Below are 56,140 nucleotides of genomic sequence, written 5' to 3' on the forward strand. Positions count from 1 at the left end.
CGGTTTGAGCACCGCCAGAAATGCCAGCGTAATGCCGCCGAGGGCGCCGAGGATAATGGCGCAGGTGGCCAGCTCCACCGTCGCCGGGAAGGTACGCAACAGATCGCTCAACACCGGCTGCGCGGTAATACGCGAAATGCCCAAATCGCCGTGCGCCAGGTGCACCAGGTAACGCCAAAATTGCACCGGCAGCGGCTGATCCAACCCCAGCTCGTGCCGCACCTGCGCATAGGTGGCTTCGCTGGCGTGATCGCCCGCCACCTGCAGCGCCGGATCGATCGGCGCCAGGTGCGACAGCATGAAGGTGAACAGCAGCAGGCCGAGCAGCGTTAACGCCAGAGACAGCGCGCCGCCGAGCAGCCGCCCGCCCCAGCGCCAATACCGCCGGGCCGCCCCGGCGCCGGCGGACAGATCAGCGGCCATTACTTGCTGACCTTGCTGTAGAACACCATGTCAGGGTTGATGCCCTGCACATAGCCCTTGAGGTTATCACGCACCGCAATCAGGCTGCGCGCCTGCAGGCCGATGACAAACGGCGAGCTTTGCTGCACCTGTTTTTGCAGTTGCTGGTAGTCTGCCACCCGTTTGGCGGTGTCGTTTTCCGCAGTGGCGGCCAGCGTCAGCTTGCTCAGCGCCGGGATCTGCCAGTTGGCGCGCCAGGCCAGCGTCTTGCTGCCGTCTTCCGGGTTGTAGGCGAAGGCTGCGGCGTTGGTGTTAGGGTCGAAGTAATCCGGCCCCCAGGAGGTCAGCGTCGCATCGTAGTTAAGCGCTTTCACCTTGGTGGAGACCTGCGAACTGATGCCCGGCACCAGTTCGACCTTCACGCCGCCCTGGGCAAAACTGGCCTGCAGCGCCTGGGCAATATCCAGATACGGCGGCTGGTTGTTGACGTCCAGGCGGAAACTGACGTTGCTCAGCCCCGCTTTGGCCAGTATTTCTTTGGCTTTCTGCGGATTGAAGCTGTACGGCTGATCCTTGAGCGCGCCCAGATAACCGTCCGGCAGGAATGCCTGATGGCTCTGGAACTGCCCTTTCAGCAGATCGTCGGCGATGCCTTGATAATCGAACAGCCAGCGCGCCGCCTCCCAGAACGCCGGATTGCCGAGCGCCGGCGACGCCTTGGCATTGAACTGCAGGAAATAAAGCGAGGCGTAAGGAATGGCCAACGGTTTGACGCCCGGCTTGCCCTTCAGAGCCGCCATCTGGTCTGCCCCCAGGTTGCGTGCGATATCGGCATCGCCCTGCTCAATCAGCAAACGGCGCGCCGCCGGATCGGGCACGTTTTTGATCAGGATGGTTTTCAGCGTCGGCGCCCCTTCCGGCGAGCCGGGATTGGCGTCCAGCACCACCACTTCGTGCGGCACATAGGTGCGGATTTTGTAAGGGCCGCTGCCGGCGGAGTGGCTGTTCAACCATTGATGCCCCAGATCGTCGCCCTGCTGGTGCGCCAACGCCTCTTTGGCATCAACGATCGAGGATACCGGCGCCGACAGCAGGCTGAGCACGAAGGCCGGGCTGACGTTCTCACTCCAGCTGATTTTTACCGTGTGCTCGTCCACCTTGCTCAGGTGTTGCTCCACGTTCTTCGCGTTCCAGCCCAGCTGCGTCAGGATAAATGACGGCTCCAGATTCAGTTTCACCACCCGTGAAAGCGAGAAGATCACGTCTTCCGGCCGCAGCGGATTGCCGCTGGCGAACCTGGCGTCCGGGCGCAGGCTGAAAGTCAGGCTGCGGTCGTCGGCGCCGGCCTGCCAGCTGCTGGCCAGGGTTGGTTTAAGATCGATGGGATTGTGCGGATCTGACTGGATCAGACGTTGATACAGGCTGTTGAACGACTGCACCGTGGTTAACTCAAATCCCTGGGCCGGGTCAAAGCTGACCACGTCATCGATAGATTGCGCGATCACCAGCGTGTTGGCCGGCGTCGCCGCCTGTACGTTAACGCTGGCCGCCACGGCCAAAAACAGCAAAGAAGGAACGAGCGCTTTCATCTGAAACTCTCCAAGCGGATGGAATTTATAATAATTTTGCGAGTGTATGCGAGCACGATCGGCAGCTGAAGGTACTTAAATCACTATAGATATTCTTTTTATGTATATAGATGGGATTTTGATTATTAGGCAGGCGATGCAGAATGCGCGGCAGGAATTGCCTGCCGCTTATCGGTTAAATCTGATAGTCAATCACCGCATCCAGCTGCGACGAGAAGACCTTGTCTTTGATTTCGGTCAGCGACAACGTCGGGTTGCACAGCTGAATAAAGCGCCAGGCATAGTTGCGCTGCAGTTGGCTGCGTTTCAGGCCCAGCCAGACCGTATTGGGTTCAAACAAATGCTCGGCGTTGAGGCTGACCAACCCGCGATCGCGCTCTTTTTCATACGACATGTCCGCCAACACGCCCACGCCCAACCCCAGCTCGACATAGGTTTTAATCACGTCGGAATCTTGCGCGCTGAGCGCGATGTCCGGCGTCAGGCCCGCTGATTTGAACGCCGCATCCAGCTTCGCGCGGCCGGTAATGCCCTGGCGGTAAGTGATCAACGGCAAGGTGCTGAGCATCTCCAGCGTCACCTGCGGCTGCCGCGTCAACTCGTGCCCTTCCGGCACCAGAATGGTGTGATGCCACCGGTAGTAGGGGAATGCCGCCAGCGACTCGTCGCTCATCAGCCGTTCGCTGGCAATGCCGATATCGGCTTCACCGGCGGCCAGCATAGAAACGATCTCCTCCGGGCTGCCCTGATTGAGCACCACCCGCACCCGTGGATAAAGCGCGCGAAACTCTTTGATCACCCCCGGCAGGCTATAGCGCGCCTGGGTGTGCGTCGTCGCGATATGCAGCTGCCCCGAATCGTTGCTGCTGAAGACATCCGCCAGGCGACGGATGTTGTTCGCGTCGTTAAGAATGCGCTCCGCCACCACCAGCAGCTCTTTGCCGGGCTCGGTCATGCCCAACAGCCGTTTGCCGCGGCGAATGAATATTTCAATGCCCAGCTCTTCTTCCAGCTCGCGAATATGCCGACTGACGCCGGACTGCGAAGTAAATAAGGTATTGGCGACCTCGGTCAGGTTGTAGTTGCAGCGCGCCGATTCGCGAATAATTTTTAATTGTTGAAAGTTCATCCCCGTCTCCCTGTTTCTTGCGGTAGCGTTTGCCATATTGATACGGAGTCCTGCGGGGCTGAACAAATAAGAAATAACCTTTACTTATGCAATTTAATACTAAGTGAATTATTTATCGTGGCTCTCGGGGGGTGAGGACGTGGGAAAATGATGAATGTCTTTAAAAATAATGAGATAAATAACCATACGAATAAAGAGCCTTAAATCATCATGCAGAATAAAGTTATTAAATAGAGGTATTAGATATATGAAAAAGGGCTCAGCATGCTGAGCCCTTCAGTGTCTGCTGCCCTGTTAACGCCTCAGGCGGTAGCCTCAGCCCCGAAAGCGCCGGGGCGGTTCTGTTGCAACCATTGCTGTACATAGCGCACCAGATCGCCGATGCAATCATCCTGCATGCCGTGGTGTTTCAGCTCGTTATCCAGCGCAAACAGGTATTGCGCGTTGGTACCCAGCGGGCCGCTGGCGCTGGCGATCAATGGCGCGATCACCTGGTGGCTGGTGTCTGCTTCAAACAGCGGGTGCTGCGCGTTCATCACGAACACCAGCGCCGTGACGGTCTCTCCGCCATCCAACTGCAGTTCACACCAGGTCGGCACGTAGCAATCGGTCACCATTTCGCGCTTCCAAAGCAGCTCCAGCTCTTCACGCAGCTTGCCTTCCGGCAGACGAAACGCCAATCCGGTGGTCTGGCCGCCCTCTTTCAGCGCCAGCATGCGCCCCGGTTGATGCAACGTGCCGCGCCCGGCGGTCAAACGCATGCAGAACGCCCGATGCCAGCCCTGCAGCATGGCGGGCCGCACTTCTTCAGATTCGAAAACCGGATTCCACATCAGCGAACCGTAACCGAATACCCATACCGGGCTGTGATCCGGCCGGCGCGATAACGTGCATTCCAACGAGGCTGCGCGCTGTTCAGGCGTCAGCAACAGCGACTCCTCAATAGCGCCAAAGGCGGTTTTGCAATCCGCTTTTTGCAGAAAATCTCGCGTTAACACTGTTACAACCTCCCGGGAATACGATTTCTCGTCCTCCCTCGCCACTACTGAACCTTTGCAATTTTATTTTTTTGGTGCGGAATTTTATTAATTCAATAACCGCGCCGATTAATAATGACCATATTCTTTTCCCGCCGCGCAATCAAGTTGCAAAGCTGCGTTAATGTGGAAAAGTATTTGTACTGAGCAGCAATAATATTAATTGCCGAGGTCAGCATAACGTCTGCGCGTTTTTTACCGGGGCATAAAGGCGTTACTTTTTATGCCAGCGTTCGTCGTCGCCCTTGCGATAGCTTTGCTTGACCGCCGCCCAGGCCACTTTATGCGCCGTCTCCTCCCGGCTGTCGTCACCGCGCCGATCGTCGGGATCCCGGTATTGTTGCCAGGCGCTGTTGAACGCTTCTTTATAGATCGCCTGCGCATGTTCCGGTAGCACATGCTTCACATTGTCCGGCAAGTCGTTCGTGTCTTGGTATGGCATCACGTCCTCCCGTGCTTATTGCGTGGACCTTAAGCCTAGCTCACACGCGGTTGCGCCTCAATGAGCAAACAATTCTCATTATCAAACGGCATGGTATACTCACCGCCAAACGAACTATAAGGAGATCCTCGTGACTACCGAAGCCCCTCGCTCACGCGCCCCCTACCTGATCGCCGTCAGCGCCGTACAGGACATTACGCCGCACCTGCGCCGCATCACCTTTACCGCGCCCGATCTGCGCTACTACCCGGCCAACGCCGCCGCCGCGCACATCAAGGTCTTTTTGCCGCTCGCCGGCCAAACGCAGCCGGATCTGCCGACGCTGACTGAAAACGGCCCGCGCTGGGCTGCGGATGCCGTGCGCCCGATCGTACGCACCTATTCCATTCGCGCCGTGCGCCCGGAGCAGGCGGAAGTGGACATCGAATTCGCCATTCACGATCACCAGGGCCCGGCGGTCGACTTTGCGCGCCAGGCGAAAATCGGCGATAAAATCGGCATCAGCAATCCAGGCGGCCCCAAACCGATGCTGCCGGCCGCCGACTTCTACTGCCTGGCGGGCGATCCTTCCTCGCTGCCGGCGCTGGCCGCGCTGCTGGAAAACCTGCCGCCGCACGGCGCCGGGCGCGCTTTCGTCCGCGTCGACAGCACTGCCGGCGTGATTGACCTGGAAAAACCTGCCGGCGTTGAGGTGAATTGGATCGTCGGCGGCACGGAGAAAACCGACGAATTGATCGCTCGGTTCCGCGCGCAGTCCCTGCCGCAGGGGGAAGCGCACTTCTGGCTCGCCGGTGAAGATCGCCTGGTGGTGGAGCTGCGCCGTTACCTGCGGCGCGAACGTCAATGCGATCGTAATCGTCTTTATGCCGTGCCTTACTGGCGTGAAGGGCTAAATGAAGAGGGATACCACAATAAACGGCATGAAATCATGGACAATATTGACGACTAGCGTTCATATTTTCCTTGAATAACCACGAACTAAATAAGTAAACACGACTTTTCTCAAATCTAACGTTGTAAATTGACGTTATTGCGTAAAAGTAAGTAAATAAAACCGCACCCCGTGCGGTTTTTTTGTTACTCTGATCACATAAAGCAAGCAATTGCTTTCTCAGATAAAAACAACATCACACCGGCGCCGCGGGTGTATCCTAATATAAAATACCTACTGGAAACGCAGAGTTGCCGCATCACGGCGACCGGCGCTGACGGGCTACGCTGTTTGAGAAGGAGTGACACCCTCATGAAGTCGCAACACGATCCTGGCCGATCCACCAAGTCTCGCCACACCGAATACTCACTGATCTTCCCCATCGCCGCGCTGGTGGTGTTGAATTTATGGGGCAGCACCGCTAACTTTCCGCTGATCGTCGGCATCAATATTCTCGCGCTGGTGGGGATCCTCAGCAGCGCCTTCAGCGTGGTGCGCCACGCCGACGTGCTCGCCCACCGACTGGGCGAGCCCTATGGCTCGCTGATCCTCAGCCTGTCGGTGGTGATCCTCGAAGTCAGCCTGATCTCGGCGTTGATGGCCACCGGCGACGCCGCGCCGGCGCTGATGCGCGACACGCTGTACTCCATCATCATGATCGTTTCCGCCGGCCTGGTCGGCTTCGCGCTGCTGCTCGGCGGGCGCAAGTTCGCCACCCAGTACGTCAACCTCGGCGGCATCAAACAGTACCTGATGGCGATTTTCCCGCTGGCGGTGATCGTGCTGGTGTTCCCGAGTGCGCTGCCAGGCGGCAACTTCAGCACCGGGCAAGCGCTGTTGGTGGCGCTGATTTCCGCCGCCATGTATGGCGTATTCCTGGTGATCCAGACCAAAACCCACCAGAGCCTGTTCGTGTACGAGCATGAAGACGACGATGGCGATCCGCATCACGGCAAGCCCTCTTCGCACAGCAGCGCCTGGCACGCCGCCTGGCTCATCGTGCACCTGATCGCGGTTATCGCCGTCACCAAGTTCAATGCCAATCCGCTCGAAGGCTTGCTGACCAAAATGAACGCGCCGGCGCAGTTCACCGGTTTCCTGGTGGCGCTGCTTATCCTCTCGCCGGAAGGCCTGGGGGCGCTGCGCGCCGTGTTGAACAATCAGGTGCAACGCGCCATGAACCTGTTCTTCGGTTCGGTGCTGGCGACCATCTCCCTGACGGTGCCGGCAGTCACCATCATCGCTACCCTGACCGGGCAGACGCTGATCTTCGGCCTGCAAACGCCGCATATCGTGGTGATGTTGACGGTGTTGCTGCTGTGCCAGCTGTCGTTCTCGACCGGCCGCACCAACGTGCTGAACGGCACCGCCCACCTGGCGCTGTTCGCCGCCTACATGATGACTATCTTCGCCTGATCAAAAAGGGGCGCACTCTGTGCGCCCCTGCCTGCGTTATACCGAGAAGAATATCGCCGCGGCGATCCCCCCGAACAAAATCCACTTGATGATGTAATAGCCGGTGCGGTTCCAGGCCTTTAGCCGTTTCCCCACCCGGCGTATCGCATAGATGTATTTGAACATCTTGTTGACGCCGCCGGTGCGATCGCCCTCTTCGTTCGGCGCGGTGGCGGCGCTCATCAGGTTGCGCCCCAGCCAGTGATTCACCGCCTGCGCCCAGCGGTAGCGCATCGGCCGTTCGATATCGCAGAACAGGATCAGGCGATTCTCCCCGCTCTGGTTTTCCGCGTAGTGCAGATAGGTTTCATCGAACATCACCCCTTCACCGTCGCGCCAGCTGTAGCGCTCACCGTCCACCTCAATGAAGCAGCGGTCATCGTTGGGGGTAATCAACCCCAGGTGATAACGCAGCGAACCGGCGTAAGGGTCGCGGTGGCGCGGCAAACGGCTGCCGTCCGGCAGTTCGGCGAACATCGCCGCCTTGACCGAAGGCAGGCTGCGCAGCAGTTCCGTGGTCTGCGGGCACAGGGTCATGGCGGAGGGATGGCTGTCCTCATACCATTTCAGATAAAAGCGTTTCCAACCGGTCTTGAAGAACGAGTTGAAACCGGCGTCATTGAATTGATCGGACGCTTTGATCTGCTGGATCTCCATCAGCTTCTGTCCTTCGTCGCGGATGGTTTCCCAGTTCTCCCGCAGTACCGCCAGCTCTGGGAACTGCTCCGGCTTCAGGTACGGCGTGGTCGGCACACGGGAAAACAGATACATGAAGACGTTCAACGGTGCGGTAAAGGTGGAATGGTCAGACAGCTGCCGCCACACGTTGTAGCGCACCCGCCCGCGGTAATGCACATAGACGACGCATAAAATAAGCAAAAGCAGAATGATGTATTTCATGTTTGAATCGCAGCAAGGAACCCACACGCTATGCGCCGCGCGGCGCACACCCCAGAAAATGTCCTTTTGGCGCCGCACGCAAACTGCGCGCCAATCTGGAACCCATTAATCATTGACGCTAACTCAACGAAAATCTATACAAATAACCACAATAATTTACACAAAGGTTAAACGAGAGGGGAAATTGCGGAGATAAAAAAGGCCGCCGAAGCGGCCTTTTCAGTAGCGGGTAGGTTAACTGTAAGCGTTGAGCGTGCGCTGGCACAAAGCGGAGCGTACGCAGTCCTGTTTTTCAAAGCGGATAACGCCGATCATCTCGTCCTCTTCGAAGCGCTCCAGGGCATCGCTGAGACCGGATTTCACGCCGCGCGGCAAGTCGCACTGGGTCACGTCGCCGTTAACGATAACCGTCACGTTTTCCCCCAGGCGGGTCAGGAACATTTTCATCTGGCTGGCGGTCACGTTCTGGGCTTCATCCAGGATAACGACCGCATTTTCGAAGGTGCGCCCGCGCATATAAGCGAACGGCGCAATCTCTACCTTGCCGATTTCCGGGCGCAGGCAGTACTGCATAAAGGAAGATCCTAAACGGCGCACCAGAATGTCATACACCGGGCGGAAATAAGGCGCGAATTTCTCGGCGATATCCCCCGGTAAGAAACCGAGGTCCTCATCCGCCTGCAAAACAGGACGGGTAACGATAATCCGATCCACCTCTTTATGAATCAGCGCCTCCGCCGCCTTGGCGGCGCTGATAAATGTTTTGCCACAGCCGGCTTCGCCGGTGGCGAAGATCAGCTGCTTATTCTCTATGGCTGATAAGTAATGACCCTGAGCTTCGGTTCTAGCCTCGATGGGTGAGCTATCGCGCTTGTCTCGCGCCATGCCGATAGACTCGACTCCCCCCATTTGCACCAGCGAGGTCACAGACTCTTCTTCCAGCTGGCGATGACTACGAGCGTCACGACGAATAACGCGTTTCGCTTCACGACGTGCTTTGATCACTGCTTTCTGTCTACCCATAGTGGCACCTTACAGTTTGTTTCACCTACCGCAACGGCCAGGCCGCGCGATTATGTTTCACACACGTATTAGGTTTTGGCCTCCTCCGAGCCAATAAGAGCCAAGGGACAAGGTGAATCGACGGCAACGCTTAAGCGCCGTGTCTTCACGGGACAACGCGGACTGCATCAATAAACGTGGAGTAAAAAGTGATGAGATTCGGTAGCGATAAGAGTGCGGAGTTGCCGGTAAAAGAGAGTCGGAGAGAGAACCCTCGTTACAACGAGAAATCAGGGGAGATGTGTTATTTTTTCTTTCCAGCCCAACCAAGGACTTTACCATTAGCGATCCCCGCAGTGATATTTACAGCTTCAAGCTGTGCACCGTGTGAAAACTACCGCCAGATGATTACAGTATAATGACATTCAATCCCACAGCGTTACTAAAATGTAAAAAAATTTAATGTCTTTTGTTTTCAGTTAACGCAAAAACACTATATCACGCCCAAGACATCATTCCATAGAAAATTATAATCAATAAATATCAATGAATTACAATTAAAATCCGCGAATGACACTTTGGTTTCCCGATTAAATTTTGCACAACCCAAAATCGCGGGCGGTGCGCACTTTTTAATCCATAGGCCAGGTGTCGAATTGACTTTTGACGCTCAATCTTCCGTACGGCAGGCAAAACAAAGTAAAACGAGGCGGAAGATCCCGCCTCGTTATTCCGGTTTCAGGCCTTGAGCAGGCCGCTGGCCAGATAATCGCTGCCCTCTTTCACGCCCGGCAATACGAAGAAATACCCGCCGCCAATCGGCTTGATGTATTCCTCCAGCGCTTCGCCGTTCAGCCTTTTTTGCACCGTCAGGAAGCCTTTCTCCAGATCGGCCTGATAGCAGACGAACAGCAGCCCCATTTCCAGCTGGCCGGCATTGGAGACGCCAAGGGAATAGCTGTAGCCGCGCCGCAGCATCAGGTTGCTTTGGCTTTCCGGCGTGCGAGGATTAGCCAGCCGGATGTGCGCATCCATCGGGATCACCTTGCCGTCGGGATCGTTCGCGTAGTCCGGCTCGTCATGTTCACGCTTCATGCCCAGCGGCGCCCCGCTGTGCTTCTCGCGGCCGAAGATGGTTTCCTGCTCCTGCAGCGGCGTGCGATCCCAAAACTCGACGCGAAAACGAATAATGCGCGCCGCCTGATAGCTGCCGCCCGCCGTCCACGCCGGCTCACCGACGTTGTCGCCGACCCACACCACCTTATCCATCAGCGGTTTGTCGTCGGTTTTCGGGTTCGCAGTGCCGTCTTTGAAACCCAACAGGTTGATCGGCGTCTCTTTGCCTTTGCTGCGCGCCGCGTGCGCGGAGATGAACCCCTCCCGCTTCCAGCGCACGCTGAGCAGATCCGGCGAATGCTTAATGATGTCGCGCAGCGCGTGAATCACCGTTTCGTTGGTGTTGGCGCAGATCTGCAGCAGCAGGTCGCCGTGGCAAAGCGCGGCGTCCAACGCATCGTTGGGGAAGCGGGTCATTTTCTGCAACCGCAGCGGTTTTTGCGCCTGCAGACCAAAGCGTTCATCGAACAGCGATGCGCCGACCGAGACGGTGATGGTCAGGTTGTCCGGGTAAATCTCCGGCCCCATGATGCCGGAATCGAGCGGCGGCAGCTTGGCGTCCACCTCCGGCGCCTTGCCGCCGTGAGTCAGGAAGGCGATGCGCTCGGTCAGCAGCCGGAACAGGCGCTCCAGATCCGCTTTGCTGGTCGCCAGCACATCGAACGCCACCAGCATCATCGCCGCCTGTTGCGGCGTCAGCACGCCGGCCTGATGGCGGCCATAAAACGGCTGTTTTTGCCAGCGCTCATCCTGCGGCGTCGCCAACGGCTCCGCCGCGTTACCCGCCGCCTGCGCCAGGCGGCTGCCGCCCAGCGCCAGCGCGCCCAGCCCCAGCCCTTGCAGCAAACGGCGGCGCGAAGGCGATGCCGCCCCCTGCGATTGCGGATGCGGCCCGTTATTCGGGCCTGCCTTGTTGCTCATAACCGTATGCCTCAGTCCAGACCCAATACGCCGCGCAGCTGGGAAAGATCTTCCGCCAGCGTGGTGATCGGCCCTTTCAACGCATTGCGATCGGCATCGGTCAGCTTCTCATAGGACTCATAACCCTCTTTGGTTTGGTACTTCGCCAAAATGGTGTCCACGGTTTTGAAGTTGGCGTCGATTTTGTCCAGCAGCGGCTTATTGGCCTTAACCAGCAGCGGGCGCAGCAGATTGACTATCTTTTGCGCGCCGTCGACGTTGGCCTGGAAGTCCCACAAATCGGTGCGGCTGTAACGGTCTTCTTCACCGCTGATCTTGCTGGCCGCCACCTCTTCGATCAGTCCGGCTGCGCCGCCCACCACCTTGCTCGGCGGGAAGGTCAGTTCACTCACGCGTTTTTGCAGCTCAACGGTGTCGTGATACAGACGATCGGCATATTGGCCCATGTCTTTGGTGGAGTTGTCGGCAAACAGCGCCTTCTCCAGACGGTGGAAGCCGGTGAAGTTCGGGTCCGCCGCTTTCTTCTCGTAGTCGTCTTCACGGGCGTCGATGCTGCCGTCCAGATCGGAGAACAGCTCGGCGATCGGCTCAATGCGCTCATAGTGCTGGCGGGTCGGCGCATACAGCTTGCGCGCCTGCTCCACGTTGCCGGCCTTCACCGCGTCGGTAAACAGCTTGGTCTGTTTCACCAACCCATCGACTTCTTTGGTGACGTAAACCTTGTATTCGGCGATCGGGCCGACCAGGTCCAGCGCGTTCGGCTTGCCGTCGGTGGCGCCGTTGGCCGCTGCGGTGACAGTCAGTTTGCCTTTCGGATTGCTCAGCAACCCGCAGGTCATGTCATATTCGCCCGCTTCCAGCGTGGCGGTCATTTTCTGGGTAAAGCCCGGGGCGATGTTCTCGCGCTCTTCCACCACCATCACCCCTTTCAGGATTTCCCATTCGACGTTTTTCTGGCTGGTGTTGTGCACCACAAACTGCGTCTTGCCGGCCGGGACCGTCAGTTGCATCGGTTCGCACTGCTTGTCGTTAACCGTAACCTTGACCTGCGGCACGTCCGCCGCCAAGGCGTCGATGCTCAGCGCAAACGCCGGGATAGCCAGTAATGCTGCGTGCAACGCCTTGCGGCGAAATAACGGAGTAGACATACGAGATTCCCTATTAAACATTAATGATTGATTTTACGTTGCGCCGGGGCCGCTGCCGGCTCCGCGCGCTGCGGCAGGAAAAAGAAAATCAGCGCCGGGATCAGATACAGGAAGTAGACCGCCACTTCGCTGACCGTCGGCGCTTCCTGGTAACCGAGAATGCCTTCCAGCAGGGTGCCGAACAGCGAATGGGTCGACAGGGTGTTGCTGAAATCGAAGGCGATGTCCTGGAAGTGGTTCCACAGACCGGCTTCGTGGAAGGCGCGGATCGCCCCGGCGGCCAGGCCGGCGGCGACGAACAGAATGAACAGGCTGGTCCATTTGAAGAATTTGGCCAGGTGCAGCTTCACCCCGCCCCAGTAAATCATCATGCCCAGCACGATGGCGGCCACCAGGCCGAGCACCGCGCCGATCGGCGCCGCGGCGCCCACGTCTTGCTGGAACGCCGCCAGCAGGAAGAACACCGACTCCAGCCCTTCGCGCGCCACGGCGAAGAACACCATCGCCACCAGCGCCCACCCCTGCCCTTTACCGGCGCTGAGCGCCTGATCGATAGCCCCTTCCAGATGCACCTTGACCGATTTGGACACCTTACGCATCCAGAACACCATATAGGTGAGGATCAGCACCGCCACCGCCGCCACGATGCCTTCGAACAGCTCTTGCTGTTTCTGCGGGAACTCGCCGGTGGTCTCATTGATGAAGATGCCGAGCGCCAGACACAGCGCCGCGGCGACAATCACGCCGATCCACACCGCGCCCAGCCATTGGCTGCGCTGCGTGCGCTTCAGGTAGCTGGCGATCAGGCTGACGATCAGCGCGGCCTCCAGCCCCTCACGGAACATGATAAGAAAGGGAACGAACATAACTAATCACCCCTGAAAAGACCGCGGCGGCAGAGAAAACCGGCTCGAAATGAGCCGCGGCGAGTATGTAAAGAAACGTAAAATACAACGAGAGTGATTATCATTCTGGCAAAAAGAAATACAAGAGGCACAAGCGTGATTTTTTCTAATCAAATGTCGCCAGGTGTTACAGCCGAATGACGGGCAAACAGGCAAAAAGAAGGGGCGCTCTGCGCGCCCCTTGCCGACTGACATCAAACGGCGTTATACCGTTTTGTATTCGGCTTCCGCCTGATCGAAACGTTCGGTCATGGTTGAGGATGGCTGGCGGCCCATCAGGCTCACCACCACGATGGCCAGGCAACCCAGGATGAAGCCAGGGATGATTTCGTACAGGCCCAGCCATTCGTACTGTTTCCAGACGATCACCGTCACCGCACCGACCAGCATGCCGGCCAGCGCGCCGTTGCGGGTCATGCGCGACCACATTACCGAAATCAGCACAACCGGGCCGAAGGCGGCACCGAAACCGGCCCAGGCATAACTCACCAGGCCCAGCACGCGGTTCTCCGGGTTGGCCGCCAAGGCGATGGCGATCAACGCCACTACCAGCACCATCACGCGGCCGACCCACACCAGCTCACGCTGGCTGGCGCCCTTGCGCAGGAACGCCTTGTACAGGTCTTCGGTGATCGCGCTGGAGCATACCAGCAGTTGGCAGCTCAGGGTGCTCATGACCGCCGCCAGAATCGCCGACAGCAGCACGCCCGCCACCCATGGGTTGAACAGCAACATCGCCAGTTCGATGAACACGCGTTCGCCGTTCTGCGACACATTACCGGCCTGATCCGGGTTATTAGCGAAGTAAGCGATACCGAAGAAACCGACGGCGATGGTTCCGGCCAGGCACAGGATCATCCAGGTCATGCTGATGCGGCGCGCGCTGCGGATGGTGCGGTGAGAATCCGCCGCCATGAAACGCGCCAGGATGTGCGGCTGGCCAAAATAGCCCAGGCCCCAACCCAGCAGCGACAGGATGGCGACGAAGTTCAGCCCCTTCAGCATGTCGAGGTTGGCCGGATTCTTCGCCTGGATCACCAGCATCGAGGTATCGATGCCGCCGACGGCGAAGATCACGATCACCGGCGTCAGGATCAGCGCGAAAATCATCAGGCTGGCCTGTACGGTGTCGGTCCAGCTCACCGCCAGGAAACCGCCGATAAAGGTATACAGGATGGTCGCCGCAGCGCCGGCCCACAGGGCGGTTTCGTAGCTCATGCCGAAGGTGCTTTCGAACAGGCGCGCGCCGGCCACGATGCCGGAGGCGCAGTAAATGGTGAAGAACACCAGAATGACGATGGCCGAGATCACCCGCAGCAGCTTGCTGTTGTCTTCAAAACGGCTGGTGAAATAGTCCGGCAGCGTCAGGGCGTTATTGTTGGCTTCGGTATGCACGCGCAGCCTTCCTGCCACCAGCTTCCAGTTCAGGTAAGCGCCGATGGTCAGGCCGATGGCGATCCAGCTTTCAGAGATGCCGGAGAGGAAGATGGCGCCCGGCAGGCCCATCAGCAACCAGCCGCTCATGTCGGAAGCGCCGGCGGACAGCGCGGTCACCACGCTGCCCAGACTGCGGCCGCCGAGAATATAGTCATCAAAGTTATTGGTTGCCCGGTAGGCAAGCAGGCCGATCAGCACCATCCCGAAAATGTACACCAGGAAGGTCACCAGCATAGGTGTGCTCATTGTCATTTAATTCTCCACTTTCATTATTATTCGCGTTTCGCTCCGGCCAAGCCGGCGCCGGTAAACCCACGCGCAATGCATTTCACTGGCCGCCGCGCCGGAACGTGGCGCAGCCTGCGAGCGAGTGCAGGTAAAATAGTTTCTGCCCGTAATTGTTGACCGTCGGTTATCCTAGATGAGCCTTTCATCAACCAACAAGATATTTAACAACAAAGTTACACAAAGTTTACCCTACGTCACATTTACCGGGCTCAAAGGTTGCACTCACGACAAGTAAAATGAGTTGCACCTTGCGATTACCCTTATATAGCGCAGGGTAAAGCGCCTGCGGCGTAATAAACCCCGCCGCATTCGCTCAATAACGCAACATTCATGCCAACTGCCCGTGTTAAAAAATCGATGAAACTCACACTTCGCTCATCAGCCTGATTTAACAAGGTTGCACAAAGTTGCAACATGCAGGATATTGTCTGCATTCTTAACCCACACATCTCACGAACCTATCCCAACAGGCTTTCCGGCCTGCTGTTTGTCTAGCCTGATGGGATAGGTTCTAAACACAGGAGTTGGACAGGCATGGGCACTACCACAATGGGCGTGAAACTCGACGAGGCAACACGCGACCGGATCAAGAGCGCCGCGCAGCGCATCGATCGCACGCCGCACTGGCTCATCAAGCAGGCCATCTTTAATTACCTCGAGCGTCTCGAGAGCGGTACCGATATCCCTGAAATTCCAGCGCTGGCCGCAGCGGGCCAGCCTGAAGCGGACGACATTATGCCGCAAGCGCAGGAAGAGTCACACCAGCCATTCCTCGATTTCGCCGAACAAATTCTGCCGCAGTCGGTGACCCGCGCCGCCATCACCGCCGCCTATCGCCGCCCGGAGACCGAAGCGGTGCCGATGTTGCTCGAACAGGCGCGATTACCCGCCGATCTTGCGCAGGCCACTCACAAAATGGCCTACGGCATCGCCGAGAAGCTGCGTAACCAAAAAAGTGCAAACGGCCGCGCCGGCATGGTGCAAGGCCTGCTGCAAGAGTTCTCCCTCTCCTCGCAGGAAGGTGTGGCGCTGATGTGCCTGGCGGAAGCGCTGCTGCGCATTCCGGACAAACCGACCCGCGACGCCCTGATCCGCGACAAGATCAGCAACGGCAACTGGCATTCGCACCTGGGGCGCAGCCCGTCGCTGTTCGTCAACGCCGCGACCTGGGGCCTGCTGTTTACCGGCAAGCTGGTGTCCACGCATAACGAAGCCAATCTGTCCCGATCGCTGAACCGCATTATCAGCAAGAGCGGCGAACCGCTGATCCGCAAAGGCGTGGACATGGCGATGCGCCTGATGGGCGAACAGTTCGTGACCGGCGAAACCATCGCCGAAGCGCTGGCCAACGCGCGCAAGCTGGAAGAAAAAGGCTTCCGCTATTCCTACGATATGCTGGGCGAAGCCGCCCTGACTGAAGCCGACGCCCAGGCCTACCTGGTTTCCTATCAGCAGGCGATCCACGCCATCGGCAAAGCCTCCAACGGCCGCGGCATCTATGAAGGCCCCGGCATCTCTATCAAGCTGTCCGCCCTGCACCCGCGCTACAGCCGCGCGCAGTACGAGCGCGTGATGGAAGAGCTTTATCCACGCCTGCTGTCGCTGACCCTGCAGGCGCGCCAGTATGATATCGGCATCAATATCGACGCCGAAGAGGCCGACCGCCTGGAAATCTCGCTCGATCTGCTGGAGAAGCTGTGCTTCGAGCCGCAGTTGGCCGGCTGGAACGGCATCGGCTTCGTGATCCAGGCCTATCAGAAACGCTGTCCGTTCGCCATCGACGCGGTGATCGACATGGCGCAACGCAGCCGCCGCCGCCTGATGATCCGTCTGGTGAAGGGCGCCTACTGGGACAGCGAAATCAAACGCGCCCAGATGGACGGCCTGGAAGGCTACCCAGTCTACACCCGCAAGGTGTACACCGACGTTTCCTACCTGGCCTGCGCCCGCAAGCTGCTGTCGGTGCCGAACCTGATCTATCCGCAGTTCGCGACCCACAACGCCCATACCTTGAGCGCCATCTATCACCTGGCCGGCAACAACTACTACCCTGGCCAGTATGAATTCCAGTGCCTGCACGGCATGGGTGAGCCGCTGTACGAGCAGGTGGTGGGTAAAGTGGCCGACGGCAAACTGAACCGCCCTTGCCGCATCTACGCGCCGGTCGGCACCCATGAAACCCTGCTGGCTTACCTGGTGCGCCGCCTGCTGGAAAACGGCGCCAACACCTCGTTCGTCAACCGTATCGCCGACGCCACCCTGCCGCTCGACGAGCTGGTGGCCGATCCGGTCAGCGCCGTGGAAGCCCTGGCGGCCAGCGAAGGCCAGATTGGCCTGCCGCATCCGCGCATCCCGCTGCCGCGCGAGCTGTACGGCGAGAAACGCGTTAACTCCAGCGGTCTGGATCTGTCCAACGAACAGCGTCTGGCCTCGCTCTCCAGCGCCCTGCTCACCAGCGCCAGCCATCCGTGGCGCGCGGAACCTATCATCGACGCCGAATTGGATCAGGGCGTGGAGCAGCCGGTGATCAATCCGGCCGAGCCGGGCGATGTGGTCGGCTACGTGCGTGAAGCCACCGAAGGCGAAGTCAGCCGCGCGCTCGACGCCGCCGCGGCCGCCGGCCCAATTTGGTTCGCTACGCCGCCGACGGAACGCGCCGCGATCCTCGAACGCGCCGCCGAACTGATGGAAAGCCAGCTGCAAAGCCTGCTGGGCATTCTGGTGCGTGAAGCGGGTAAAACCTTCAACAACGCCATCGCCGAAGTGCGTGAAGCGGTCGACTTCCTGCACTACTACGCCGGCCAGGTGCGCGACGACTTCGCCAACGACAGCCACCGCCCGCTGGGCCCGGTGGTCTGCATCAGCCCGTGGAACTTCCCGCTGGCGATCTTCACCGGCCAAATCGCCGCCGCGCTGGCGGCGGGCAACAGCGTGCTGGCCAAACCGGCCGAGCAAACGCCGCTGGTAGCCGCGCAGGCGGTGCGTATCCTGCTGGAAGCCGGCATTCCGCAAGGCGTGCTGCAGCTGCTGCCGGGCCAGGGTGAAACCGTCGGTTCGACGCTGGTCAACGACGCCCGCGTCCGCGGCGTGATGTTCACCGGCTCCACTGACGTCGCCGGCATTCTGCAGCGCAGCATCGCCGGTCGTCTCGATCCGCAAGGTCGGCCGACGCCGCTGATCGCCGAAACCGGCGGCCTGAACGCCATGATCGTCGACTCTTCCGCTCTGACCGAGCAGGTGGTGACCGACGTGGTGGCCTCCGCCTTCGACAGCGCCGGCCAGCGCTGCTCCGCGCTGCGTATCCTGTGCATTCAGGAAGACGTGGCCGAGCACACGCTGCAAATGCTGCGCGGCGCGATGGCCGAATGCCGCATGGGCAACCCGGAGCGCCTGTCTACCGACGTGGGCCCGGTGATCGACGCCGAAGCCAAAACCGGCATCGAGCGCCACATCCAGGCGATGCGCGCCAAAGGCCGCAAGGTGTACCAGGCCGCCAAAGGCAGCGCACAGGATGAGAAAGAGTGGGCGCGCGGCACCTTCATCAAGCCGACGTTGATCGAACTCGACAGCTTTGACGAGCTGCAAAAAGAGATCTTCGGCCCGGTGCTGCATGTGGTTCGCTTCCAGCGCAACAATCTGGACGCGCTGGTCGATCAGATCAACGCCGCCGGTTATGGCCTGACGCTGGGCATCCACACCCGCATTGATGAAACCATCGCTCGGGTGACCGAACGCGCCAAGGTCGGCAACCTGTACGTCAACCGCAACATGGTCGGCGCAGTGGTTGGCGTGCAGCCGTTCGGCGGCGAAGGCCTGTCGGGCACCGGCCCGAAAGCCGGCGGCCCGCTGTACCTGTACCGTCTGCTGGCCAACCGTCCGGACGACGCGCTGCAACGTACGCTGCACCGCCAGGACGAAGAGCGCCCGATGGAAGCCACCGCGCGGCCGCAGCTGTTGGGTGCGCTGCAATCGCTGGAGAAATGGGCGGTCACCAGCCAGCACGGCGAACTGGCGGCATTGGCGCAGCGCTATGCGGAACTGGGCCAGGGCGGCACCGTACGTCCGCTGCCGGGCCCGACCGGCGAACGCAATACCTATGCCCTGCTGCCGCGTGAACGCGTGCTGTGCCTGGCGGATAACGAAGCCGACGCGCTGATCCAGCTGGCCGCCGTGCTGGCGGTTGGCAGCTGTGCGCTGTGGCCGGAAGCGGAACTGCAGCGCAATCTGTTCCGCCGCTTGCCGAACGATGTGCAGGCGCGCATCGCCTTCAGCAAAGACTGGCAGCAGGACAAGGTCGAGTTCGACGCCGCCATCTACCACGGCGATGCCGACCAGCTGCGCACCCTGTGCGAGCAGATCGCGCAGCGCGGCGGCGCCATCGTCTCGGTGCAGGGCTTCGCTCACGGTGAAACCAACATCCTGTTGGAACGCCTGCTGATCGAACGTTCGCTGAGCGTCAACACCGCCGCCGCCGGCGGTAACGCCAGCCTGATGACCATCGGTTAACGCATCCTCAAGGCGGCAATACATTGCCGCCTGATTTGCTAACCGCTACGCAAACCCTGCACTTGTGCAGGGTTTTTTATTGTCCGCAGCCCGGTCAGCCGTTAGCGTATTAATCTTCTTGCCTGAGAGTGTGTATGGTGTGTAGATTAAGGACAATAACATCGTGAAGAGTTCAGAACTGATTGCGCTGCTGGAAAGCCACGGTTGGGTATTGCGGCGGGTAAAAGGCAGCCACCATCAATTCAAACATCCCGATTTTGCGCTGATCATCACCGTGCCGCATCCAAAGAAAGCTCTCAAGCTGGGCACGCTGCGGCAGATACTTAAAGACGCGGGGTTAAGTGCGCTTCACATCGCCACGCGTTAACAGGAGAGACCATGTTTTATCCCGCTTATATCCATACAGAATCAAACGGCAGCGCCAGCGGTTTCTTTCCCGACGTCCCTGGCTGCTACTTCGCCGGCACCAGCCTGGACGACGCTTTTGCCGATGCCCAAAGCGCACTGGATGCGCACTTTGAGTTGTTGAGCGAAGACAATCAACCGCTACCGCGCCCGCATGCCGTCGCAGCCCATCTTGCCAAAGATGCGGGATCCTTCGAGGGAGGACAATGGCTATTGGTCGCTATCAATATGGATAAATTTGACGGCCGAGCCGAACGGATTAACATCACGTTGCCCCATCGCCTGTTAAGTCGCATTGACTCTCTGGTTCGGCAACATCCGGGATACGGCAGCCGCAGCGGATTTCTCGCCGCCGCCGCGCGCAATGAATTGTTGAAAGCAGAGTGAATGCAGTCGGGGGAAACACCCCCGACGCCTTATTGATTCCGAAACTTGTCGAGGAATTGCTGGGTGCGCTGATGCTGCGGATTGGCGAACAGCGCTTTGGCCGGGCCCTGTTCGACGATGCGGCCGTGATCCATAAAGATAACCCGATCGGCCACGTCGCGGGCGAAGCTCATTTCATGGGTGACGATCACCATGGTGCGTTTCTCTTCCGCCAGTGAACGCATGGTATTGAGCACTTCTCCCACCAGCTCGGGATCGAGCGCCGACGTCGGCTCATCGAACAAAATCACCTCCGGCTGCATCGCCAGCGCGCGCGCGATCGCCACCCGCTGCTGCTGCCCGCCGGACAGCCGACGCGGATAAGCCGCCTCTTTGCCGCTCAGCCCCACCTTCGCCAGCAACGCGCGAGCGCGCTGTTCGGCGCTGGCTTTCGCCTCGCCTTTAACGATAACCGGCCCTTCAATGATGTTTTCGAGCACCGAACGATGCGGAAACAGGTTGAAGTTCTGGAACACGAAACCGACCTGCTGGCGCAGCGCGCGGACCTGATTTTTCTGTTTACTCAACGGCTTGCTGCCGTCGATCAGGATATCGCCGACGCGAATAGTGCCGGAATCCGGCTCCTCCAGCAGGTTGATGCAGCGCAACAAGGTGGTTTTCCCTGAGCCGCTCGGGCCGATGATCGCCACCACTTCACCGGCGTCCACCGCCAGATCGATCCCATGCAGCACCGTCTGACCTTTGAACTGCTTGGTCAATTGCTTAACTTCAATGGCACTCATGCGTTACTCCTGATCCTGGCGATTAACGTGGGCTTCCAGACGGTTTTGCAGTGCGGAAAGCAGGGTCGCCATCACCCAGTAAATCAGCGATGCCGCCAGGTACATGGTGAACACTTCCAGCGTGCGCGAGGTGATGAGCTGCGCCTGGCGGAACAGTTCCGGCACCTGAATGGTAGCGGCCAGCGAGGTGTCCTTCACCAGGCCGATAAAACTGTTGCCCAGCGGCGGCAAGGCGGTGCGCGCCGCCTGCGGCAGGATCACCCGGCGCAGGGTTTGCCAACGGGTCATGCCGATACTGGCGGCGGCTTCCCACTGCCCTTTGTCGATCGACGAAATCGCCGCGCGCAGCGTTTCTGAGGTGTAGGCGGCGGTATTGAGCGACAGGCCAATCAGCGCCGCCGGGAAAGGATCGAATTCGATGCCGAACTGCGGCAGACCGTAATAGATCATAAACAGCTGGGCGATCAGCGGCGTACCGCGGAACAGCGATACGTAAATGCGCGACAGCCATGACAGCGGCCAAAGCGGCGAAAGGCGCATCAGCGCCAGCAGAAACCCCAGCAACAGGCCGAACGCCATACCGCCCAGGCTAAGCTGCAGCGTTAGTATGGCGCCCTTCAATAAAAATGGCGCTGAATCCAGCGCCAGTTGAATACTTTCGTGCATTATTTAGTTACGTCCGCGCCAAACCATTTTTCGGAGATCTTCGCCAGCGTGCCGTCTTTTTGCATCTCGGCGATCGCCTGGTCAATCGCGGCCAGCAGCTCTGGGTTATTCTTGCGCAGCGCCACGCCGGACTCCTGGCGGGAGAAGGCTGGCCCGGCCACCGCCAGCGTATCGCCGGTTTTCTTCACCAGATCCAGCGCCGCCAGGCGATCCACCAGAATGGCGTTGATGCGGCCGACGCGCAGATCCTGATACTTGGTCGGGTCGTCGTCGTAGGTGCGCACGTCCACGCCCTGCACATTCTCGCGCAGCCATTGCTCATAGTTGGTGCCCAGGCCAACGCCGACCTTTTTGCCCTTCAGGTCATCCGGCTTGGTAATGGTGCCTTCGTTGCCTTTTTTCACCAGCGCCTGAATACCGGAAACGGTGTAAGGGGTGGAGAAATCATATTTCTTCTTGCGCTCATCGGAGAGCGTCACCTGATTGATGACCACGTCGATGCGCTTCGAATCCAGCGAAGCCAGCATACCGTCCCATTTGGTCGGGTTCAGCTTGGCTTTCACGCCCAGATGTTGCGCCAGCGCGTTGGCGAAATCCACTTCGAAACCGGTCAATTTGCCGTCTTCCCCCTGGAAACTGAACGGCGGATAAGTACCTTCCAGCCCGACGATCAGCGTGCCGCGCTGTTTCACCTGCTGCAGCAGGTTATCGGCGGCGTAGGTTTGCGTCGTCACACCGGCGGCCAACGCAATACCCACCACGCCCAACAACCATTGACGACGAACTTTCGCAAACATCATAAACACCCCTGTATGTTATTTATCTTTTTTGATATCAGCACTTTAACAGTGCGACCGCCCGCATAAAGGAATATAACCTTATAAATATAGTTCAAAATGGAATAACAAGCGGTGTTTACACCTGCGGATGGTAGGCGAACAGCGCCGGCGCACCGCCGGTGTGAACGAACAGGATGGGACCTTCGTCGCGGAAGCGCCGCTGGGCGATGCCGTCGATCAAACCGGCCATCGCCTTGCCGGTGTATACCGGATCCAGCAATACCCCCTCTTGCTGCGCCAGCAGCTGCACCGCCGCCATGCCCTCTTCGTTCGGCATGCCGTACTGCGGCGCGAAGTAATCATCCCACAGCGCGATCGGCGCCAGTTCGTCGATATTCAGCGAACAGGCCAGAGCCTTTTGGATCTGCTCAACCTTCGGCAGCTGATCGATCACGGTGCGCGAGACGGTCACGCCGATCAGCTCGGTTTCCGGCAACAGCTGCTGCAGCCCCACCGCCAGCCCGGCATGCGTGCCGGCGCTGCCGGACGCCACCACCACCGAGCTGAACGCCACGTTGCTGCGTTGGCTCTGTTCGGCGATTTCCAATGCGCACTGCACGTATCCCAGCGCGCCCAGTGCGTTGGAGCCGCCCACCGGCACCACGTAAGGCCGGAAGCCCTGCGCCTCGAGGCGCGTCGCCAGTTCCGCCAGTTGCTGCTGCGGATCGTGCAGCGCTTCGCACATTACCACTTCGGCGTTGAACAGGCCGAGCAACAGGCGGTTGCCGTTGGTCAGGTAGTTTTCCGCACGGGTATCGATCGGGTTTTCCAGCAACGCGACGCAGTGCAGGCCCAGTTTCGCCGCCACCGCCGCCGTCTGGCGCACGTGATTGGATTGAATAGCGCCGGCGGTGACCAGCGTATCGGCACCTTGCCGCAGCGCATCGGCGGCCAAAAACTCAAGCTTTCTCAGCTTGTTGCCGCCCATCGCCATAGGCGTGACATCGTCACGTTTGAGGTAAATTTCACGGCCGAGGTAATCGGAGAGACGGGACAGTTTTTCCAGCGGTGTGGCGACGCCAACCAGATCCAGACGCGGAAATTGCGCCAGTTGTTGTTGCAGGTTCACTACTTCCCCCCAGGGAATCGAATATCAACATCTGATAACCGATAGATTTAGCAGATGTGAACTGAATAATCATCCTTTATCACGGGGGAAACAGCAGACCCCGGCCCAGCGGCCGGGGAAAGTCTCAGTAGCTGCGCTGCCAGGCGAGATACTGATCGTACTTGCGTAGCGCAATGCGGTAGTTGTTGTGCGCCGCGGTAGGCAGATCGTCGATGATGCGCTGATGACTGGCGCTGTTGGCGAATTTGTCCGCCGGATAATTCCTCGCCACCAGCATTTCATCCAGCCGGCGCAGCCGCACCACGTACTCGCGAATGGTGCTGTGACTCATCTCGGTCTGTTCGAACAGATACTGCTTGAACGCCATAATGTCGAAATAACTCGGGTGGCTGTTGCAGGAAATCTCGCTGCAAAAGCGGCACAGCGCGGTCAGCTCGTGCTGCACGTTTTGCCAGACCGCATCGTCGATCGGCTGATCCATGCGCGCGATGGCTTCTTTATTGATTATCTTGCCGCGAAACACCAGCGCCATGCGGTCCAACAGTTTGCCGCACTGGGAGCAATGGGTCTGGCTGTGCTTGTAATCTTTCAGGTAACGGCTAAGCGGCCGTTTCTTCAACAGTATTCCTGGCATAAGGGGCAGTCCGATTGTCGCATGAGTCATCGAGTTGGGGGCGGCGCTCCGCCGTCAGGTATCGTTCGCCAGCCGCGCGCGCAGCCGTTTGATCGCCTGACTGTGCAGTTGGCTGACGCGGGATTCCCCCACGTCCAGCACGGCGCCGATCTCTTTGAGATTCAACTCTTCCTGGTAATACAGCGTCAGCACCATTTTTTCGCGCTCCGGCAACGCCTCGATGGCGTCGATCACCCGCTGGCGCAGGCTGCCTTCCAACAGGTGATGCAGCGGGTTGGCCTCTTCATGCCCTTCCAGCATCGGTTCCGCGTTCTCGCCATGCTCCTCGCGCCATTCGTCGTAGGAGAAAAGCTGGCTGTTATTGGTGTCCAACAGAATTTGACGGTACTCATCCAGCGAGATGTTCAGCGTCTGCGCCACTTCCGTCTCGCTCGCCGGGCGGCCATAACGCTGTTCCAGTTGCCGCATCACCTGCGCGACCTCGCGCGCGTGGCGCCGCACGCTGCGCGGCACCCAGTCGCGGCTGCGCAACTCGTCGAGCATCGCGCCGCGAATGCGCTGCACCGCATAGGTGGTAAAGGCGGTTCCCTGTAGGGCGTCATAACGCTCAACGGCGTTTAATAGCCCGATTCCCCCGGCCTGCAACAGGTCGTCAAGCTCCACGCTGGCGGGCAGCCTGACCTGCAGGCGCAACGCCTCGTGGCGCACTAACGGCACGTAGCGCAACCAGAGAGAATTTTTGTCCATCACGCCTTCGGCGGTATACAGATCGCTCACTATGTCTTAAACCTGCGGATAAGAGAGTCAGCGCTATTATGCGTAGGGGGCAGAATGCCAATCGGCTGAACAGTCGCACAAAACGGGCTTTATTTGCGCCATGTAATAACCGCGCGGTGCGCGAGCATAAAAAAACCCCGCCGAAGCGGGGTTTCTTTGCGACAGTTAATCGGGAGAGACGATTAACGCAGCAGGGACAGGACGTTCTGAGTAGACTGGTTAGCCTGTGCCAGAACAGAGGTGCCAGCCTGTTGCAGGATGTTGGCACGGCTCATGTTGGACACTTCGGTCGCGTAGTCAGCATCCTGGATACGAGACTGAGAAGCAGCCAGGTTGTTCACGGTGCTGTTCAGGTTGTTGATAACAGAATCGAAACGGTTCTGTACCGCACCCAGGGAAGAACGCAGACCGTCAACCTGTGCCAGCGCTTTGTCCAGGGTATCCAGTGGGTTTTTGATAGTCACGTCAGCGCCTTCGGTTACAACGCCTGCATCAGTGATTTTTGCTTCTTTGTAGGTTTTTACACCGTCTTTAGTGGTCTGAACGTAGTTAACCGCGTTACCGTCTTTATCTTTACCGGCAACCAGCTCTTTACCAGCAGCCAGAGTGGATTTAGCAGAGTCATAAGTAACGTCCGTGCCGCTGTCAGCTTTAATTACGGTGCCGTTAGCTACTGCTGCGCCAACAGATGGACCTTTGTCGGTCACGTTGAAGGTATCCAGGCCCAGTTGCTTAGCGTCGATTTTTTTCAGGTCGATATCGATGGTTTCACCGTCGTTAGCGCCAACCTGGATGGTCAGTTTCTGATCGCTGCTCAGCACTTTCACGCCGTTGAAGTCAGTCTGCTCGGAGATACGGTTGATTTCAGACAGACGCTGAGTGATTTCGTCCTGGATGGATTTCAGGTCGCTGGTGGAGTTAGAACCGTTCTGCGCCTGTACGGTCAGACGACGGATGTTCTGCAGGTTGTCGTTAACTTCGTTCAGTGCGCCTTCAGTGGTCTGCGCCAGAGAGATACCGTCGTTGGCGTTGCGGGAAGCCTGAGTCAGGCCTTTGATGTTAGCGGTGAAACGGTTGGAGATCGCCTGACCCGCAGCATCGTCTTTCGCGCTGTTGATACGCAGACCGGAAGACAGACGCTCAATCGCAGTGCCCAGAGAAGACTGAGATTTGTTCAGGTTGTTCTGCGCCATCAGAGACAGGCTGTTAGTGTTGATTACTTGTGCCATTGTTTGCTTTCCTTACGAGTCAGTTGCGTTCTTCGCAACACGGTTAAAAGGTTCGGGCTTGTTTGCCCACGGCGTCAACCACCGTCCCCTCAGGTATCGGCCCTCCCCTAACAACCTTTAGAATTTTTTTAATTTTTTTTGCGTCCGCCGCAATGGCGGAAATAACGCGGTTTTTCCCTCCTCTATTGCGCCATCGGTTTTTTGTTTTTTTCGGTAAACTTTTTCACCACTGGGCCGATAACGCGTAAAGCGAATAAAGTCATCATCAAGGAGAATTACTCATGGCAACGATCAGTTCATTAGGTCTCGGCTCAGGACTCGACCTCAATGGCCTGCTGGATAAGCTGACCAAAGCGGAACAACAGCGCCTGACCCCTTACACCACCAAGCAATCCAGCTACAACGCCCAGTTGACCGGTTACGGCACGCTGAAGGGTGCGCTGGAAAAATTCGACAATCTCAGCAAAGAGATGGCGAAAGAAGATTTCTTCAAGGCCACCACCGCCACCGAACACGACGCCTTCAAGATCACCACCAACGCCAAGGCGGTGCCGGGCAACTACGTGGTGGAAGTGAACAAACTGGCGCAGGCGCAAACCCTGACCACCCAGGCGAAAGTCAGCGACCAGGGCGCTAAGTTAGGCGCTGAAGGCGTGACAGACCGCTCCCTGACCATCACCGCCGGCAACCCGCCGAAAGAAACCAAAATCCCGCTGAGCGACGATCAAACCTCGCTGGTTGAGCTGCGCGACGCCATCAACGGCGCCAAAGCCGGCGTCACCGCCAGCATCATGCGCGTCGGCGACAACGACTATCAGTTAGCGGTCAGCTCCTCCACCACCGGCGAAAACAACAAGATTTCTCTGCAGGTCGATAACGACGACCAACTGGGCGATATCCTGAACTACAACGCCACCCGCGGCACCGGCACCGCCATGAAGCAGACGGTCGCGCCGCAGGATGCGGAGCTGACGGTGAACGGCACCGCTATCAAGCGCAGCACCAACTCGATCAGCGATGCCCTGCAAGGCGTCACCATCGATCTGAAAACCAAAACCAAAACCGATGAACCGCAACACCTGGTGATCAGCACCAACACCGCCGGCACCACCGACAAGATCAAAGAGTGGGTCGACAGCTATAACTCGCTGCTGGACACCTTCAACGCGTTGTCCAAGTTCACCCCGGTGAAAACCGGCGAAGCGCCAAACCCAACCAACGGCCCGCTGCTGGGCGACAACACCCTGCGCGGCATTCAGTCGTCGATCAAAAGCGCGCTGAGCGCTGCCCAGGACAACCCGGAGTTAAAAGGCCTGGGCAACCTCGGCATTTCCACCAACACCAAAACCGGCAAGCTGGAAATCGACAGCGCCAAGCTGAAGAAAGCGATGGATGAGAAGCCGGATCAGGTCAGCAACTTCTTCGTCGGTAACGGCAAAGATACCGGCATGGCCACCGAGATCCACAACGAGATCCAGAGCTACATCAAATCCGGCGGCATCATCGAGAACTCGACCAAAAGCATCAACACCAACCTCGATCGCCTGAACAGCCAGATCACGACGGTCACCGCCAGCATTCAGAACACCATCGATCGTTATAAACAACAGTTCGTTCAGCTGGATACCATGATGTCGAAAATGAACGGCACCAGTAACTATTTGGCTCAACAGTTCAAGTAACCCTTTAACAAGGTAAAGAAAACAGCATGTATAACCGTAGCGGCACTCAGGCCTATGCACAGGTCAGTCTGGAAAGCGGCGCCATGAGCGCCAGCCCGCACCAGTTAATCGTGATGTTGTTCGACGGGGCGCTCAGCGCCCTGCTTCGCGCACGCATCCTGATGAACCAGGGCGATATCGCCGGCAAAGGCATGGCGCTGTCCAAAGCCATCAATATCATCGACAACGGCCTGAAAAGCGGCCTCGATCCTCAGCAGGGCGGCGAGATCGCCGAAAACCTGGCGGCATTGTACGACTACATGAAGCGTCGACTGATGCAGGCCAACCTGCACAACGACGAAGCGGCGATCGCCGAAGTGGTTAAACTGCTGGAAAACATCGCCGACGCCTGGCGCCAAATCGGCCCTAACTACCAACCTTCGCAGGACGCCGTGTAATGGAACGTCAACAGCAGCTGTTAGCCGCTTATCAACAAATTTATAGCCTGAGCAGCCAGATGATCGCGCTGGCGCAAACCGGGCGCTGGGAGGAGCTCGTCGAGCTCGAATTCGCTTACGTGACGGCGGTGGAAAAAACCGCCGCCTATACCGGGCAAGCCGGCCCGTCCATGGCGCTGCAGGAGATGTTGCGCAATAAGTTACAACAGATCCTCGACAACGAAACCGAGCTCAAGCGTCTGTTACAGCAGCGAATGGATGAGCTGAAGATGCTGATCGAACAGTCCACGCGCCAGAACGTGGTCAACAATACCTACGGCCAGTTTCATGATCGTGCGCTGTTGCTGGGGGAACCACAGGTCCGATAAGATCGACAATACTGACGAAAATGGATTAAATAGCACTATGCGCTATTACTCTCGGGTTACGTTAGGATATTAATCTATGGCATTTGAATTATTCAGTTTATGGGTAATTGGTAAAATGCGCGCTTCGAGCCTGGCTCTCACTTTAATGGATAAACATCATCCCGACACGGACGTTTTCTGTTCAGCAGGAAATTGATTTTTGATAGATAAAACACGCCGCTGTGTTTCACGGCCCATGGAAAAATGTTGCTCCAACGCTGATCAAAGCGTAAAGATATTCTCAGATAATGGCTGCGAAATGAATATCGATGGAACGTACAATTAATCTCTGTCCTGGAATTGGCGCCTCAGCGCACATCATTCAGCATACTGAATTATTATTCCCTTCAGTCTATTTTGAGCAACCACATCTGTATCTGATACAACAAGGCCATAAGCGCGTACGCTGGCAACAACACGAAGTGGTCGCTCATCCCGGCGAGCTGTTGATTATCGACGGCGGGCAAACGGTGGACATTATTAACGGCCCGTCCGAAGACGGCGTATTCAGCTGTCAGTTGCTGACCTGCGATCCCCTGTTGCTCACCATCCAACCTCCGGCCGAGGAAACGCCGGCGGCGATGCCGTTCGATGCCGTCCTGGCGCTGCGCAACCTGCCCTGCGCCCTCAAGCACAGTTTTGAAACCACCGGCCTGGCGCTGACGCTGCGGCAACGCTTTCCCACCATCATCGTGCGGCATAAAATGCTGGAAATTCTGCTGTGGCTGGCCCAATTCGGCATTCGCTTTATTCACAACGAAGCCAAGGATCTGACGCAGCGCGTGCGCCGCTGCCTGGCGACCGACCCGCACAGCATTTGGACGGCGGCCAAAGTCGCGGAAAGCCTGTCGATGAGTGAAGTGATGTTGCGCCGCAAACTGTCGATGGAAAATACCGCATTGCGCAATCTGATGATCGACGTGCGCATGAGTAGCGCGCTGGCCCTGCTGCAGTCGACCGACTGGCCGATCTCCGCCATCGCGCAACATGTGGGTTATGAAAGCGCATCGCGTTTCGCCGAACGTTTTCGCAAACGCTTCGGTTTCGCGCCTACCGCCATTCGCGGCCATCAAAGGATTATGGAACCCGGCTCTCAGGGCGTTGAGGCGATGGTCGCCGGAGAAACATAAATAGACGCGCAACAAAATGGCTTTATTTAACACAAGTCCCTAACGGTTGTAACACCACTGAGATACGCTAAGCAACGCCCATCCGCCGAACAGCGAATTAAATGATGCGTAATGAAAAGCGATTATTTTCTCTGGCAATAATTTTGTTGGGGCTGTGGCTGTTAGCCTTACTGAATGAAGAAGAGATGATGCGTTTACTGGCCGCACAATAAAACGGCCAGGCTTTTTATCGTCTGGTCAGACTTCAGTCCAGTTTAACCAGAACGCCAATTAATACCGCCAGCAGCGCCAACATTAAAATACTGATCAGACGCCATCTGGATTCGCTTTTCGTGCTCATTGACCGGCCTCGAATAATAACCCTACTAATCACGTCATAATAAACGGTCACCTGCGCATTCAATAAACCTGACAGCACCATTTTCTGCCCTCTATTCGGTACATTAGTCGGTTGTGGCACCGGCCATTAGCGATGCGATACCCACGGTGCCGCAAGCGCCAATTTTCCCGGCAGCTCCGCCACCAGCTTGTCTACCGCCAGCCGCACCTTAAGCGGCTGGTAAGGCATATAGGGCCACACGACGTTCACCGGGAAACTGAGGCTGGACTCACCGCGCATGATCTCTACCAACGTCCCCGCCATCAAGCGTTCGCGCACCAGCCACTCCGGCAGCCAGGCAATACCGGCGCCGGCGGACACCGCATCGACGATCCCCTGCATGTCATCCATCATCATCTTGGCCGGTGGCCTGAACGGCCGCAGCTCGCCATTTTCGCCGCGAAGCTGCCAGGGCAGCACGGCGCCGGCGTGCAGATACCCCACCGCCTGATGTCGGCTTAACGCCTCTACCGTTCTCGGTTCACCGCAGCGCTGCAGATAATCGGGCGAGGCGCACAGCAGCATGCCGTGTTCGCCCAAGCGCCGGGCAACCAGGCTGCCGCTGTCCGCCAGCTCGCCAATGCGCACCGCCAGATCGAACCCCTCGTCGACGAGATCGATCCTGCGGTCGCTGAATGAAATCTCCAGCGTCAGTAAGGGATGCTCATTCGCCAGCGCCGTCAACACGGGCGCAATGCACAAATGGCCGAACAGCACCGGCACCGAGACTCTGAGCCGGCCGCTGACCTGCATCTTGCCGCTGTCGAGCTGGTTTTCCGCCGTTTGAATGTTTGCCAACGCCTGCCGGCAGTGCTCATAGTACAGCGCCCCTTCATCCGTCAGGCTCAGGCTGCGCGTGGTGCGCATAAACAACATCACGCCAAGCCGAGCCTCGAGACGCGACACGATTTTGCTGACCGCAGAGCGCGTCAGATGCAGTTTCTCTGCGGCGGCGGCGAAACTGCCGCCTTCCGCTACGGCAACAAAGGCCGGCAGCGCACTCAGATCGCTTTTCATCTTAACGTTTCCAAATTGGAACCAATTTAGTGAAAACCTATCACCACTGGTGAACATCAAGCAATGATAACCTGCTGTCATTCCGAATCCCCGGTGAAAACCACAGATGACCGTCAGAGGACAACAGCATGAAAAAAATACTGGTACTCAAATCCAGCATTATGGGAAATGACTCGCAGACCAATAACCTGATTGACCGCTATCTGGCGGCGCGTAAGGCGAAAGGACACGAAGATCGGATCGTCGAACACGATCTGACGGCGTTGGATCTGCCGGTATTGGACGGCGAGCTGTTCGGTGCGCTGCGCGGCGCGGAAAACATCAGCCCACGCGCCAAAGCGGCGGTGGCGCTCTCCGACCGGCTGATTGCCGAACTGAAAGAGAGCGATCTTCTGCTGCTCGGCGCGCCGATGTACAACCTCAACGTCCCGACCCAGCTGAAAAACTGGTTCGATCTGGTAGCCCGCGCCCGGATGACCTTCAACTATACCGCCACCTACCCGGTGGGGTTGGTGGAAGGCGTCAATGCGCTGGTATTCAGTTCACGCGGCGGCATGCACGCCGGGCATCCGACCGATGCCGTAACGCCCTACCTGCGTTCGGTGCTGGGGCTGATGGGGATCGGCGACGTACAATTTATCTATGCCGAAGGGCTGGATATGAAACCGCACGGCCGCGATCAGGGGCTGGCGAACGCCCACCGGCAGATCGCAGAATTGGCGGGCTGAAGCAAACGCACGGCAGCATTGATTTGTTATAACATAACAAATATGATAATCGCGTTGACGCCACCTCGAGCGGGTGTCGACGCTCCTACATGACATAAATGTTTTATCGCACCTTCAACCAGCTATTTCGATAGCTGGTTTTTTTTCCTCGGCTGGCGCTGCGGCTTCAACATTGTCGGACTGGCCGTCACTCTAAGGTAACAGCGCCGAACCAAATTTCACTGAAAAATAGTCGGCACGTTCATCACACCGGCATATTCATGATGTCCTGGTAGGCCGCCACCAGCTTGTTGCGCACCTGCACGCCCAGTTGCAAAGAGACCGACGATTTCTGCAGATCGACCATCACATCGTTCAGGCTGATGCCTGGCGCGCCCAGCTCGAAGTCCTGCGCCTGTTTGCGCGCCGTTTGCTGGGTCTCGCTGATCTTGCCGAGCGCCGCGGTCAGTTCGCTGGCGAAGCTGACGCCCTGCGGCGCCGCATTCTGCCCCATCTTGCCGGCCTGAACCGCCATGATCTGCATCTGCTGCAGTACCCCTTCAATGCCCTGAATCGCCATCTGGTCCTCAATCCTCTCGTCTCGCCGGGTGACGTTTTCACCCTGCACTTCTCCAATGATGCACACCCTAGCACAGCGTTTTCGGACCTAAAGCGGTTAATTAACTGCAAAAAACCCGGCTTATCGGGCAATCGGAATTGTCTGATAAGGCGAATAATGGCCTGCCCAGAAATGGGAGCGCCGCTATTTAGAAGATATGTGTATCAGGGAGTCTGTTTTGTCACACAACGCTAACCATACCGTTCATCAGCCTGGCAGGGAGCTGCTCAGCGGCCCGTACGGGATCGTGAGCGCCATTGAAGGACGAGACCTAAAATGAGTGCTTCGATAACCGCCGGCGAAAGCCGCGACAACGGCCTGCAGGCCATCTGGAACCGTCTGCGCGCCAACCCGAAAATTCCGTTGCTGGTCGCCGCTTCCGCCGCGATCGCGATCGTCGTCGCGCTGCTGTTGTGGGTGAAAAGCCCCGACTACCGCGTGCTGTACAGCAATCTGAACGACCGCGACGGCGGCGCCATCGTCACCCAGCTGACGCAGATGAATATCCCTTACCGCTTTGCCGAGAATGGCGCGGCGCTGCTGATCCCGGCGGAAAAGGTGCATGAAACCCGCCTGCGTCTGGCGCAGCAAGGGCTGCCGAAAGGCGGCGCCGTCGGATTCGAACTGCTGGATCAGGAAAAATTCGGCATCAGCCAGTTCAGCGAGCAGATTAACTATCAGCGCGCCCTCGAGGGCGAGCTGTCGCGCACCATCGAATCGCTGGGGCCGGTGCAAAACGCCCGCGTTCACCTGGCGCTGCCTAAACCTTCGCTGTTCGTGCGCGAACAGAAATCCCCTTCCGCCTCGGTAACGCTCACCCTGCAACCCGGCCGTGCGCTGGACGACGGCCAGATCAACGCCATCGTTTATATGGTGTCGAGCAGCGTCGCCGGCCTGCCGCCGGGCAACGTGACCGTGGTCGATCAGGCCGGCCGCCTGCTGACCCAGTCCGACGGCACCGGGCGCGATCTCAACGCCTCGCAGCTGAAATACGCCAACGAAGTGGAAAACGGCTTCCAGCGCCGCATCGAAGCGATCCTCGCCCCGGTGGTCGGCAGCGCCAACGTGCGTGCGCAGGTCACGGCGCAGATCGATTTCGCCACGCGCGAACAAACCGATGAACAGTACCAACCGAACCAGCAGCCGGACAAAGCCGCTATCCGCTCCCAGCAAACCAGCCTGAGCGAGCAGATCGGCGGGCCGCAGGTCGGCGGCGTGCCGGGCGCGCTGTCCAACCAACCGAGCGCTCCGCCTACGGCGCCGATTGAAACCGCCAAGCCGGCGGCAGGCAACAACGCCAACGCCACCGCGCAAAACGCCGCGACCACCCGCAGCGCGGCGGCCAGCGGCGTGCCGCAAAATACCCGTCGCGACGCGACCACCAACTACGAGCTCGATCGCACCATCCGTCATACCCAGCAAAAAGCCGGCACCGTGCAGCGTCTGTCGGTCGCCGTGGTGGTCAACTACCTCGGCGCGGATAAAGACGGCAAACCGCAGCCGATGAGCAAAGAACAGCTGGCGCAGATCGAAGCGCTGGTGCGTGAAGCGATGGGCTACTCCAGCAGCCGCGGCGATACCCTGAACGTGGTCAACACACCGTTTACCGACAGCCAGGTGACCGGCGGTGAACTGCCGTTCTGGCAAAGCCAGTCGTTTATCGATCGCCTGATCGACGCGGGCCGCTATCTGCTGGTGCTGCTGGTGGCCTGGCTGCTGTGGCGCAAACTGGTGCGGCCGCAGCTGCAACAGCGCCAGGCCGCACAACAGGCCGCCCTCGCCGCCGCCAACGCCCCTGCCGCCAAAGCGGCCGACAGCAACAAACCGAGCAACGAGGAGCTGGCGCAGCGTCGCAAATCGCAGCAGCGCGTCAGCGCAGAAGTCCAGAGCCAGCGGATCCGCGATCTGGCTGACAAAGACCCGCGCGTGGTCGCTCTGGTAATCCGCCAATGGATGAGTAACGAGATATGAGCCTGACCGGAACCGACAAAAGCGCCATCTTGCTGATGACGCTGGGTGAAGATCGCGCGGCGGAGGTGTTCAAACACCTCTCCTCGCGCGAAGTACAGCTGCTGAGCGGCACCATGGCAGGCATGAGCCAGGTGTCGCACAAACAGCTCGGCGAAATACTGACCGAGTTTGAAGACGACGCCGAGCAATACGCGGCGCTGAGCGTCAACGCCAGCGACTATCTGCGTTCGGTGCTGGTCAAGGCGCTGGGCGAAGAGCGCGCCGCCAGCCTGCTGGAAGACATTCTCGAATCGCGCGAGACCACCACCGGCATGGAAACGCTCAACTTTATGGAGCCGCAGAGCGCCGCCGATCTGATCCGCGACGAACACCCGCAGATCATCGCCACCATTCTGGTGCACCTCAAACGCGGCCAGGCGGCAGACATCCTGGCCCTGTTCGACGAACGCCTGCGCAACGACGTGATGCTGCGTATCGCCACCTTCGGCGGCGTGCAGCCGGCGGCGTTGGCGGAGCTGACCGAAGTGCTGAACAACCTGCTCGACGGCCAGAACCTCAAGCGCAGCAAAATGGGCGGGGTGCGCACCGCCGCCGAGATCATCAACCTGATGAAAACCCAGCAGGAAGAAGCGGTCATCGACGCGATGCGCGAATACGACGGCGAGCTGGCGCAGAAGATCATCGACGAGATGTTCCTGTTCGAAAACCTGGTGGAAGTCGACGATCGCAGCATCCAACGCCTGCTGCAGGAAGTGGAAGGCGAGTCGCTGCTGATCGCGTTGAAAGGCGCCGAACAGCCGCTGCGCGAGAAGTTCCTCAAGAACATGTCGCAACGCGCCGCCGACATCCTGCGCGACGACCTGGCCAACCGTGGGCCGGTGCGCATGTCGCAGGTGGAGAACGAGCAGAAAGCCATCCTGCTGGTGGTAAGACGCCTGGCGGAAACCGGCGAAATGATCATCGGCGGCGGCGAGGACACCTATGTCTGATCGCATTAACACCCTGCCCTGGCAGCCCTGGTCGCTCAACGATTTGGGCGAACAGAAACCGGTTCTCGACCTGCCGCCATTGCCGGAGCTCGAACTTGACGATCCGTCGCCGGACGCGCAGGCCGAATTGCAGCAGCAGCTGGCGACGCTGCGCCTGCAGGCGGAGCAACAGGGCCAGCAACTGGGCTATGCTGACGGCCAGCAGAAAGGCTATGAGGCCGGTTTTCAGTCCGGTCTGGAAGAAGGCCGTCAGCAAGGGCTGCTGGAAGCGCAGCAGCAGCAACAGCCGCTGACCGCCCACTGGCAGCAGTTGGTTACCGAATTCCAGCACACGCTGGACGCGCTCGACAGCGTGATCGCGTCACGGTTGATGCAGTTGGCGTTGACCGCCGCCAAACAGGTGCTGGGCCAGCCGCCGGTGTGCGACGGCACCGCCCTGCTCGCGCAGATCCAACAGCTGATTCAGCAGGAGCCGATGTTCAACGGCAAGCCGCAGCTGCGGGTCCACCCGGACGACTACCCACGCGTCGAGCAGCAGTTGGGGGTTACCCTCAGCCTGCACGGCTGGCGCCTGCTGGCGGACGGCGAACTGCATCCGGGCGGCTGCAAGGTCAGCGCCGAGGAAGGCGATCTCGACGCCAGCCTGGCGACGCGCTGGCATGAACTGTGCCGCCTGGCGGCACCGGGAGAAGTCTGATGACCGCGCGTCTCGGCCGCTGGCTGAGTTCTCTGGATACGCTGGAAAAACGCATCGCCCGCGCGCCGACGGTGCGCCGCTACGGTCGCCTGACCCGCGCCACCGGGCTGGTGCTGGAGGCCACCGGCCTGCAGCTGCCGCTCGGGGCGACCTGCCTCATCGAACGGCACGACGCCGGTGAAGTGCAGGAAGTGGAAAGCGAAGTGGTGGGCTTCAACGGCCAGCGGCTGTTCCTGATGCCGCTGGAAGAAGTGGAAGGCATCGTGCCGGGCGCGCGGGTTTACGCCCGCATCGCGCCGGAAGGCCAAAGCGCCGGCAAACAGCTGCCGCTCGGCCCGGCCCTGCTGGGGCGTGTGTTGGACGGCAGCGCCAAACCGCTCGACGGCCTGCCTTCGCCGGAAACCGGTTACCGCGCGCCGCTGATCACCGCGCCGTTCAACCCCTTGCAGCGCACGCCGATCGAGCAGGTGCTGGACGTGGGGGTGCGCACCATCAACGGCCTGCTGACCGTCGGGCGCGGCCAGCGCATGGGCCTGTTCGCCGGCTCCGGCGTCGGTAAGAGCGTGTTGCTCGGCATGATGGCCCGTTATACCCAGGCGGACGTGATCGTCGTTGGCCTGATCGGCGAGCGCGGCCGCGAGGTCAAAGACTTTATCGAGAACATTCTCGGTGCCGAAGGCCGCGCGCGCTCGGTAGTGATCGCCGCGCCGGCGGACGTGTCGCCGCTGCTGCGCATGCAGGGAGCGGCCTACGCCACCCGCATCGCCGAAGATTTCCGCGATCGCGGGCAGCACGTGTTGCTGATCATGGACTCCCTTACCCGCTACGCCATGGCGCAGCGTGAGATCGCCCTGGCCATCGGCGAGCCGCCGGCGACCAAAGGCTATCCGCCTTCGGTCTTCGCCAAGCTGCCTGCGCTGGTGGAACGCGCGGGCAACGGCATCAGCGGCGGCGGCTCCATCACCGCTTTCTACACCGTGTTGACCGAGGGGGACGATCAGCAAGACCCGATCGCCGACTCGGCGCGCGCCATCCTTGATGGCCACGTGGTGCTGTCGCGGCGGCTGGCGGAGGCCGGCCACTACCCGGCTATCGACATCGAAGCGTCAATCAGTCGCGCCATGACGTCGCTGATCGACGAAGAGCATTATCGCCGGGTTCGCACCTTCAAACAGATGCTGGCCAGCTATCAGCGCAACCGCGATCTGATCAGCGTCGGCGCCTACGCGGCGGGCAGCGATCCATTGCTGGACAAAGCGATGACGCTGTACCCGCAGATGGAAGCCTACCTGCAGCAGGGCATCTTTGAACGCAGCGGCTATGATGAAGCCTGTCAACAGCTGCAGCAGTTGATTGTTTAACGTCACCAGAGGCGCACAGCGATGAAATCACAATCCCCCCTGATTACCCTGCGCGATCTGGCGCAGGATGCGGTGGAGCAAGCCGCGCAACAGCTGGGCCAGGTCCGGCAGGCGCAGCAGGCGGCGGAGCAACAGCTGTCGATGCTGCTCAACTATCAGGACGAATACCGCCAGAAGCTGAATCATACGCTCTGCGACGGCATGGACAGCTCACGCTGGCAAAACTACCAGCAGTTTATCGGCACGCTGGAGCAGGCCATCGACCAACACCGCCAGCAGCTGCTGCAGTGGGGGCAGAAAGTGGATCACGCGGTGAAGCAATGGCAAGACAAACAACAGCGGCTGAACGCTTTCGACACCCTGCATACCCGCGCAATGAACGCGGAGCAGCAGCAGGAGAACAAACGGGATCAAAAATTGATGGATGAATTCGCTCAACGCAGCGCACAAAGGAATATCAACCCATGAATCTGAACGCCCTGCCCGGCCTGGCCTTACCCGGCGACGCCGGCGGTCTGACCGAACTGACCTCGGCGCTGGACGAAAGCCAGCTGTCGTCCGCTTTTGCCCAGCTGCTCGGCGCGCGTTTCGCGCCCGCCGCCGATGGCAAACCTCAGCCGGCCACGCTGAGCGCGGACGAGGAGCGCGCCCCGGCCCTGAGCCGCAACCAGCTCAATCAGCTGCTGGCCACCTTCGGCGAGCGCGGCGACCTGTTGCCGAACCTGTCAGCCTCAGCCGACGCGCCTTCTTCTGAAGCCGTTGAAGGCGATGCGCCCGCCGCCGGCGATAAACCGGCGCAGCCGCCGATCGTCGCCGCCAAAGAGCTGGATGCCGCGACGCTGCAGGCGCTGTACGCCATGCTGCCGGCCGCTATCGTCGCTCAGGCGCAATCGGCCGAAGGTCAACAGTCGCTGCCGATGGAAAACGCTGACGAGGCCACTGCGCTGCAGCCCGGCAACGGCCTGCTGAACATCGCGGCGGCCGGTGATAACCCCGCCGCGCGCTCGTCGGCGGCCCCCGCTCCGGCGGTGACGGGCGCGAAAACGCCGGCTACCGATGGCGACAACGCAGCCGCAGCGCTCCCGCAGCCGACCGGCGGCGAACGCGCAAGCACCGCACAGCCGCTGCCGGCGAGCGATGCACAGCAGCAACCGACGCTCAATCACGCTGTCGCCCTGGCCGCCGCCAGCCCGACGCAAACGGCCGCCCCGGCCAGCGCGCTGGTAAGTGCACCGCCTACGCCGCAGCTCAACGCGCAGTTGGGCAGCCCGGAATGGCAGCAGGCGTTGAACCAACAGGTGTTGATGTTCCACCGCAACGGCCAGCAGAGCGCCGAACTGCGCCTGCACCCGCAGGAGCTGGGCGCCTTGCAGATCACACTGAAACTGGACGACCAGCAGGCGCAGCTGCACATCGCCTCTGCGCACGGCCAGGTGCGTGCGGCGGTGGAAGCGGCGATGCCGCAGCTGCGGCACGCGCTGGCGGAGAGCGGTATCAACCTGGGGCAGAGCAGCGTGGGCGGCGAGTCCACCCCGCAATGGCAACAGGCGCAGCAGCAGGCCTCCAACGGCCAGGGGCGTTCCAGCTATGCTGAACACTCTGGCGGCGAGGCGGCGGTCGCCGACGGCGTCAGCGCGCCAGTGGCGTTGCAGCGCATGGCCAGCGCGGTCAACGGCGTCGATATTTTCGCCTGAGCCGCCGCAAACGCCCAAGCTGGCACCCATTTGCGCGTCTATTCAGGCTATTGCACGCCGCGATAGACGCGATAATACCTTTACATGTCATGCGTGCGGCTTTGCCGCGCGCTATGCCCGCCGCCTCACAGGCCGCGGGTGGAACAACAGGAATTAGATTTGGCTATGTCTCAGAACTCCCTTCCGGCAGCACCGAAACGCCCCCTTCTGGTCATCCTGCTGGTGTTGATCAGCGTCGTCGCCTGTGGCGCCGCGGGTTACAGCTGGTGGCTGCTGCAACAGCATAAAAACGGCGCCGAACCGGCCGCCGTCAAAGAACAACCGCCGGCGGCGCCGGTGTTCATGCCGCTCGACACCTTTACCGTCAACCTGGTGACGCCGGACAACAACCCGGATCGCGTGCTGTACATCGGCCTCACGCTGCGTCTGCCGGACGAAAGTACCCGCCGCCAGCTGAACGATTTTCTGCCGGAAGTGCGCAGCCGTCTGCTGATGCTGCTCTCCCGTCAGGAAGCGAGCCAGCTGGCCAATGAACAAGGGAAGCAACAGTTGGTGGCGCAGATTAAGGACGTGCTCAGCCCGCCGCTGGTTAAGGGACAACCGAAGCAGGTGGTCAGCGACGTGCTGTTCACCGCCTTCATACTGCGGTAATCACTATGGGCGATAGCATTCTTTCACAGGCAGAGATCGACGCCTTGCTCAACGGCGATAGCGCGGGTGATGAACCCGAGGCGGTGGTCGGCAAAGAGAGCGAGGTCAAGCCTTACGATCCGAACACCCAGCGCCGCGTGGTGCGCGAGCGCCTGCACGCGCTGGAAATTATCAACGAACGTTTTGCCCGGCAGTTCCGGATGGGATTGTTCAACCTGCTGCGCCGCAGCCCGGACATTACCGTCGGCCCGATCAAAATCCAGCCGTATCACGAGTTCGCCCGCAACCTGCCGGTGCCGACCAACCTGAACCTGGTGCATCTGAATCCGCTGCGCGGCACCGCCCTGTTCGTGTTCGCGCCGAGCCTGGTGTTCATCGCCGTCGATAACCTGTTCGGCGGCGACGGCCGCTTCCCGACCAAGGTCGAAGGCCGCGAGTTCACCCCGACCGAACAACGGGTGATCAAGCGCATGCTGCGCCTGGCGCTGGACGCCTACGGCGACGCCTGGAGCGCCATCTACAAGATCGACGTAGAGTACGTGCGCGCCGAAATGCAGGTGAAGTTCACCAACATCACCACCTCGCCGAACGACATCGTGGTCACCACGCCGTTCCAGGTGGAGATCGGCGCGCTGACCGGCGAGTTCAACATCTGCATTCCGTTCGCGATGATTGAGCCGCTGCGCGAGCTGTTGACCAACCCGCCGCTGGAAAATTCGCGGCAGGAAGACACCCACTGGCGCGAAATCCTGGTGAAGCAGGTGCAGCATTCCGAACTGGAGCTGATCGCCAACTTCGTCGATATCCCGATGCGGCTGTCGAAAGTCCTGAAGCTGCAACCGGGCGATGTATTACCGATAGACAAGCCGGAACGCCTGATCGCCCATGTGGACGGCGTACCGGTTCTGACCAGCCAATACGGCACGTTGAACGGGCAATACGCCCTGCGTGTTGAACATTTGATTAACCCTATTTTGAATGCTCTGAGTGAGGAACAGCCCAATGAGTGATCCTAAGCAACCGTCTGGCGAAGGAAAGGAATCCGTGGACGATCTGTGGGCTGATGCGTTTAACGAGCAGCAGTCTTCAGAGAAATCCGGCGCGAGCACCGAAGGGGTGTTCAAGTCGCTGGAAGCTCAGGATGCGCTCGGCAGCCTGCAGGATATCGACCTGATCCTGGATATTCCGGTCAAGCTGACCGTGGAACTGGGGCGCACCAAGATGACCATCAAAGAGCTGCTGCGCCTGTCGCAAGGCTCGGTGGTGGCGCTGGACGGCCTGGCCGGCGAACCGCTGGATATCCTGATCAACGGTTACCTGATCGCACAAGGTGAAGTGGTGGTGGTGGCCGACAAGTTCGGCGTGCGCATCACCGACATCATCACCCCATCCGAACGCATGCGTCGACTGAGCCGCTGATGACCGCCGCGGCGCCCGTTACCGTGCAAAGCACCCAACACCCCGCCGCGCCGGCCCTGCCGGCCGGTTCGGTGTTGATGCAGGTCAGCAGCGCGCTCGGCGGCATTCTGCTGCTGATCCTGCTGGCCGGTTGGCTGTTCCGTCGGCTGGGTTTTGCCCCGCAGGCGCGCAACAACAAACTGCTTAACCTGCGCGCCAGTTGCCAGGTCGGGCAGCGTGAGCGCGTGGTGGTGGTGGAAATCGACGACACCTTGCTGGTATTGGGCGTCACCGCCCAGCAGATCACCCCGCTGCACACCCTGCCCGCCCCGCCGAAAGACGCAGGCGAGGCCGACGCGGCGACACCGGCGGACTTCCGCCAACTGATGCAAAAAGTTCTGAAACGCCCGGAAAAATCGGCATGACCTCGACTCTTCATACCCTCGTCCGCCGTCCGGCGGTTTGGCTCCCTGCCGCCCTGCTGCTGATCAGCCCGGCGGCTTTTGCACAACTGCCGGGGCTGATCAGCCAGCCGCTGGCCAACGGCGGCCAAAGCTGGTCGCTGCCGGTGCAGACGCTGGTGCTGTTGACCTCGCTGACCTTCCTGCCGGCCATGCTGCTGATGATGACCAGCTTCACCCGCATCATCATCGTGCTCGGGCTGCTGCGCAATGCGCTGGGCACGCCGTCGGCGCCGCCGAACCAGGTGATGCTGGGGCTGGCGCTGTTCCTGACCTTCTTCATCATGTCGCCGGTGTTCGACAAGGTCTATCAGGACGCCTACCTGCCGTTCAGCCAGGACAAGATCGGACTGGAGGTCGCGCTGGATAAAGGCGCGCAGCCGCTGCGCGAGTTCATGCTGCGCCAAACGCGCGAAACCGATCTCGCGCTGTACGCCAGACTGGCCAATCAGCCGCCGCTGGCCGGCCCGGAAGCGGTGCCGATGCGCATCCTGCTGCCCGCCTACGTCACCAGCGAACTGAAAACCGCCTTCCAGATCGGCTTTACGGTGTTCATTCCGTTCCTGATCATCGACCTGGTGGTTGCCAGCGTGCTGATGGCGCTGGGGATGATGATGGTGCCGCCGGCCACCATCTCGCTGCCGTTCAAGCTGATGCTGTTCGTGCTGGTCGATGGCTGGCAGCTGCTGCTCGGCTCGCTGGCGCAGAGCTTCTATTCGTAACCCCTGACCGGAGAAAGCGAGATGACACCTGAATCGGTTATGGCGCTCGGCACCGAGGCGATGAAAGTGGCGCTGGCGCTGGCCGCCCCGCTGCTGCTGGCGGCGCTCATCAGCGGCCTGGTGGTCAGCCTGCTGCAGGCCGCCACCCAGATCAACGAAATGACGCTGTCGTTCATCCCCAAAATTCTGGCGGTAGTGGCCACCATCATCATCGCCGGCCCCTGGATGCTGAACCTGTTGCTGGACTACATGCGCACCCTGTTCAGCAACCTGCCTACCCTGATCGGCTGACCGTGCTCACTTTCGACAGCGCCCAACTCACCGTCTGGCTCAGCCACTATTTTTGGCCGCTGCTGCGCATTCTGGCGCTGATCAGCACCGCGCCGATATTCAGCGAAAAGCAAATCAGCAAAAAGGTCAAAATCGGCCTTGGCGGGCTGATCGTCATCCTGATCGCGCCGACGCTGCCCGCCAGCAATATTCCCATCTTCTCCGCCGCCGGCCTGTGGCTGGCGATTCAGCAGATACTGATCGGCGTGGCGCTGGGGTTGACCATGCAGTTCGCCTTCGCGGCGGTGCGCCTGGCGGGCGAAGTGATCGGCATGCAGATGGGCCTGTCGTTCGCCACCTTCTTCGATCCCAGCGGCGGCCCGAACATGCCGGTGCTGGCGCGCCTGCTTAACCTGCTGGCGATGTTGCTGTTCCTCAGCTTCGACGGCCATCTGTGGCTGATTTCGCTGCTGGCTGACAGCTTCCATACCCTGCCTGTCCAAGCGCAGCCGCTGAACGGCAACGGTTTCCTGGTGTTAACCCAGGTCGGCTCGCTGATCTTCATCAACGGCATGATGCTGGCGCTGCCGCTGATCTGCCTGCTGTTGACGCTGAACATGGCGCTCGGCCTGCTCAACCGCATGACGCCGCAGCTGTCGGTGTTCGTGATCGGCTTCCCGGTCACCATGACCTTCGGCATCATGACGCTGGGCATGATGATGCCGATGCTGGCGCCGTTCTGCGAACACCTGTTCGGCGAAGTGTTCGATCGATTGGCGGCGGTGATCGGCGGCATGACCTTCTGAGCCCCTGTGCGGCCCCTTCCCCCTCTTCCGCCTGAGACAAAATGGCAATAAAAACGCTTTCTTGGGACAAAAGCCTGAGAAACGGCTTTTATCCGGATTAAGGTTCAAATGTCTCCGGCGGCTTGAATAAATAAAACCCCGACCTAGAATAGACCCGGTAACAAAAATATCGCCACAGCGCGTGAGTCTCCGCAGCGATAATATACAACCATTGATTAGAGAAAAATAAAATAACGCAGCCACGCAGAGTTAAATGCGCGGCAGGTTCCTTGCATCTTAAATAAATGCGTCCGGCGCCCGCCGGCTGCAGGGAGCAGCATCGATCTTTGCTAACCATAGGAGCGACATCATGATTAAAGCGAAAAGCAACCGCAAAGCACGCCGGTTATTCGGTTTGACCCACTGGAAAAGCAACAAGTTTAGAGTTTCCTTCACCGAGACCAGCGATGGCGGAAAATGGAAAGTGGTGAAGAAAAAGAAATAATCACGCAAGACCTGTAGCAAAATTCCGGGTTGCGCCCCTATCCGGCTTCTGCAACGTCATTCGACGCGGCGCCGGAACGGCAACCCGGCTCCTGCCGTAACCGGCATTGATCACCCGTCGGCAAGCCATGTCGACATCCTGTACATTTCATTGTCAGGAATGAAATAATGCAGCACGTCGCCCTCGCTGCCACGCTAAATTTAAAGGTAATGCATTAATAATTTGCTTTACTCACATCTCTTATTTATTCACTGACAAGAAAAATCGATTTCCCACCTTACCCCCCCAGCGTTATATTGGAAGCAACCTTACAGACAGCACGCTGTAATCCTCACCCAAATATAATCGGTGTAAACATGAAGATAAAATTCCAGCTGAGTGATTTATTCATCAGCAGCATCGCCCTTTTGATCATGAGCACTATTTTAAATACGCTGGGTTTTTCCTGGGGATTATTTGTTCTTCCGCCTGGCGTCGATAGTTTCGTCATCATCCCGTTTACTTTATTTGGCTCATTGAAGTTGGCCGAGTGCCTCTATACGCCAATACGGTGGCTGTTCAATGAGAGCCGCAAGCCTCAAATCGAAAACAACGTCCCTAAAAATAACGCCAAGTCGCGTTAACAGGAGATCGACCTATGCTGAGAGAACTGACCAGAGAAGAAATGCAACGGATGGGCGGCGCCGGCGACGGCAATAACGGCGGCGACCGGGATCGCGACTATGGCCCAAGCTCCTACGGCGCGCAGGCGAACGGCTTCCAGCCTAATTGGGCGGCGAAAGGCTATGGGCTATTTCAGGATCCTTGTACCGGCGCAGTGGTGACCGGCGCCATTGCCATGGCCGGCGCCCTGGCCAGCCGTAACGGCAGTGCAATTGGCACTGCGGCGGCCTCAGCCTTCGTCAACATAGGCAGTCAATGCACTAAGGGGTCCGGCAACGATCGCGGCGTGCCTTTCCGCTAAGGCTTAAGGTGAATGGGGAACATGCAGACAAAAAAAGGCGCGTCACTCAGTCAGTAGTGGGAGAACGAGCGACGCGCCAAACGAGTGCGCCCGGTTTCAAGAAGCCTCCCTCCCCGCGGGGCGGAGAAGGCGTTTTCTAAGCGCACTAAAGGGAAACCCGTCGCGGTCAGGCAACGGGATATTGCTCTTAACGATTCATCTGGAACAACGACATGCCCTGCATATCGCTGAAGGTTTTATACGACGCCTGCAGCGCCGCCTGCTGCATGAAATAAGACGAGATAGACTCGGCCAGGTCGGCATCCGTCAACGCGCTCATCTGGATCTGGTTGGTCATATCGCGCTCTTTGCCGATGCTGTCCAGTTGATCCATCTCCTGCAGCTGGCTGCCCAGCTCGGCGCGCACGCTCAGCACGTTGTTGTAGGAGTTGTCCAGGCCGCGGTTGGCTTTCGCCAGCGCATCGTTCACCTGTTGCTTGGTGGCCTCGTCGGCGCCCTGCAGCGGGATTTTCAGCGCGTTCAGCGCGATATCGATGCTCTCGAATACGTTGCTGACCGGCGCGCTGCCGTCCGGCTCGGGCTTCGGGTTGCTGGTCAACGACATGAACACCGCGTTGCCGGTATGGCCGATGGTCATGGTGCGGTTGGCGTCCACTTTCTGCTGAACCGTCTTGTCGCCGCCCTGATAGCTGACGGTGCCGCCGTTGTCGACGAACGGCGCCTTGTCGTTCACATACCCGCCGAACATATAGCGGCCGTTGCCGTCGGTGCTGTTGGCCTGGTTCAGCAGCTGATCTTTCAGCCCCTGCAGCTGAGTGGCCAGCGACTGGCGATCGTTATCGCTTTCCGTACCGCCGGCATTGACGATCAGCGCCTTCATGTCCGCGATGGTGGAGGTCGCGCCGGCCAAGACCGTTTCTTCCATCGACACGTTCTGACGAGCGAAGGTGCGCGCCAGCGTGTACTGGCTGTTTTCCGCCTGCGATTGCGACAACATCACCGCGCGCGACGCCGCCAGCGGATCGTCGGACGGGTTGATCACCCGCTTGCCCGAGGAAAGCTGCTCGGCCGCCTTCATGAACAGCGACTGGTTGCCCGTGATGCCGTTCATGTTCTGTTGGTACATCATGCTGGTGCTCATGCGCATGCTGTGGGTTCCTTACTCTGAGCGACCGGCGCCGTTATCGGCGCCGATTAACAATGAAATCAACGAATATTCAGCAGCGCGTCGAACAGCGAGCTGGCGGTCTGAATCACCTGCGCGTTGGCCATGTAGTACTGCTGGAAACGCAGCAGCTCGCCATACTCTTCGTCAAGGTTGACGCCGGACATCGACTGCTGTTGCGCGCCCAGCTGCGTGACGATCTTGGCCTGCGAGGTGGCGATAGCCTTGGCGGCAGCGGTCTGGTTGCCGACGCCGCTGACGATGCCGGCGTAAGCGCCGCTCAGGGTCGCCTTGCCGTCCACCAGGTTTTTGGTTTGCAGATCCAGCAGCTTCTTGGCGTTTTCGTTATCGCCGCGGCCGCTGTCGTCTTTACCGGCGGCGGCGATCTTGGACGAATCGGTGATGGCCACTTTCAGATTGCCCGCCACGTCGCTGACCGGCTTCACGGTGAAGCTGTCTTTGGCCTGCGCATTGCCGTCGATGCTCACTTCCAACCCGTCGAAGTTCAGCGTCGGCTTGCCGTCGGCGCTGGTGCCCGGCGTCGCGTTGACTTTCACGTTGTCCGGCAGGCGGCTCACCTGCCAGCTGCTGCCGTCGAACTCGACGCGATAATCGTTGGCCTTCACCTTGCCGGTATCGGTGTAAGAGACCGACAGCGACGCGTCGCCGGTGTTGCGGGTGTTATCCACCACCCGGCCGCCGCTGAAGCTGAAGAAGTCGCCGCCCGCATCGCCGTTCAGATCGAAGCCGGCGCGATGCTGCTGGTTAAAGCTGTCCGCCATCGCCAGCGCCAACTGGCCCAGCTGATTGCGCACGCCGTCCAGCGTTTCGCTGCGGAATTTCAGCACACCGCTCAGCGTGCCGCTGGTGATCTGGCCTTCCGGCACTTCGCTGGCGCCGTTGCCGCGGTTATAGCCGATGGTCAGACGGGAAGGATCGCTGCTGGAAGGCACGGCTTCCACCTGATAGGTGTTGCTGCCCTGCACCAAGGTCAAGCCGTTGGCGAAGGAGACGGTATAGGCGTCGCCGTCCTGTTGCGTGACCTGTACGCCCACCAGCTGATTCAATTCGGTGACCAGCTGATCGCGCTGATCCAGCAACGCATTCGGCTCGCCGGCGGCGCTGCCGCGCAAACGGGTGATCTCGTCGTTCAGTTTGGCGATCTGTTGGCCGTAGCTGTTGATCTGCTGCGCCGTATCGCTGATCTGTTGATTAACGCCGTTATCCATGTCGCGCAGGAATTTATCAGTGTTGTTGAACTGGTTCACCAGGCCGTTGGCCTTGCCCAGCACCGTCTGGCGCGCGGCGTCGTCACCGGCGTTGCTCACCAGGTTCTGCAGGTTGGTGAAGAAGTCCTGCATGTTGGTCGACAGCGGGTTGGTCTTGCTCGCCAACAGGTTGTCGATCTGTGAAATCTTCTCGTAATAGGCATTTTGCGCCCCGAACGCGCTTTGTGCGCCGCGCAGCTGGTTGGTGATGAACTGGTTGTACTCGCGGTTGACGCTGGTGACGGTCACGCCGTTGCCGATAAAGCCGCTCATGGTGGCCATGCCGCCGTTCTGCGCCAGGATCGCGGTCTGGCGGTTGTAGCCCGCCACGTTGTAGTTGGAGATGTTGTTGCTGACGGTACTGAGCGCCACCTGAGCCGCATTCAGCCCGCTCATCGCGGTATTGATTAAGCTATTGGACATCGGAATTCCTTATGCTGCGGCGCCGGCGGCCCACAGGGTTCTTAATTGAGCTGCTGAGCCTGTTCGCTCAGCCTGTTTCGGTTATCGGCAAAAATGAGAAGAACTTGAGGAAAAAAAGCGGCAATGCGGTCAGCATCCAGCCAGCCTCCATTGCCGCCTATCCCCTAAATAATTGGCGCCGCTGCGGCGTCAAGAATGACGGGGATTTAGAACAAGTCTTTCAGATCGTGGGTGTAAGCTTTCACCGCCTGCTCCCCCGCGCTCTTCATCTGCTGAATCACGCTGACCAACTTGCTGGCGTACTGGGGATCGGTGGCATAGCCGGCGCGCTGCAGCGCATGCGCCGCCTGTTCCGGGCTGCGCGCGGCGGCCACGTCGGCGTAGCGCGGGTTGTTGGTCAGCAGTTTGACGTAATCGGCGATCGCTTCGACGTACGAGCCGTAAACGCGGAACTTCGCCTTCACCTTCTTCGCCGCGCCCTGTTCGAACTCGGTGGTGGTGATCTCCGTCACCGGCCCGTTCCAGCTGCCGCCGGCCTTGATGCCGAACAGGTTGTAGCTCGGCGTGCCGTCTGAGGTCGGGATCTCGCGCTGCCCCCAGCCGGACTCCAGCGCCGCCTGCGCGACGATCAGCTGATGCGGAATGCCGCTCTGCTGGCTGGCGACCTTCGCCGGTATCGACAGGCGGGCGACGAAGTTGCCGTTGTTGAGCGACAGCGGCGCGGCGGCCGGCGGCGCTTTCGGCATCGCGCGGCGCACCATCTGCTCCAGCGCCTGGTTCGGCAGCGTTTGCAGCACCTCGTTGTCCAGCGCCATCGGCGACAGGCCCGCGGTTTCACTCGGCACCGCGTTGGCGTTGCTCATCTGCTTGACCATCATGTCGGCCAGCCCCAGCCCTTTTTGCGACATCTGCTGGGCGATTTGCTGATCGTACATCGAGGTATAGAGCCGCGTTTGATCGCTGCTCAACACCCCGTCCTGCGGCAAGGCGGAACGCATGCTTTTCAGCATCATCTGCACGAACATGCCTTCCACCTGCTGGGCCACCTGCTTGAGGTTGCCCTGCGGGTCGGCCGCCGCGTCGCGCTTCAGGCCGTTCAGCGCCTGGGCGTCATAGGCCGCGCCCGACATCGCCATCAGATCGCCGGCCATCAGATGATTTCCAGCTTGGCGCGCAGGCAGCCGGCGCTCTGCATCGCCTGCAGGATCGACATCAGATCGATCGGCGTGGCACCCAGCTCGTTCAGCGCGCGGATCACATTGTTCAGGTTGGCGCTGGCATTCACCTTCTGCAGCGATCCGCCCTGCTGTTGCACCGAGATCTGGGTGTTAGGCGTCACCACCGTCTGGCCGCCGCCGAACGGCGTCGTCGGTTGGCTGACGGTGTTCTGCCGATCGACCACCACCGACAGGTTGCCCTGGGCGACGGCGCAGGAATCGAGGATCACATCGCGGTTCATCACCACCGACCCGGTGCGCGAGTTGATGATCACCTTGGCGTCCATCGCGCCGACGTTGACGGTGATGTTTTGAATCTCCGCCAGGAAGCGCACCTGAGAGCTGTTGCCCTGCGGCACCAGCACCTGAATGGTGCGGGCGTCGAGCGGCGTCGCGGTGCCGCCGCCGCGTTGGCGGTTGATGGCGTCGCTGATCTGCTGCGCCAGCGTGAAATCCTCGTCGTTCAGCTGCAGGTTAAGCACCCCGCCGCTGCCGAAGGTGGTCGGCAGCTCGCGTTCGATGGTGGCGCCGTTGCTGATGCGCCCGCCCGCCAACTGGTTGACCTGCACGCTGCTGCCGCCGGCCGCCGCGCCCGCGCCGCCCACCAGCACGTTGCCCTGCGCCAGCGCATAAACCTGGTTATCCACGCCTTTGAGCGGCGTCATCAGCAGGGTGCCGCCACGCAGGCTCTTGGCGTTGCCCATCGAAGAAACCACCACGTCGATATTCTGCCCGGCGCGCGAGAACGGCGGCAGTTTGGCGGTCACCATCACCGCCGCCACGTTTTTCAGCTGCATGTTGGTGCCCGGCGGCACGGTGATGCCCAGCTGCGACAGCATGTTGCTCAGGCTTTGAGTGGTAAACGGCGTCTGCATGGTCTGGTCGCCGGAGCCGTCCAACCCCACCACCAGGCCGTAGCCGATCAGGGCGTTGTCTCGCACGCCCTGCACCGTCACCAGATCGCGGATGCGCTCCGCCGCCGCCGGCAAGCACACCAGCCCGACGCACAGCGCGATAAACCATTTTTTCAGCATCAGTCAATCCTTAGAACGGTGAAACATTTAAGAAGAAGCGCTGCAGCCAGCCCATGGTCTGCGCTTCGTTGATATAGCCATTGCCGACGTATTCGATACGCGCGTCCGCCACCTGCGTCGAGGTCACCGAGTTGTTGCCGCTGATGGTGCGCGGGTTGACGACGCCGGAGAAGCGGATAAATTCGGTGCCCTGGTTGATGGCGATCTGCTTTTCCCCCACCACGTGCAGGTTGCCGTTGGCCAGTACCTGGTTGACCGTCACCGTAATGGTGCCGTTGAAGGTGTTGTTGGCGTTGGCGCCGCCCTTGCCGCCGAAGGTGCTGTCGCCGGAAATGTCCATATCGGCGCGCGCATTGCCCAACAGGCCGTCGAGGTAACGCGGCGAGGTGGCGACGCCGAACTTGCTGGCGCCGTTGCGGCTGGCGTTGGCGGAGGAGCTTTTGCTGGCGCTGACGTTTTCCTGCAGCACGATGGTCAGGGTGTCGCCGACGTTGCGCGGCCGGCGGTCTTCGAACAGCGGCTGATAGCCGTAGTTCATCGGCTGCACCGTCTGGAAGATTGAGCCGTTCGGCATCGGCGCGCTGGCCGGCGCGGGCTGCGCCGTGGTCGCGCCGTCCACCAGCGGTTTGTGCGGAATATAAGCGCAGCCGCTCAGCGTCAGCATCACCATTCCCGCCAGCCAGCGTTGTCCCTGCCGCGGCAGGATTGCCATCGAATATGTGGTTACCACGGGTATCGCCTTTGTTTCACGAAAGAGAATGACGGGCGCGGCATGCCGGGCCCGTCAAGGACAGATTACAGTTGCGTCAGCTTTTGCAGCATCTGATCGGAGGTCGATACCGCTTTGCTGTTGATCTCGTAAGCGCGCTGAGTCTGGATCATGTTGACCAGCTCTTCCGCCACGTTAACGTTGGAGGTCTCCACGTAGCCCTGATACAGCAGACCGGCGCCGTTCAGCCCCGGCGTGCTCTCGTTCGGCGCGCCCGAGCTTTCGGTTTCCTGATACAGATTCTCGCCCACGCTCTCCAGACCGCTGTCGTTGACAAAGGTCGTCAGCGTCAGTTGGCCCACCTGCTGAGCGGCGGTCTGCCCCTGCTGGGTGACGCTGACGATGCCGTCGCGGCCGACGGTGATGGACAGCGCGTTCGCCGGAATGGTGATCGCCGGCTGCACCTGGAAACCGCTGGAGGTGACCAGCTGGCCGTTCTGATCGATCTGGAACGACCCGTCGCGGGTGTAGGCCTGGGTGCCGTCCGGCAGCATCACCTGGAAGAAACCCTGCCCCTTGATGGCGACGTCTTTGCTGTTGTTGGTCTGCGACAGGTTGCCCTGGCTGTGCAGGCGCTCGGTCGCCACCGGACGCACGCCGGTGCCGATCTGCAGACCGGAAGGCAGCGTAGTCTGCTCGGAAGACTGCGCGCCCGGCTGACGCATGGTCTGGTACAGCAGATCTTCAAATACCGCACGCTGGCGCTTGAAGCCGTTGGTGCTGACGTTCGCCAGGTTGTTGGCGATCACGTCCATGTTGGTCTGCTGCGCGTCCAGACCGGTTTTAGCAATCCATAAGGATGGAATCATCGGTTATTTCCTTGCTGCTTAGCTCACTGAGAGCAGTGAGTTGGCACGCTGTTCGTTTTCATCCACGCTGTGGATGACCTTCATTTGCATTTCAAAACGGCGGGCGTTGGCGATCATGTCGACCATGGTCTCCATCGGCTTGACGTTGCTGCCCTCCAGCACGCCCGGCATCACCCGCACCTGCGGATCGTTTTGCAACTGATTGCCGCGCTGCTGTTGAGTTTCCGGCGTCAGGCGGAACAGCCCGTCGTCACCGCGCATCACTTCGCGCGCATCGGCCTTCACCAGCTTCAGGCGGCCAATCTGCGCGATGGTGTTCGGCGGATCGCCGGCGTTAAGCGCCGAAATGGTGCCGTCGGCCGCGATGGTGATCTCCGCCGACGGCGGCACCTCGATCGGCCCGCCGTCGCCCATCAGCGGCATCCCCTGCACCGTCAACTGCCCGGTGGAGGAAATCTGAATGTTGCCGTTGCGGGTGTAAGCCTCACCGCCGCCCGGCAGGCTCACCGCCAAAAAACCATCCTGCTGCAGCGCCACGTCCAGCGGGCGCGCCGTGTAGTTCAGCGCGCCCTGGCTCATGTCGGCGCCCGGCGTCGAGGCAGTCACCAAGGTGCGTGTCGCCAGGCTCGGACCGTCGACCGGCACCGCGCGCAACGCGGCAAGCTGGGCGCGAAAGCCCGGCGTCGACGCATTGGCCAGGTTGTTGGCGGTAATGGATTGCTGTTCCAGCGTTTGGCGCGCCGCGCCCATCGCGGTATAAATCGCGTGATCCATAACTCGGCCCTATCAGCGCAGGCTAACCAGCGTCTGCAGGATGGAGTCCTGCGTCTTGATGGTCTGGGCGTTGGACTGGTAGTTACGCTGTGCGACGATCATGTTCACCAGCTCCTGGCTCAGATCGACGTTGGATGACTCCAGCGCGCCGCTGGTCAGCTTGCCGAAGCCGCCGCCGCCCGACAGACCAACGCGTGGCTGGCCGGACGCGCCGGTTTCCTGCCAAACGTTATCGCCCTGCGACGCCAGCCCTTCCGGGTTGGAGAAGTTGGCCATGACGATCTGGCCCAGCACCTGAGTCTGCTGGTTGGAGTAGATCCCAACGACGGTGCCGTCGTTGTTAATTTGGAAGTTGGTGTATTCACCGGCGGCATAGCCGTCCTGCGCCACCTTGCTCACCGAGTCGCTGCCTACGTTCTGCTGCATGCTGCCGGCGAAGCTCAGGGTGAAGTTTTGCGCCGGCGCGCCGTCTTTGGCGGCCATCGGGATCACCATGCTGAACTCGCCTGGCGCGCCGTTGGTGCTGGTGGTTTTCACCAGATTGCCGCTGGTGCTGAACTCCATGGTGCCGGCATCAACCGGCGCCGCGCTGCCGTCCTGGGTATAGACCTGCCACTTGTTGTCCGCTGTCTTCACGAAGTAGGCGTTGATGTTGTGCGCGTTGCCCAGCGAGTCGTAGGCGGTGATGGTGTTGACGTAGTTGTAGCTGTCCTGTTTGGTCGGATCGAAGGTCTTGTTCTCCGGCACTTTATGGGTGGACTTCAGGTTGGCCACCATCTCGCCGGAGGTGGACGCCTTGGCGTTCATCATGCCTTCAGGAATGCTCAGCGGCACCGGGTTGGCGCCCTGCTGGATGGTCGGCGGAGAGCCGGCCGCCGGGTAGCCGGTCAGCTGCAGGCCCTGCATGTTGGTCAGGTTGCGGTTCTCGTCCAGCTTGAACTGGCCGTTGCGGGTATAGAAGATGCCGCCGTCTTTATCCTGCATGCGGAAAAAACCGTTGCCGTTGATGGCCACATCCAGCGCGCGGCTGGTGCCGGTGGTGGTGCCGCCCTTGAAGTTTTGGGTGATGCCGGACACTTTGACGCCCAGCCCGACCTGCGAACCGGCGAACATGTCGGCAAAGGAGACGCTGCCGGATTTGAAGCCCGCGGTCGCGGAGTTGGCGATGTTGTTACCGATCACGTCCAGGTTGGTTGCTGCCGCGTTCAAGCCGCTGACTGCCTGAGAAAAGGCCATGTTATTCTCCGAATAGTGGTCAGGCTATCGTCCGATTGAGCCTGATGCTTAGGGTTATAAGATCTGTCGCACGTCTTCCAGGGTGGCGTTGCCCGCCAGGCCGAGATCCAGCTTGGCGCCGTTGCCGTCGCGGATCACGCCGTTCACCAGCCCGAAGTGCAGGCTGCGCGCCACCAGCTGCTCGCCGTTGCCTTTGGCGTTAATCGCCACTTTGTAGGCGCCGTCGGGCGCGGTGGAGCCGTCATCCAGCGAGCCGTCCCAGGTGAAGGCGTGCACGCCGGCGGTCAGGCCGCCAATTTCAATGGTGCGCACCACCTGCCCGCTGGCGTTGGTGATGGTGGCGGTCACCTGATCGGCGGCGCGCTCCAGTTCCACGCCGAACGGCGTGGTGCTGACCTTGCCGTCCTTGCTGCCGACCAGAATGTTGTTGCCCGGCACCATCACGCCGTGACCGATCAGCGCGGTGGCCTGCAGCGACTGGTTGCTGTTGATCTGGCCGGAGATCGACCCCAGCGTGGTGTTAAGCTTTTCGATACCCTGAACGGTGTTGATCTGCGCCAGCTGCGACGTCAGCTCGTTGTTCTGCATCGGATTGGTCGGATCCTGGTTTTTCAACTGCGCGACCAGCAGCGTCAGGAAGCTGTTGTGCAGATCCTGGCTGTTGGTATTTTTGCCATTGGCGCCGAGGACGGTATCGTCCAGCGACGGCTTGGTCGTCGGGGAGACTGACATGGAATATCTCCGGTTATTGACCCAGCGTCAGGGTCTTCATCATCATCGACTTGGTGGTGTTGAGCACCTCGACGTTGGCCTGGTAGCTGCGGGAAGCAGAGATGGTGTTGACCATTTCCCCCACCACGTCGACGTTCGGCATGCGCACATACCCCTTGGCGTCCGCCAGCGGGTTGCCCGGCTGATACACCAGGCGCTCGGGTGCCGGATCGTCCACCACCTGGGCGACGCGCACGCCGCCGGTCGGTTGCCCCGGCGCCGCCGCGACCTGGAACACCACCTGCTTGGCGCGGTAAGGTTCGCCGTCCGGGCCGGTCACGCTGTCGGCGTTGGCCATGTTGCTGGCGCTGACGTTCATGCGCTGGGATTGCGCCGATAACGCCGAGCCGGAGATATCAAAAATATTCAGTAAAGACATGCGCCTTATCCTTGTTGCAGCACGGACATCATCCCTTTGATCTGACCGTTGAGCAGCGTCAGGTCGGTCTGATATTTCAGGCTGTTATCGGCAAAATTGGTGCGTTCGCGATCCATGTCCACCGTGTTACCGTCCATCGACGGCTGGTCCGGCACCCGGTACAACAGATCGAGCTGCGGCGGCTGCAGGGTCTGCGCCGGGATGTGGCGCGCCGCCGTCAGGTTGAGCGCCATGCCGTTGCCGCTGACGCGCCCCTGTTCCAGCACTTTGTTCAATTGGCTGGCGAAATCGATATCCCGCGCCTGATAACCCGGCGTGTCTGCGTTGGCGATGTTGGCGGCCAGAATTTCCTGCCGCTGGGCGCGCAAGTTCAGCGCCTCTTGGCCAAAGCGCAGAGCCGCGTCCAGTTTGTCGAGCATGCTCCCTCCGCGAGGTTAGAATTTGGAGTCGACAGCATAAACGCCCCCTGCGCCACCCTATCGCGGGAATAAACGCAAAATGGGGCGCTATTTATCTGCTTAGCCTGCGCGCGCTGCGGGTACACTTACGCGTATCCCGATGAAGCTTGAGAAGATGACGATGAAAGGTAAAATGCTGCTGCTTATCGGCCTGCTATGCAGTCTGAACGCGCGCGCCGACGATCTGGCGACGCAAATCGAAAGCTTCATCCAAGGCAAGTTCAGTGGCGAACCGGTACAGGTAAAAGTGCGGGTGCGCACGCCGCCGAACCAATGGCCCGCTTGCGAACTGCCGCAGCTGTCGCTGTCGCCCAACGCGCGGATCGGCGGCAACGTCAGCATTTCGGCGCGCTGTGGCCAGGAGAGGCGTTTTATCCAGACGCAGGTGCAGGTGTTCGGCCGCTATCTCGTTTCGGCGCGCGGCATCAGCGCCGGCAGCCGGTTGACGGCGGCGGATCTGGCGTTGAAAGAAGGCCGGCTCGATACCCTGCCGCCGCGCGCGCTGACCGAAGCGGGTAAAGCGCTAGGCGCCGTCAGCCTGCGCAACATCAGCCCCGGTCAGCCGCTGACCCTCGCCATGCTGCGCCGCGCCTGGATTATCAAGGCTGGGCAACCGGTGCAGGTCAACGCCCAGGGCGAAGGATTCAGCATCAGCGGTGCGGGTAAAGCGATGAACAACGCCGCCGCCGAAGACAGCGTGCGGGTACGCATGGCCTCCGGGCAGATCGTCAGCGGCGTGGTCGGGGACGACGGCGCGATCCGCATTACGTTATAAAAAAGTAAAGGTTCCGCCAACCTTGCCGATAAGACAAATCAAGCAGCATTTTATTGGCCACCAGGGCCGCAACACTTTCATTGCAGCGTCGTCGCCCGCGAGCGGTCACGGCGTAAACGGAGATGGACCATGAGTATCGATCGCACCCAGCGGTTACAGCCGGTTTCCACTGTGCAACCGCGTGAAACCCCGGCCGACAACCCGCTCCAACCGCGCAAGG

General features: G+C 59.9%; 59 protein-coding genes (2 of these 59 running past the window's edge). 28 read left to right on the top strand and 31 right to left on the bottom strand.

Going from position 1 to position 56,140, the window contains the following annotated elements; genetic code table 11:
* The 5 genes from WFM45_RS10490 to chaB all read right to left on the bottom strand — a co-directional run.
* Positions 1 to 423: the 5' end (the start) of an ABC transporter permease gene (locus tag WFM45_RS10490; RefSeq protein ID WP_004934713.1), read on the bottom strand. 633 nt of this gene lie to the left of the window's left edge; only the first 423 of its 1,056 coding nucleotides appear in the window; its start codon is at positions 421 to 423; its stop codon lies beyond the left edge, outside the window.
* Positions 423 to 1,991: an ABC transporter substrate-binding protein gene (locus WFM45_RS10495; RefSeq protein ID WP_044031025.1), complete on the bottom strand. Its 1,569-nt coding sequence runs from the start codon at positions 1,989 to 1,991 to the stop codon at positions 423 to 425. Before WFM45_RS10495 ends, WFM45_RS10490 begins: the two co-directional genes overlap by 1 nt.
* A gap of 175 nt (positions 1,992 to 2,166) precedes the next feature.
* The gene (gene cbl, locus WFM45_RS10500) at positions 2,167 to 3,120 is read right to left on the bottom strand and encodes an HTH-type transcriptional regulator Cbl (protein WP_004934716.1); all 954 of its coding nucleotides are present in this window, start codon (positions 3,118 to 3,120) and stop codon (positions 2,167 to 2,169) included.
* 302 nt (positions 3,121 to 3,422) lie between these two features.
* Complete coding sequence (locus WFM45_RS10505) at positions 3,423 to 4,118, bottom strand: gamma-glutamylcyclotransferase (protein ID WP_021504033.1); 696 nt, start codon at positions 4,116 to 4,118, stop codon at positions 3,423 to 3,425.
* A 253-nt stretch (positions 4,119 to 4,371) separates the two neighbouring features.
* Entirely contained in the window at positions 4,372 to 4,599 is a 228-nt protein-coding gene (gene chaB, locus WFM45_RS10510) for a putative cation transport regulator ChaB (protein ID WP_016927335.1), read from the bottom strand.
* 130 nt (positions 4,600 to 4,729) lie between these two features.
* On the opposite strand from chaB, the gene WFM45_RS10515 reads away from it, so the two are divergent.
* Both WFM45_RS10515 and chaA read left to right on the top strand, forming a co-directional pair.
* Entirely contained in the window at positions 4,730 to 5,548 is an 819-nt protein-coding gene (locus WFM45_RS10515; protein ID WP_336955461.1) for a siderophore-interacting protein, read from the top strand.
* A 294-nt stretch (positions 5,549 to 5,842) separates the two neighbouring features.
* The gene (gene chaA / locus WFM45_RS10520; RefSeq protein ID WP_004934723.1) at positions 5,843 to 6,946 is read left to right on the top strand and encodes a sodium-potassium/proton antiporter ChaA; all 1,104 of its coding nucleotides are present in this window, start codon (positions 5,843 to 5,845) and stop codon (positions 6,944 to 6,946) included.
* A 36-nt stretch (positions 6,947 to 6,982) separates the two neighbouring features.
* Here the strand turns inward: chaA and lpxO are convergent, their stop codons facing one another.
* From lpxO to putP, 6 genes are all read right to left on the bottom strand, one after another.
* On the bottom strand, positions 6,983 to 7,885 hold the full coding sequence (gene lpxO / locus WFM45_RS10525) for a lipid A hydroxylase LpxO (RefSeq protein WP_033632773.1): 903 nt from the start codon (positions 7,883 to 7,885) through the stop codon (positions 6,983 to 6,985).
* A gap of 234 nt (positions 7,886 to 8,119) precedes the next feature.
* Entirely contained in the window at positions 8,120 to 8,908 is a 789-nt protein-coding gene (phoH, locus tag WFM45_RS10530; protein ID WP_004934726.1) for a phosphate starvation-inducible protein PhoH, read from the bottom strand.
* 717 nt (positions 8,909 to 9,625) lie between these two features.
* Positions 9,626 to 10,924 carry an iron uptake transporter deferrochelatase/peroxidase subunit gene (efeB, locus tag WFM45_RS10535; RefSeq protein ID WP_336955464.1) on the bottom strand — a complete coding sequence of 433 codons (1,299 nt, stop codon included), beginning with the start codon at positions 10,922 to 10,924 and terminating at the stop codon, positions 9,626 to 9,628.
* A gap of 11 nt (positions 10,925 to 10,935) precedes the next feature.
* Complete coding sequence (gene efeO, locus WFM45_RS10540; RefSeq protein WP_004934728.1) at positions 10,936 to 12,072, bottom strand: iron uptake system protein EfeO; 1,137 nt, start codon at positions 12,070 to 12,072, stop codon at positions 10,936 to 10,938.
* A gap of 20 nt (positions 12,073 to 12,092) precedes the next feature.
* Positions 12,093 to 12,938, bottom strand: a complete 846-nt coding sequence (gene efeU / locus WFM45_RS10545; protein ID WP_004934730.1) for an iron uptake transporter permease EfeU — start codon at positions 12,936 to 12,938, stop codon at positions 12,093 to 12,095.
* A gap of 243 nt (positions 12,939 to 13,181) precedes the next feature.
* Positions 13,182 to 14,666, bottom strand: a complete 1,485-nt coding sequence (gene putP, locus WFM45_RS10550) for a sodium/proline symporter PutP (RefSeq protein ID WP_015378228.1) — start codon at positions 14,664 to 14,666, stop codon at positions 13,182 to 13,184.
* 570 nt (positions 14,667 to 15,236) lie between these two features.
* On the opposite strand from putP, the gene putA reads away from it, so the two are divergent.
* The 3 genes from putA to WFM45_RS10565 all read left to right on the top strand — a co-directional run bounded on the left by putA (position 15,237) and on the right by WFM45_RS10565 (position 20,000).
* The gene (gene putA / locus WFM45_RS10555) at positions 15,237 to 19,208 is read left to right on the top strand and encodes a trifunctional transcriptional regulator/proline dehydrogenase/L-glutamate gamma-semialdehyde dehydrogenase (RefSeq protein WP_033632771.1); all 3,972 of its coding nucleotides are present in this window, start codon (positions 15,237 to 15,239) and stop codon (positions 19,206 to 19,208) included.
* Positions 19,209 to 19,371: 163 nt separating this feature from the next.
* Entirely contained in the window at positions 19,372 to 19,575 is a 204-nt protein-coding gene (locus WFM45_RS10560; RefSeq protein ID WP_072010101.1) for a type II toxin-antitoxin system HicA family toxin, read from the top strand.
* 11 nt (positions 19,576 to 19,586) lie between these two features.
* Complete coding sequence (locus tag WFM45_RS10565) at positions 19,587 to 20,000, top strand: type II toxin-antitoxin system HicB family antitoxin (protein WP_015378231.1); 414 nt, start codon at positions 19,587 to 19,589, stop codon at positions 19,998 to 20,000.
* 29 nt (positions 20,001 to 20,029) lie between these two features.
* On the opposite strand, the gene tcyN is transcribed toward WFM45_RS10565, so the two are convergent.
* The 7 genes from tcyN to WFM45_RS10600 all read right to left on the bottom strand — a co-directional run bounded on the left by tcyN (position 20,030) and on the right by WFM45_RS10600 (position 25,996).
* On the bottom strand, positions 20,030 to 20,782 hold the full coding sequence (gene tcyN / locus WFM45_RS10570; RefSeq protein ID WP_015378232.1) for an L-cystine ABC transporter ATP-binding protein TcyN: 753 nt from the start codon (positions 20,780 to 20,782) through the stop codon (positions 20,030 to 20,032).
* 3 nt (positions 20,783 to 20,785) lie between these two features.
* Positions 20,786 to 21,448, bottom strand: a complete 663-nt coding sequence (tcyL, locus tag WFM45_RS10575) for a cystine ABC transporter permease (protein ID WP_015378233.1) — start codon at positions 21,446 to 21,448, stop codon at positions 20,786 to 20,788.
* Entirely contained in the window at positions 21,448 to 22,248 is an 801-nt protein-coding gene (gene tcyJ / locus WFM45_RS10580) for a cystine ABC transporter substrate-binding protein (protein ID WP_015378234.1), read from the bottom strand. The genes tcyL and tcyJ overlap by 1 nt, the downstream gene beginning before the upstream one ends.
* A gap of 115 nt (positions 22,249 to 22,363) precedes the next feature.
* Entirely contained in the window at positions 22,364 to 23,356 is a 993-nt protein-coding gene (locus WFM45_RS10585) for a D-cysteine desulfhydrase (protein WP_004934750.1), read from the bottom strand.
* 124 nt (positions 23,357 to 23,480) lie between these two features.
* Positions 23,481 to 23,990 carry a flagella biosynthesis regulatory protein FliZ gene (fliZ, locus tag WFM45_RS10590; protein ID WP_004934751.1) on the bottom strand — a complete coding sequence of 170 codons (510 nt, stop codon included), beginning with the start codon at positions 23,988 to 23,990 and terminating at the stop codon, positions 23,481 to 23,483.
* 54 nt (positions 23,991 to 24,044) lie between these two features.
* A complete protein-coding gene (locus WFM45_RS10595) occupies positions 24,045 to 24,767 on the bottom strand; it encodes an RNA polymerase sigma factor FliA (protein ID WP_004934752.1) in 723 nt (240 codons plus the stop codon).
* A gap of 182 nt (positions 24,768 to 24,949) precedes the next feature.
* On the bottom strand, positions 24,950 to 25,996 hold the full coding sequence (locus WFM45_RS10600) for a flagellin N-terminal helical domain-containing protein (RefSeq protein ID WP_336955472.1): 1,047 nt from the start codon (positions 25,994 to 25,996) through the stop codon (positions 24,950 to 24,952).
* 281 nt (positions 25,997 to 26,277) lie between these two features.
* Here WFM45_RS10600 and fliD point away from each other — a divergent pair, with 281 nt between their 5' ends.
* From fliD to WFM45_RS10620, 4 genes are all read left to right on the top strand, one after another.
* Positions 26,278 to 27,678, top strand: a complete 1,401-nt coding sequence (gene fliD, locus WFM45_RS10605; protein WP_015378237.1) for a flagellar filament capping protein FliD — start codon at positions 26,278 to 26,280, stop codon at positions 27,676 to 27,678.
* 26 nt (positions 27,679 to 27,704) lie between these two features.
* On the top strand, positions 27,705 to 28,115 hold the full coding sequence (gene fliS, locus WFM45_RS10610; RefSeq protein ID WP_004934758.1) for a flagellar export chaperone FliS: 411 nt from the start codon (positions 27,705 to 27,707) through the stop codon (positions 28,113 to 28,115).
* Positions 28,115 to 28,483 carry a flagella biosynthesis regulatory protein FliT gene (gene fliT / locus WFM45_RS10615; RefSeq protein ID WP_033632765.1) on the top strand — a complete coding sequence of 123 codons (369 nt, stop codon included), beginning with the start codon at positions 28,115 to 28,117 and terminating at the stop codon, positions 28,481 to 28,483. The genes fliS and fliT overlap by 1 nt, the downstream gene beginning before the upstream one ends.
* 308 nt (positions 28,484 to 28,791) lie before the next feature.
* A complete protein-coding gene (locus WFM45_RS10620) occupies positions 28,792 to 29,652 on the top strand; it encodes a helix-turn-helix transcriptional regulator (RefSeq protein ID WP_336955476.1) in 861 nt (286 codons plus the stop codon).
* Between the two features lie 466 nt (positions 29,653 to 30,118).
* On the opposite strand, the gene WFM45_RS10625 is transcribed toward WFM45_RS10620, so the two are convergent.
* Positions 30,119 to 31,048, bottom strand: coding sequence for a LysR family transcriptional regulator (locus tag WFM45_RS10625; protein ID WP_085058726.1), 930 nt, complete (start codon positions 31,046 to 31,048; stop codon positions 30,119 to 30,121).
* A 128-nt stretch (positions 31,049 to 31,176) separates the two neighbouring features.
* On the opposite strand from WFM45_RS10625, the gene WFM45_RS10630 reads away from it, so the two are divergent.
* Positions 31,177 to 31,776 (top strand): FMN-dependent NADH-azoreductase, encoded by a 600-nt coding sequence (locus WFM45_RS10630; protein WP_085336690.1) that lies wholly within the window; start codon positions 31,177 to 31,179, stop codon positions 31,774 to 31,776.
* 244 nt (positions 31,777 to 32,020) lie between these two features.
* On the opposite strand, the gene fliE is transcribed toward WFM45_RS10630, so the two are convergent.
* Positions 32,021 to 32,335: a flagellar hook-basal body complex protein FliE gene (gene fliE / locus WFM45_RS10635; protein WP_048323983.1), complete on the bottom strand. Its 315-nt coding sequence runs from the start codon at positions 32,333 to 32,335 to the stop codon at positions 32,021 to 32,023.
* Positions 32,336 to 32,650: 315 nt separating this feature from the next.
* Between fliE and fliF the strand changes: the two genes are divergently transcribed.
* The 16 genes from fliF (at position 32,651) to WFM45_RS10715 (ending at position 44,842) form a co-directional block, all read left to right on the top strand.
* Complete coding sequence (gene fliF, locus WFM45_RS10640; RefSeq protein WP_099981716.1) at positions 32,651 to 34,345, top strand: flagellar basal-body MS-ring/collar protein FliF; 1,695 nt, start codon at positions 32,651 to 32,653, stop codon at positions 34,343 to 34,345.
* Positions 34,342 to 35,334 (top strand): flagellar motor switch protein FliG, encoded by a 993-nt coding sequence (gene fliG / locus WFM45_RS10645; RefSeq protein WP_004934775.1) that lies wholly within the window; start codon positions 34,342 to 34,344, stop codon positions 35,332 to 35,334. The genes fliF and fliG overlap by 4 nt, the downstream gene beginning before the upstream one ends.
* On the top strand, positions 35,327 to 36,031 hold the full coding sequence (gene fliH / locus WFM45_RS10650) for a flagellar assembly protein FliH (protein ID WP_033632759.1): 705 nt from the start codon (positions 35,327 to 35,329) through the stop codon (positions 36,029 to 36,031). Before fliG ends, fliH begins: the two co-directional genes overlap by 8 nt.
* Entirely contained in the window at positions 36,031 to 37,392 is a 1,362-nt protein-coding gene (fliI, locus tag WFM45_RS10655) for a flagellar protein export ATPase FliI (protein ID WP_004934781.1), read from the top strand. Before fliH ends, fliI begins: the two co-directional genes overlap by 1 nt.
* A 21-nt stretch (positions 37,393 to 37,413) precedes the next feature.
* Positions 37,414 to 37,860, top strand: a complete 447-nt coding sequence (gene fliJ, locus WFM45_RS10660) for a flagellar export protein FliJ (RefSeq protein WP_033632758.1) — start codon at positions 37,414 to 37,416, stop codon at positions 37,858 to 37,860.
* Positions 37,857 to 39,086 (top strand): flagellar hook-length control protein FliK, encoded by a 1,230-nt coding sequence (locus WFM45_RS10665; RefSeq protein WP_336955484.1) that lies wholly within the window; start codon positions 37,857 to 37,859, stop codon positions 39,084 to 39,086. Before fliJ ends, WFM45_RS10665 begins: the two co-directional genes overlap by 4 nt.
* Before the next feature lie 165 nt (positions 39,087 to 39,251).
* Positions 39,252 to 39,737 (top strand): flagellar basal body-associated protein FliL, encoded by a 486-nt coding sequence (gene fliL / locus WFM45_RS10670; RefSeq protein ID WP_015378245.1) that lies wholly within the window; start codon positions 39,252 to 39,254, stop codon positions 39,735 to 39,737.
* A 5-nt stretch (positions 39,738 to 39,742) separates the two neighbouring features.
* On the top strand, positions 39,743 to 40,747 hold the full coding sequence (fliM, locus tag WFM45_RS10675) for a flagellar motor switch protein FliM (protein WP_336955486.1): 1,005 nt from the start codon (positions 39,743 to 39,745) through the stop codon (positions 40,745 to 40,747).
* Complete coding sequence (gene fliN / locus WFM45_RS10680) at positions 40,740 to 41,156, top strand: flagellar motor switch protein FliN (protein WP_004934799.1); 417 nt, start codon at positions 40,740 to 40,742, stop codon at positions 41,154 to 41,156. Before fliM ends, fliN begins: the two co-directional genes overlap by 8 nt.
* On the top strand, positions 41,156 to 41,560 hold the full coding sequence (gene fliO / locus WFM45_RS10685; RefSeq protein ID WP_166730102.1) for a flagellar biosynthetic protein FliO: 405 nt from the start codon (positions 41,156 to 41,158) through the stop codon (positions 41,558 to 41,560). The genes fliN and fliO overlap by 1 nt, the downstream gene beginning before the upstream one ends.
* Entirely contained in the window at positions 41,557 to 42,318 is a 762-nt protein-coding gene (gene fliP, locus WFM45_RS10690; protein WP_004934802.1) for a flagellar type III secretion system pore protein FliP, read from the top strand. The genes fliO and fliP overlap by 4 nt, the downstream gene beginning before the upstream one ends.
* Positions 42,319 to 42,339: 21 nt before the next feature.
* Entirely contained in the window at positions 42,340 to 42,609 is a 270-nt protein-coding gene (fliQ, locus tag WFM45_RS10695) for a flagellar biosynthesis protein FliQ (protein WP_004934803.1), read from the top strand.
* A gap of 2 nt (positions 42,610 to 42,611) precedes the next feature.
* Positions 42,612 to 43,394 carry a flagellar biosynthetic protein FliR gene (gene fliR / locus WFM45_RS10700; RefSeq protein WP_015378247.1) on the top strand — a complete coding sequence of 261 codons (783 nt, stop codon included), beginning with the start codon at positions 42,612 to 42,614 and terminating at the stop codon, positions 43,392 to 43,394.
* 349 nt (positions 43,395 to 43,743) lie between these two features.
* Positions 43,744 to 43,878: a stationary-phase-induced ribosome-associated protein gene (sra, locus tag WFM45_RS10705; protein WP_013813483.1), complete on the top strand. Its 135-nt coding sequence runs from the start codon at positions 43,744 to 43,746 to the stop codon at positions 43,876 to 43,878.
* A 356-nt stretch (positions 43,879 to 44,234) separates the two neighbouring features.
* Positions 44,235 to 44,501, top strand: coding sequence for a hypothetical protein (locus WFM45_RS10710; protein WP_049240616.1), 267 nt, complete (start codon positions 44,235 to 44,237; stop codon positions 44,499 to 44,501).
* A gap of 14 nt (positions 44,502 to 44,515) precedes the next feature.
* The gene (locus tag WFM45_RS10715) at positions 44,516 to 44,842 is read left to right on the top strand and encodes a hypothetical protein (protein WP_336955492.1); all 327 of its coding nucleotides are present in this window, start codon (positions 44,516 to 44,518) and stop codon (positions 44,840 to 44,842) included.
* Between the two features lie 187 nt (positions 44,843 to 45,029).
* Here the strand turns inward: WFM45_RS10715 and flgL are convergent, their stop codons facing one another.
* The 11 genes from flgL to flgB all read right to left on the bottom strand — a co-directional run bounded on the left by flgL (position 45,030) and on the right by flgB (position 55,106).
* Positions 45,030 to 45,989: a flagellar hook-associated protein FlgL gene (flgL, locus tag WFM45_RS10720; protein ID WP_015378250.1), complete on the bottom strand. Its 960-nt coding sequence runs from the start codon at positions 45,987 to 45,989 to the stop codon at positions 45,030 to 45,032.
* 59 nt (positions 45,990 to 46,048) lie between these two features.
* On the bottom strand, positions 46,049 to 47,698 hold the full coding sequence (gene flgK / locus WFM45_RS10725; RefSeq protein ID WP_015378251.1) for a flagellar hook-associated protein FlgK: 1,650 nt from the start codon (positions 47,696 to 47,698) through the stop codon (positions 46,049 to 46,051).
* A 206-nt stretch (positions 47,699 to 47,904) separates the two neighbouring features.
* Positions 47,905 to 48,849 carry a flagellar assembly peptidoglycan hydrolase FlgJ gene (flgJ, locus tag WFM45_RS10730; RefSeq protein WP_004934815.1) on the bottom strand — a complete coding sequence of 315 codons (945 nt, stop codon included), beginning with the start codon at positions 48,847 to 48,849 and terminating at the stop codon, positions 47,905 to 47,907.
* Positions 48,849 to 49,949: a flagellar basal body P-ring protein FlgI gene (locus WFM45_RS10735; protein ID WP_336955496.1), complete on the bottom strand. Its 1,101-nt coding sequence runs from the start codon at positions 49,947 to 49,949 to the stop codon at positions 48,849 to 48,851. Before WFM45_RS10735 ends, flgJ begins: the two co-directional genes overlap by 1 nt.
* 10 nt (positions 49,950 to 49,959) lie before the next feature.
* Entirely contained in the window at positions 49,960 to 50,661 is a 702-nt protein-coding gene (gene flgH, locus WFM45_RS10740) for a flagellar basal body L-ring protein FlgH (protein WP_004934817.1), read from the bottom strand.
* Between the two features lie 83 nt (positions 50,662 to 50,744).
* Entirely contained in the window at positions 50,745 to 51,527 is a 783-nt protein-coding gene (flgG, locus tag WFM45_RS10745; protein ID WP_004934819.1) for a flagellar basal-body rod protein FlgG, read from the bottom strand.
* Between the two features lie 18 nt (positions 51,528 to 51,545).
* Entirely contained in the window at positions 51,546 to 52,301 is a 756-nt protein-coding gene (locus tag WFM45_RS10750) for a flagellar basal body rod protein FlgF (protein ID WP_033632747.1), read from the bottom strand.
* A gap of 12 nt (positions 52,302 to 52,313) precedes the next feature.
* Positions 52,314 to 53,537, bottom strand: coding sequence for a flagellar hook protein FlgE (gene flgE / locus WFM45_RS10755; protein ID WP_033632746.1), 1,224 nt, complete (start codon positions 53,535 to 53,537; stop codon positions 52,314 to 52,316).
* Positions 53,538 to 53,591: 54 nt separating this feature from the next.
* Positions 53,592 to 54,269: a flagellar hook assembly protein FlgD gene (gene flgD, locus WFM45_RS10760; protein ID WP_033632745.1), complete on the bottom strand. Its 678-nt coding sequence runs from the start codon at positions 54,267 to 54,269 to the stop codon at positions 53,592 to 53,594.
* A 13-nt stretch (positions 54,270 to 54,282) separates the two neighbouring features.
* Positions 54,283 to 54,687 carry a flagellar basal body rod protein FlgC gene (gene flgC / locus WFM45_RS10765; protein WP_004934826.1) on the bottom strand — a complete coding sequence of 135 codons (405 nt, stop codon included), beginning with the start codon at positions 54,685 to 54,687 and terminating at the stop codon, positions 54,283 to 54,285.
* A 5-nt stretch (positions 54,688 to 54,692) separates the two neighbouring features.
* A complete protein-coding gene (gene flgB / locus WFM45_RS10770) occupies positions 54,693 to 55,106 on the bottom strand; it encodes a flagellar basal body rod protein FlgB (protein ID WP_033632744.1) in 414 nt (137 codons plus the stop codon).
* A gap of 160 nt (positions 55,107 to 55,266) precedes the next feature.
* Here flgB and flgA point away from each other — a divergent pair, with 160 nt between their 5' ends.
* Together flgA and flgM are read left to right on the top strand one after the other, a co-directional pair.
* The gene (gene flgA / locus WFM45_RS10775) at positions 55,267 to 55,920 is read left to right on the top strand and encodes a flagellar basal body P-ring formation chaperone FlgA (RefSeq protein ID WP_033633637.1); all 654 of its coding nucleotides are present in this window, start codon (positions 55,267 to 55,269) and stop codon (positions 55,918 to 55,920) included.
* Between the two features lie 129 nt (positions 55,921 to 56,049).
* Positions 56,050 to 56,140 carry the start of a flagellar biosynthesis anti-sigma factor FlgM gene (gene flgM / locus WFM45_RS10780; protein WP_004934832.1) on the top strand. Its footprint extends 221 nt past the window's final position, so 91 of the gene's 312 nt are visible here — the first part of the coding sequence; the start codon lies at positions 56,050 to 56,052; its stop codon lies off the right edge, out of view.

Source organism: Serratia sp. KG1D, assembly GCF_037150675.1.
Classification (GTDB): domain Bacteria; phylum Pseudomonadota; class Gammaproteobacteria; order Enterobacterales; family Enterobacteriaceae; genus Serratia; species Serratia nematodiphila.

Bases quoted from the DNA above. Each gene is read 5' to 3' on its own strand.
- flgB (WP_033632744.1), bottom strand. From the start codon at position 55,106: ATGCTCGACAAACTGGACGCGGCTCTGCGCTTTGGCCAAGAGGCGCTG.
- efeU (WP_004934730.1), bottom strand. From the start codon at position 12,938: ATGTTCGTTCCCTTTCTTATCATGTTCCGTGAGGGGCTGGAGGCCGCG.
- fliJ (WP_033632758.1), top strand. From the start codon at position 37,414: ATGAAATCACAATCCCCCCTGATTACCCTGCGCGATCTGGCGCAGGAT.
- flgK (WP_015378251.1), bottom strand. From the start codon at position 47,698: ATGTCCAATAGCTTAATCAATACCGCGATGAGCGGGCTGAATGCGGCT.
- fliM (WP_336955486.1), top strand. From the start codon at position 39,743: ATGGGCGATAGCATTCTTTCACAGGCAGAGATCGACGCCTTGCTCAAC.
- WFM45_RS10620 (WP_336955476.1), top strand. From the start codon at position 28,792: ATGGAACGTACAATTAATCTCTGTCCTGGAATTGGCGCCTCAGCGCAC.
- flgE (WP_033632746.1), bottom strand. From the start codon at position 53,537: ATGGCCTTTTCTCAGGCAGTCAGCGGCTTGAACGCGGCAGCAACCAAC.
- WFM45_RS10750 (WP_033632747.1), bottom strand. From the start codon at position 52,301: ATGGATCACGCGATTTATACCGCGATGGGCGCGGCGCGCCAAACGCTG.
- fliE (WP_048323983.1), bottom strand. From the start codon at position 32,335: ATGGCGATTCAGGGCATTGAAGGGGTACTGCAGCAGATGCAGATCATG.
- sra (WP_013813483.1), top strand. From the start codon at position 43,744: ATGATTAAAGCGAAAAGCAACCGCAAAGCACGCCGGTTATTCGGTTTG.
- flgD (WP_033632745.1), bottom strand. From the start codon at position 54,269: ATGTCAGTCTCCCCGACGACCAAGCCGTCGCTGGACGATACCGTCCTC.
- tcyJ (WP_015378234.1), bottom strand. From the start codon at position 22,248: ATGATGTTTGCGAAAGTTCGTCGTCAATGGTTGTTGGGCGTGGTGGGT.
- WFM45_RS10600 (WP_336955472.1), bottom strand. From the start codon at position 25,996: ATGGCACAAGTAATCAACACTAACAGCCTGTCTCTGATGGCGCAGAAC.
- phoH (WP_004934726.1), bottom strand. From the start codon at position 8,908: ATGGGTAGACAGAAAGCAGTGATCAAAGCACGTCGTGAAGCGAAACGC.
- fliS (WP_004934758.1), top strand. From the start codon at position 27,705: ATGTATAACCGTAGCGGCACTCAGGCCTATGCACAGGTCAGTCTGGAA.
- putA (WP_033632771.1), top strand. From the start codon at position 15,237: ATGGGCACTACCACAATGGGCGTGAAACTCGACGAGGCAACACGCGAC.
- efeB (WP_336955464.1), bottom strand. From the start codon at position 10,924: ATGAGCAACAAGGCAGGCCCGAATAACGGGCCGCATCCGCAATCGCAG.
- fliF (WP_099981716.1), top strand. From the start codon at position 32,651: ATGAGTGCTTCGATAACCGCCGGCGAAAGCCGCGACAACGGCCTGCAG.
- flgA (WP_033633637.1), top strand. From the start codon at position 55,267: ATGAAAGGTAAAATGCTGCTGCTTATCGGCCTGCTATGCAGTCTGAAC.
- fliQ (WP_004934803.1), top strand. From the start codon at position 42,340: ATGACACCTGAATCGGTTATGGCGCTCGGCACCGAGGCGATGAAAGTG.
- WFM45_RS10565 (WP_015378231.1), top strand. From the start codon at position 19,587: ATGTTTTATCCCGCTTATATCCATACAGAATCAAACGGCAGCGCCAGC.
- fliZ (WP_004934751.1), bottom strand. From the start codon at position 23,990: ATGCCAGGAATACTGTTGAAGAAACGGCCGCTTAGCCGTTACCTGAAA.
- fliI (WP_004934781.1), top strand. From the start codon at position 36,031: ATGACCGCGCGTCTCGGCCGCTGGCTGAGTTCTCTGGATACGCTGGAA.
- chaA (WP_004934723.1), top strand. From the start codon at position 5,843: ATGAAGTCGCAACACGATCCTGGCCGATCCACCAAGTCTCGCCACACC.
- fliP (WP_004934802.1), top strand. From the start codon at position 41,557: ATGACCTCGACTCTTCATACCCTCGTCCGCCGTCCGGCGGTTTGGCTC.
- tcyN (WP_015378232.1), bottom strand. From the start codon at position 20,782: ATGAGTGCCATTGAAGTTAAGCAATTGACCAAGCAGTTCAAAGGTCAG.
- WFM45_RS10625 (WP_085058726.1), bottom strand. From the start codon at position 31,048: ATGAAAAGCGATCTGAGTGCGCTGCCGGCCTTTGTTGCCGTAGCGGAA.
- flgH (WP_004934817.1), bottom strand. From the start codon at position 50,661: ATGGCAATCCTGCCGCGGCAGGGACAACGCTGGCTGGCGGGAATGGTG.
- WFM45_RS10710 (WP_049240616.1), top strand. From the start codon at position 44,235: ATGAAGATAAAATTCCAGCTGAGTGATTTATTCATCAGCAGCATCGCC.
- lpxO (WP_033632773.1), bottom strand. From the start codon at position 7,885: ATGAAATACATCATTCTGCTTTTGCTTATTTTATGCGTCGTCTATGTG.
- WFM45_RS10495 (WP_044031025.1), bottom strand. From the start codon at position 1,991: ATGAAAGCGCTCGTTCCTTCTTTGCTGTTTTTGGCCGTGGCGGCCAGC.
- flgC (WP_004934826.1), bottom strand. From the start codon at position 54,687: ATGTCTTTACTGAATATTTTTGATATCTCCGGCTCGGCGTTATCGGCG.
- fliD (WP_015378237.1), top strand. From the start codon at position 26,278: ATGGCAACGATCAGTTCATTAGGTCTCGGCTCAGGACTCGACCTCAAT.
- fliH (WP_033632759.1), top strand. From the start codon at position 35,327: ATGTCTGATCGCATTAACACCCTGCCCTGGCAGCCCTGGTCGCTCAAC.
- fliO (WP_166730102.1), top strand. From the start codon at position 41,156: ATGACCGCCGCGGCGCCCGTTACCGTGCAAAGCACCCAACACCCCGCC.
- fliG (WP_004934775.1), top strand. From the start codon at position 34,342: ATGAGCCTGACCGGAACCGACAAAAGCGCCATCTTGCTGATGACGCTG.
- flgL (WP_015378250.1), bottom strand. From the start codon at position 45,989: ATGCGCATGAGCACCAGCATGATGTACCAACAGAACATGAACGGCATC.
- putP (WP_015378228.1), bottom strand. From the start codon at position 14,666: ATGACAATGAGCACACCTATGCTGGTGACCTTCCTGGTGTACATTTTC.
- tcyL (WP_015378233.1), bottom strand. From the start codon at position 21,448: ATGCACGAAAGTATTCAACTGGCGCTGGATTCAGCGCCATTTTTATTG.
- WFM45_RS10665 (WP_336955484.1), top strand. From the start codon at position 37,857: ATGAATCTGAACGCCCTGCCCGGCCTGGCCTTACCCGGCGACGCCGGC.
- efeO (WP_004934728.1), bottom strand. From the start codon at position 12,072: ATGTCTACTCCGTTATTTCGCCGCAAGGCGTTGCACGCAGCATTACTG.
- fliL (WP_015378245.1), top strand. From the start codon at position 39,252: ATGTCTCAGAACTCCCTTCCGGCAGCACCGAAACGCCCCCTTCTGGTC.
- fliT (WP_033632765.1), top strand. From the start codon at position 28,115: ATGGAACGTCAACAGCAGCTGTTAGCCGCTTATCAACAAATTTATAGC.
- fliN (WP_004934799.1), top strand. From the start codon at position 40,740: ATGAGTGATCCTAAGCAACCGTCTGGCGAAGGAAAGGAATCCGTGGAC.
- flgJ (WP_004934815.1), bottom strand. From the start codon at position 48,849: ATGGCCGGCGATCTGATGGCGATGTCGGGCGCGGCCTATGACGCCCAG.
- flgG (WP_004934819.1), bottom strand. From the start codon at position 51,527: ATGATTCCATCCTTATGGATTGCTAAAACCGGTCTGGACGCGCAGCAG.
- cbl (WP_004934716.1), bottom strand. From the start codon at position 3,120: ATGAACTTTCAACAATTAAAAATTATTCGCGAATCGGCGCGCTGCAAC.
- chaB (WP_016927335.1), bottom strand. From the start codon at position 4,599: ATGCCATACCAAGACACGAACGACTTGCCGGACAATGTGAAGCATGTG.
- WFM45_RS10735 (WP_336955496.1), bottom strand. From the start codon at position 49,949: ATGCTGAAAAAATGGTTTATCGCGCTGTGCGTCGGGCTGGTGTGCTTG.
- WFM45_RS10715 (WP_336955492.1), top strand. From the start codon at position 44,516: ATGCTGAGAGAACTGACCAGAGAAGAAATGCAACGGATGGGCGGCGCC.
- WFM45_RS10630 (WP_085336690.1), top strand. From the start codon at position 31,177: ATGAAAAAAATACTGGTACTCAAATCCAGCATTATGGGAAATGACTCG.